The 57,671-nt window shown below is 39.0% G+C and carries 55 protein-coding genes, 1 tRNA gene and 1 rRNA gene (1 of these 57 running past the window's edge); 22 read left to right on the top strand and 35 right to left on the bottom strand.

Going from position 1 to position 57,671, the window contains the following annotated elements:
* Together EKM93_RS07640 and EKM93_RS07635 are read right to left on the bottom strand one after the other, a co-directional pair.
* Nucleotides 1–207 carry the 5' end (the start) of a Ppx/GppA phosphatase family protein gene (locus EKM93_RS07640; RefSeq protein WP_125714616.1) on the bottom strand. The gene continues 1,332 nt to the left of window position 1, outside the view, so the window shows 207 of its 1,539 coding nt (coding positions 1–207); the start codon lies at nt 205–207; its stop codon lies beyond the left edge, outside the window.
* Nucleotides 208–341: 134 nt separating this feature from the next.
* The gene (locus EKM93_RS07635; protein WP_125714614.1) at nt 342–1,166 is read right to left on the bottom strand and encodes a LysR family transcriptional regulator; all 825 of its coding nucleotides are present in this window, start codon (nt 1,164–1,166) and stop codon (nt 342–344) included.
* Nucleotides 1,167–1,271: 105 nt separating this feature from the next.
* Here EKM93_RS07635 and EKM93_RS07630 point away from each other — a divergent pair, with 105 nt between their 5' ends.
* Entirely contained in the window at nt 1,272–2,285 is a 1,014-nt protein-coding gene (locus tag EKM93_RS07630; protein ID WP_125714612.1) for a YeiH family protein, read from the top strand.
* 267 nt (nt 2,286–2,552) lie between these two features.
* Here EKM93_RS07630 and EKM93_RS07625 read toward each other — a convergent pair whose 3' ends face one another.
* The 3 genes from EKM93_RS07625 to EKM93_RS07615 all read right to left on the bottom strand — a co-directional run bounded on the left by EKM93_RS07625 (nt 2,553) and on the right by EKM93_RS07615 (nt 4,481).
* Nucleotides 2,553–2,921 carry a YxeA family protein gene (locus tag EKM93_RS07625; protein ID WP_125714610.1) on the bottom strand — a complete coding sequence of 123 codons (369 nt, stop codon included), beginning with the start codon at nt 2,919–2,921 and terminating at the stop codon, nt 2,553–2,555.
* Between the two features lie 82 nt (nt 2,922–3,003).
* On the bottom strand, nt 3,004–3,867 hold the full coding sequence (locus tag EKM93_RS07620; protein ID WP_225423662.1) for a TPM domain-containing protein: 864 nt from the start codon (nt 3,865–3,867) through the stop codon (nt 3,004–3,006).
* A 5-nt stretch (nt 3,868–3,872) separates the two neighbouring features.
* Entirely contained in the window at nt 3,873–4,481 is a 609-nt protein-coding gene (locus tag EKM93_RS07615) for a LemA family protein (protein WP_125714609.1), read from the bottom strand.
* Nucleotides 4,482–4,720: 239 nt separating this feature from the next.
* Between EKM93_RS07615 and EKM93_RS07610 the strand changes: the two genes are divergently transcribed.
* Nucleotides 4,721–5,224 (top strand): Dps family protein, encoded by a 504-nt coding sequence (locus EKM93_RS07610; protein WP_125714607.1) that lies wholly within the window; start codon nt 4,721–4,723, stop codon nt 5,222–5,224.
* Nucleotides 5,225–5,718: 494 nt separating this feature from the next.
* Here the strand turns inward: EKM93_RS07610 and nhaC are convergent, their stop codons facing one another.
* From nhaC to trpS, 4 genes are all read right to left on the bottom strand, one after another.
* Nucleotides 5,719–7,134 carry a Na+/H+ antiporter NhaC gene (nhaC, locus tag EKM93_RS07605; protein WP_376923053.1) on the bottom strand — a complete coding sequence of 472 codons (1,416 nt, stop codon included), beginning with the start codon at nt 7,132–7,134 and terminating at the stop codon, nt 5,719–5,721.
* A gap of 324 nt (nt 7,135–7,458) precedes the next feature.
* A complete protein-coding gene (locus EKM93_RS07600) occupies nt 7,459–8,451 on the bottom strand; it encodes a D-2-hydroxyacid dehydrogenase (RefSeq protein WP_125714603.1) in 993 nt (330 codons plus the stop codon).
* Between the two features lie 14 nt (nt 8,452–8,465).
* Nucleotides 8,466–9,650 (bottom strand): aminotransferase class I/II-fold pyridoxal phosphate-dependent enzyme, encoded by a 1,185-nt coding sequence (locus EKM93_RS07595; protein ID WP_125714600.1) that lies wholly within the window; start codon nt 9,648–9,650, stop codon nt 8,466–8,468.
* Nucleotides 9,651–9,950: 300 nt separating this feature from the next.
* Nucleotides 9,951–10,967 carry a tryptophan--tRNA ligase gene (gene trpS / locus EKM93_RS07590; RefSeq protein WP_125714598.1) on the bottom strand — a complete coding sequence of 339 codons (1,017 nt, stop codon included), beginning with the start codon at nt 10,965–10,967 and terminating at the stop codon, nt 9,951–9,953.
* A 180-nt stretch (nt 10,968–11,147) separates the two neighbouring features.
* Here trpS and helD point away from each other — a divergent pair, with 180 nt between their 5' ends.
* Complete coding sequence (gene helD, locus EKM93_RS07585) at nt 11,148–13,472, top strand: RNA polymerase recycling motor HelD (RefSeq protein WP_125714596.1); 2,325 nt, start codon at nt 11,148–11,150, stop codon at nt 13,470–13,472.
* Between the two features lie 297 nt (nt 13,473–13,769).
* On the opposite strand, the gene EKM93_RS07580 is transcribed toward helD, so the two are convergent.
* On the bottom strand, nt 13,770–14,438 hold the full coding sequence (locus tag EKM93_RS07580; RefSeq protein ID WP_125714594.1) for a CPBP family glutamic-type intramembrane protease: 669 nt from the start codon (nt 14,436–14,438) through the stop codon (nt 13,770–13,772).
* 337 nt (nt 14,439–14,775) lie between these two features.
* On the opposite strand from EKM93_RS07580, the gene EKM93_RS07575 reads away from it, so the two are divergent.
* From EKM93_RS07575 to EKM93_RS07565, 3 genes are all read left to right on the top strand, one after another.
* The gene (locus tag EKM93_RS07575) at nt 14,776–16,002 is read left to right on the top strand and encodes an FAD-dependent oxidoreductase (protein WP_125714592.1); all 1,227 of its coding nucleotides are present in this window, start codon (nt 14,776–14,778) and stop codon (nt 16,000–16,002) included.
* Nucleotides 16,003–16,004: 2 nt separating this feature from the next.
* On the top strand, nt 16,005–17,270 hold the full coding sequence (preA, locus tag EKM93_RS07570) for an NAD-dependent dihydropyrimidine dehydrogenase subunit PreA (protein WP_125714590.1): 1,266 nt from the start codon (nt 16,005–16,007) through the stop codon (nt 17,268–17,270).
* Nucleotides 17,271–17,353: 83 nt separating this feature from the next.
* The gene (locus tag EKM93_RS07565) at nt 17,354–18,307 is read left to right on the top strand and encodes an aldo/keto reductase (protein WP_125714588.1); all 954 of its coding nucleotides are present in this window, start codon (nt 17,354–17,356) and stop codon (nt 18,305–18,307) included.
* A 91-nt stretch (nt 18,308–18,398) separates the two neighbouring features.
* Here EKM93_RS07565 and phnW read toward each other — a convergent pair whose 3' ends face one another.
* Genes phnW through EKM93_RS07535 form a run of 6 tightly spaced genes read right to left on the bottom strand, consistent with a single transcriptional unit; the run spans nt 18,399 to nt 23,759 of the window.
* A complete protein-coding gene (gene phnW, locus EKM93_RS07560; protein ID WP_125714586.1) occupies nt 18,399–19,493 on the bottom strand; it encodes a 2-aminoethylphosphonate--pyruvate transaminase in 1,095 nt (364 codons plus the stop codon).
* Complete coding sequence (phnX, locus tag EKM93_RS07555; protein WP_125714584.1) at nt 19,483–20,283, bottom strand: phosphonoacetaldehyde hydrolase; 801 nt, start codon at nt 20,281–20,283, stop codon at nt 19,483–19,485. Before phnX ends, phnW begins: the two co-directional genes overlap by 11 nt.
* Nucleotides 20,284–20,303: 20 nt before the next feature.
* Entirely contained in the window at nt 20,304–21,161 is an 858-nt protein-coding gene (locus EKM93_RS07550; protein WP_125714582.1) for a PhnE/PtxC family ABC transporter permease, read from the bottom strand.
* Nucleotides 21,158–21,949, bottom strand: a complete 792-nt coding sequence (locus EKM93_RS07545) for a phosphate/phosphonate ABC transporter permease (protein WP_125714580.1) — start codon at nt 21,947–21,949, stop codon at nt 21,158–21,160. Before EKM93_RS07545 ends, EKM93_RS07550 begins: the two co-directional genes overlap by 4 nt.
* On the bottom strand, nt 21,949–22,704 hold the full coding sequence (gene phnC, locus EKM93_RS07540; RefSeq protein WP_125714579.1) for a phosphonate ABC transporter ATP-binding protein: 756 nt from the start codon (nt 22,702–22,704) through the stop codon (nt 21,949–21,951). The genes EKM93_RS07545 and phnC overlap by 1 nt, the downstream gene beginning before the upstream one ends.
* Nucleotides 22,705–22,715: 11 nt before the next feature.
* Nucleotides 22,716–23,759 (bottom strand): phosphate/phosphite/phosphonate ABC transporter substrate-binding protein, encoded by a 1,044-nt coding sequence (locus EKM93_RS07535; protein ID WP_125714577.1) that lies wholly within the window; start codon nt 23,757–23,759, stop codon nt 22,716–22,718.
* Nucleotides 23,760–24,053: 294 nt separating this feature from the next.
* Between EKM93_RS07535 and EKM93_RS07530 the strand changes: the two genes are divergently transcribed.
* Entirely contained in the window at nt 24,054–24,914 is an 861-nt protein-coding gene (locus EKM93_RS07530; protein ID WP_125714575.1) for an NmrA family NAD(P)-binding protein, read from the top strand.
* Nucleotides 24,915–25,013: 99 nt separating this feature from the next.
* Here the strand turns inward: EKM93_RS07530 and EKM93_RS07525 are convergent, their stop codons facing one another.
* Nucleotides 25,014–26,678 (bottom strand): aryl-sulfate sulfotransferase, encoded by a 1,665-nt coding sequence (locus EKM93_RS07525; RefSeq protein ID WP_164507031.1) that lies wholly within the window; start codon nt 26,676–26,678, stop codon nt 25,014–25,016.
* A 684-nt stretch (nt 26,679–27,362) separates the two neighbouring features.
* On the opposite strand from EKM93_RS07525, the gene EKM93_RS07520 reads away from it, so the two are divergent.
* The 4 genes from EKM93_RS07520 to EKM93_RS07505 all read left to right on the top strand — a co-directional run bounded on the left by EKM93_RS07520 (nt 27,363) and on the right by EKM93_RS07505 (nt 29,755).
* The gene (locus tag EKM93_RS07520; protein ID WP_125714573.1) at nt 27,363–27,677 is read left to right on the top strand and encodes a helix-turn-helix domain-containing protein; all 315 of its coding nucleotides are present in this window, start codon (nt 27,363–27,365) and stop codon (nt 27,675–27,677) included.
* Entirely contained in the window at nt 27,674–28,015 is a 342-nt protein-coding gene (locus tag EKM93_RS07515) for an ImmA/IrrE family metallo-endopeptidase (RefSeq protein WP_125714571.1), read from the top strand. Before EKM93_RS07520 ends, EKM93_RS07515 begins: the two co-directional genes overlap by 4 nt.
* Before the next feature lie 127 nt (nt 28,016–28,142).
* The gene (locus EKM93_RS07510; RefSeq protein WP_125714569.1) at nt 28,143–28,832 is read left to right on the top strand and encodes a hypothetical protein; all 690 of its coding nucleotides are present in this window, start codon (nt 28,143–28,145) and stop codon (nt 28,830–28,832) included.
* Between the two features lie 581 nt (nt 28,833–29,413).
* Entirely contained in the window at nt 29,414–29,755 is a 342-nt protein-coding gene (locus tag EKM93_RS07505) for a helix-turn-helix domain-containing protein (protein ID WP_125714568.1), read from the top strand.
* A 274-nt stretch (nt 29,756–30,029) separates the two neighbouring features.
* On the opposite strand, the gene EKM93_RS07500 is transcribed toward EKM93_RS07505, so the two are convergent.
* Both EKM93_RS07500 and EKM93_RS07495 read right to left on the bottom strand, forming a co-directional pair.
* A tRNA-Thr gene (locus tag EKM93_RS07500) sits at nt 30,030–30,102 on the bottom strand.
* Nucleotides 30,103–30,147: 45 nt separating this feature from the next.
* Entirely contained in the window at nt 30,148–30,750 is a 603-nt protein-coding gene (locus EKM93_RS07495; RefSeq protein WP_125714567.1) for a histidine phosphatase family protein, read from the bottom strand.
* Nucleotides 30,751–30,878: 128 nt separating this feature from the next.
* Here EKM93_RS07495 and EKM93_RS07490 point away from each other — a divergent pair, with 128 nt between their 5' ends.
* The gene (locus EKM93_RS07490) at nt 30,879–31,529 is read left to right on the top strand and encodes a metal-dependent transcriptional regulator (protein ID WP_125714566.1); all 651 of its coding nucleotides are present in this window, start codon (nt 30,879–30,881) and stop codon (nt 31,527–31,529) included.
* Between the two features lie 91 nt (nt 31,530–31,620).
* Here EKM93_RS07490 and EKM93_RS07485 read toward each other — a convergent pair whose 3' ends face one another.
* The 4 genes from EKM93_RS07485 to EKM93_RS07470 all read right to left on the bottom strand — a co-directional run bounded on the left by EKM93_RS07485 (nt 31,621) and on the right by EKM93_RS07470 (nt 35,930).
* The gene (locus EKM93_RS07485) at nt 31,621–32,655 is read right to left on the bottom strand and encodes a branched-chain amino acid aminotransferase (RefSeq protein WP_125714564.1); all 1,035 of its coding nucleotides are present in this window, start codon (nt 32,653–32,655) and stop codon (nt 31,621–31,623) included.
* Between the two features lie 125 nt (nt 32,656–32,780).
* Nucleotides 32,781–34,082, bottom strand: a complete 1,302-nt coding sequence (locus EKM93_RS07480; protein WP_125714562.1) for a pyrimidine-nucleoside phosphorylase — start codon at nt 34,080–34,082, stop codon at nt 32,781–32,783.
* 14 nt (nt 34,083–34,096) lie between these two features.
* Nucleotides 34,097–35,287: a phosphopentomutase gene (locus EKM93_RS07475; protein WP_125714560.1), complete on the bottom strand. Its 1,191-nt coding sequence runs from the start codon at nt 35,285–35,287 to the stop codon at nt 34,097–34,099.
* Nucleotides 35,288–35,696: 409 nt separating this feature from the next.
* Nucleotides 35,697–35,930 carry a DUF2187 domain-containing protein gene (locus EKM93_RS07470; RefSeq protein ID WP_125714558.1) on the bottom strand — a complete coding sequence of 78 codons (234 nt, stop codon included), beginning with the start codon at nt 35,928–35,930 and terminating at the stop codon, nt 35,697–35,699.
* 208 nt (nt 35,931–36,138) lie between these two features.
* Here EKM93_RS07470 and EKM93_RS07465 point away from each other — a divergent pair, with 208 nt between their 5' ends.
* Nucleotides 36,139–36,495 carry a hypothetical protein gene (locus EKM93_RS07465; RefSeq protein ID WP_125714556.1) on the top strand — a complete coding sequence of 119 codons (357 nt, stop codon included), beginning with the start codon at nt 36,139–36,141 and terminating at the stop codon, nt 36,493–36,495.
* 48 nt (nt 36,496–36,543) lie between these two features.
* Here the strand turns inward: EKM93_RS07465 and brnQ are convergent, their stop codons facing one another.
* The 4 genes from brnQ to EKM93_RS07445 form a co-directional block, all read right to left on the bottom strand.
* The gene (gene brnQ / locus EKM93_RS07460; RefSeq protein ID WP_125714555.1) at nt 36,544–37,899 is read right to left on the bottom strand and encodes a branched-chain amino acid transport system II carrier protein; all 1,356 of its coding nucleotides are present in this window, start codon (nt 37,897–37,899) and stop codon (nt 36,544–36,546) included.
* Nucleotides 37,900–37,974: 75 nt separating this feature from the next.
* Nucleotides 37,975–38,964, bottom strand: coding sequence for a hypothetical protein (locus EKM93_RS07455; RefSeq protein WP_125714554.1), 990 nt, complete (start codon nt 38,962–38,964; stop codon nt 37,975–37,977).
* 18 nt (nt 38,965–38,982) lie between these two features.
* Nucleotides 38,983–39,609 carry an LVIS_2131 family protein gene (locus tag EKM93_RS07450; RefSeq protein ID WP_125714553.1) on the bottom strand — a complete coding sequence of 209 codons (627 nt, stop codon included), beginning with the start codon at nt 39,607–39,609 and terminating at the stop codon, nt 38,983–38,985.
* Nucleotides 39,610–39,685: 76 nt separating this feature from the next.
* Nucleotides 39,686–40,579, bottom strand: coding sequence for a LysR family transcriptional regulator (locus tag EKM93_RS07445; protein ID WP_125714552.1), 894 nt, complete (start codon nt 40,577–40,579; stop codon nt 39,686–39,688).
* A gap of 128 nt (nt 40,580–40,707) precedes the next feature.
* On the opposite strand from EKM93_RS07445, the gene EKM93_RS07440 reads away from it, so the two are divergent.
* The 4 genes from EKM93_RS07440 (at nt 40,708) to nrdF (ending at nt 45,873) form a co-directional block, all read left to right on the top strand.
* Nucleotides 40,708–41,922, top strand: coding sequence for an aminotransferase-like domain-containing protein (locus EKM93_RS07440; protein WP_125714551.1), 1,215 nt, complete (start codon nt 40,708–40,710; stop codon nt 41,920–41,922).
* Between the two features lie 276 nt (nt 41,923–42,198).
* Entirely contained in the window at nt 42,199–42,429 is a 231-nt protein-coding gene (nrdH, locus tag EKM93_RS07435) for a glutaredoxin-like protein NrdH (RefSeq protein WP_125714550.1), read from the top strand.
* A gap of 258 nt (nt 42,430–42,687) precedes the next feature.
* A complete protein-coding gene (nrdE, locus tag EKM93_RS07430) occupies nt 42,688–44,853 on the top strand; it encodes a class 1b ribonucleoside-diphosphate reductase subunit alpha (protein WP_125714549.1) in 2,166 nt (721 codons plus the stop codon).
* A 42-nt stretch (nt 44,854–44,895) separates the two neighbouring features.
* The gene (gene nrdF / locus EKM93_RS07425) at nt 44,896–45,873 is read left to right on the top strand and encodes a class 1b ribonucleoside-diphosphate reductase subunit beta (RefSeq protein WP_125714548.1); all 978 of its coding nucleotides are present in this window, start codon (nt 44,896–44,898) and stop codon (nt 45,871–45,873) included.
* A 57-nt stretch (nt 45,874–45,930) separates the two neighbouring features.
* On the opposite strand, the gene EKM93_RS07420 is transcribed toward nrdF, so the two are convergent.
* From EKM93_RS07420 to EKM93_RS07410, 3 genes are read right to left on the bottom strand one after another with little or no spacing between them, the layout of a single operon-like run.
* Complete coding sequence (locus EKM93_RS07420) at nt 45,931–46,299, bottom strand: DUF1634 domain-containing protein (protein WP_125714547.1); 369 nt, start codon at nt 46,297–46,299, stop codon at nt 45,931–45,933.
* Nucleotides 46,296–47,144, bottom strand: a complete 849-nt coding sequence (locus EKM93_RS07415; RefSeq protein WP_125714546.1) for a sulfite exporter TauE/SafE family protein — start codon at nt 47,142–47,144, stop codon at nt 46,296–46,298. The genes EKM93_RS07420 and EKM93_RS07415 overlap by 4 nt, the downstream gene beginning before the upstream one ends.
* 20 nt (nt 47,145–47,164) lie before the next feature.
* Complete coding sequence (locus EKM93_RS07410) at nt 47,165–47,746, bottom strand: hypothetical protein (RefSeq protein WP_125714545.1); 582 nt, start codon at nt 47,744–47,746, stop codon at nt 47,165–47,167.
* 140 nt (nt 47,747–47,886) lie between these two features.
* Between EKM93_RS07410 and EKM93_RS07405 the strand changes: the two genes are divergently transcribed.
* Genes EKM93_RS07405 through EKM93_RS07395 form a run of 3 tightly spaced genes read left to right on the top strand, consistent with a single transcriptional unit; the run spans nt 47,887 to nt 51,915 of the window.
* Nucleotides 47,887–50,271, top strand: coding sequence for an ATP-dependent DNA helicase (locus EKM93_RS07405; protein ID WP_125714544.1), 2,385 nt, complete (start codon nt 47,887–47,889; stop codon nt 50,269–50,271).
* Between the two features lie 11 nt (nt 50,272–50,282).
* Nucleotides 50,283–51,002, top strand: a complete 720-nt coding sequence (locus tag EKM93_RS07400) for an MmcB family DNA repair protein (protein ID WP_125714543.1) — start codon at nt 50,283–50,285, stop codon at nt 51,000–51,002.
* Nucleotides 50,992–51,915 (top strand): sce7725 family protein, encoded by a 924-nt coding sequence (locus EKM93_RS07395; RefSeq protein ID WP_125714542.1) that lies wholly within the window; start codon nt 50,992–50,994, stop codon nt 51,913–51,915. Before EKM93_RS07400 ends, EKM93_RS07395 begins: the two co-directional genes overlap by 11 nt.
* Before the next feature lie 59 nt (nt 51,916–51,974).
* Here the strand turns inward: EKM93_RS07395 and EKM93_RS07390 are convergent, their stop codons facing one another.
* Both EKM93_RS07390 and deoD read right to left on the bottom strand, forming a co-directional pair.
* Nucleotides 51,975–52,823, bottom strand: coding sequence for a C40 family peptidase (locus EKM93_RS07390; RefSeq protein ID WP_125714541.1), 849 nt, complete (start codon nt 52,821–52,823; stop codon nt 51,975–51,977).
* A gap of 178 nt (nt 52,824–53,001) precedes the next feature.
* The gene (deoD, locus tag EKM93_RS07385) at nt 53,002–53,706 is read right to left on the bottom strand and encodes a purine-nucleoside phosphorylase (RefSeq protein ID WP_125714540.1); all 705 of its coding nucleotides are present in this window, start codon (nt 53,704–53,706) and stop codon (nt 53,002–53,004) included.
* A 131-nt stretch (nt 53,707–53,837) separates the two neighbouring features.
* On the opposite strand from deoD, the gene EKM93_RS07380 reads away from it, so the two are divergent.
* Both EKM93_RS07380 and EKM93_RS07375 read left to right on the top strand, forming a co-directional pair.
* Complete coding sequence (locus tag EKM93_RS07380) at nt 53,838–55,187, top strand: PTS transporter subunit EIIC (protein WP_318530792.1); 1,350 nt, start codon at nt 53,838–53,840, stop codon at nt 55,185–55,187.
* Nucleotides 55,171–56,025 carry an alpha/beta hydrolase gene (locus tag EKM93_RS07375; RefSeq protein ID WP_125714538.1) on the top strand — a complete coding sequence of 285 codons (855 nt, stop codon included), beginning with the start codon at nt 55,171–55,173 and terminating at the stop codon, nt 56,023–56,025. The genes EKM93_RS07380 and EKM93_RS07375 overlap by 17 nt, the downstream gene beginning before the upstream one ends.
* 205 nt (nt 56,026–56,230) lie before the next feature.
* On the opposite strand, the gene EKM93_RS07370 is transcribed toward EKM93_RS07375, so the two are convergent.
* The 3 genes from EKM93_RS07370 to rrf form a co-directional block, all read right to left on the bottom strand.
* On the bottom strand, nt 56,231–56,701 hold the full coding sequence (locus EKM93_RS07370; protein ID WP_125714537.1) for a threonine/serine exporter family protein: 471 nt from the start codon (nt 56,699–56,701) through the stop codon (nt 56,231–56,233).
* A gap of 11 nt (nt 56,702–56,712) precedes the next feature.
* Nucleotides 56,713–57,492 (bottom strand): threonine/serine exporter family protein, encoded by a 780-nt coding sequence (locus tag EKM93_RS07365; RefSeq protein ID WP_125714536.1) that lies wholly within the window; start codon nt 57,490–57,492, stop codon nt 56,713–56,715.
* A gap of 102 nt (nt 57,493–57,594) precedes the next feature.
* Nucleotides 57,595–57,671 (bottom strand): 5S ribosomal RNA (rrf, locus tag EKM93_RS13835); the annotation flags it as partial.

Below are 57,671 nucleotides of genomic sequence, written 5' to 3'. Positions count from 1 at the left end.
CAATAAACCAATAATGGCCTGCAACGCTTCATAAATTTCATTAACCGTCTGACTGTGAATTTGTTTTTCAGAAAAGACATCTTCACCCAAGTCAATATCGTAACGGACACTCTCTACAATTTGTGCACTCGCTAAGTCCACAATCTGCATAAAAATATTTTGTGCGCCAATCACAATTACGGCATATAATTGCTGTTTCCGTACCATAAACAACCCCTCTTTTAATTCTAAAAAACTAACTATATAACTTTATACTAATCGTTTTATCTCCAACTTTATTTTACCATTTTAAACCCGCCATCTAAGAAAATATGCTTGGAAAGCCCCAAAAATCTTTATTTTTAACGACAGTCACTTAGATGTTCCATTAAATACTGTTCTACCCGCTGATCCTGAGTCGTCAAGTGATCTCGGCTCAATAAATAAAAATGCCGCTGATAACTCTTGGGCAAAGCTTCAAAGGCTATCCCTACAGGCACAGCACGTTTAGAGACAATCGTTTGTCCTAAGCCTTGTTTTAGCAGCTGCACAATAATCTCATTGTTCGCTACTTTCATAATTCGCTTCGGCTGAATGTTTTCGCTTTGTAAAAACATCCGCGTATAGTAGCCGACGCCCGAGCCTTCTTCCCGTAATAACCACATGTCACTATTTAGATCTCCAGCACGTACCAATTGATCGGTACCAAAATCACGTCGGCGGACGCCATCAGTTGTAATCGGTTTTTCAATAAAACCAAAGTCTAATTTATGCTCACTGACCCGTTTTAAAATGGTCGCTGAATTAGCCATTTCTACCGTTAATACCATCTTTTTAAACTGAGTTGTTAATTGTGTTAAAACTTGTGGCAATTTATAGACCGCCACTGTTTGTGACGCACCAATTCGAACATGAAATGTATCTTCGCTATCGGTTTGTCCCATCACTTCAGTAATGGATTGCCAGTCATCCAGCAAATGATTCACGCGCGCATAAAGTCGGCGAGCTGCCGGTGTAGGCTGCACTTCCTTACGGCCTTTGCGTTGAAATAACTGCTGCCCAAAGTACCTTTCTAACTGCTGAATATGTGTTGACACTGTCGGTTGGGCAATAAAGAGTTGCTTTGCCGCCAATGAGAAATTCTGAACTTCATAGACCATTTTGAATGTTTCCAATTGATTAAACATAGATCCCCACTTCTATTATGATTCATAATGATTTCTATCATAATTATCTATTTTCATTATATCAAAACCTTTGATAAACTGAAAAAAAATGATTCGAGGTTTTTTATGAAAAAAGTTAAAACAATTCTTCCAGGACTCCTACTCAGCTTTGTCATTGCCATCTGTGCCCAAATGTTAAGTCGTTACTTGCCAAAACTTGGTGCCGCCACAATCGCAATTCTGCTAGGTATCTTTTTAGGTAATACGCTTTTTAAACAACAGCGGCTGCAAGCAGGCACTAAGTTCTCTGAACAGAAGCTACTAGAATATTCCGTAATGCTGCTGGGCATGACGATTACATTTCAAACGATTGGACAAATTGGCCTCAGTGGTTTGATCTTCATTCTTTTACAAATGACCATTACGATTGTCAGTGCTATTTTCATTGGTAAGAAATTAGGCTTTAACGAAGGTACAACTTTATTAATGGCCGGTGGTAATGCTGTCTGCGGTTCTAGTGCGATTGCCTCAATTACGCCCGTGATTGAAGCTGATGATACGGATAAAGGGATGGTTATCACCTTAGTCAACTTAATGGGCACTGTCTTAATGCTGTCTTTACCATTTTTAAGCTTGCTGGCTTTTAATCATAACTTACTCTTACGTGGTGCTTTAATCGGTGGGACGTTGCAGTCTGTTGGTCAAGTTGTCGCCAGCGCCAGTATGATTAATCAAACCACTGTGCAATTTGCAACACTATTCAAAATTATGCGGATCATGATGTTAGTTTTTGTTGTGTTTATCTTCGGTAGAATGCATCAAAAACAACTTCAATCTCAAGTCGAAACAGACTTTCAAGTCAGCGAACAACGAACTTCTGGTCACTGGTTACCGTGGTACGTGGCAGGTTTTTTAATTCTTTGTATTTTAAATAGTCTTTTACCCTTACCTGCTTTACTTACGAGCAGTGCCCATACTTTAAGTTCTTGGTTCGAAATTATAGCCTTAGCCGCTATCGGTTTGCGATTAAACCTAGCCTCATTTTTAAAATCTGGTAAAAAGTTTGCCATTTACGGCTTAGGTGTTGGTAGCATCCAGGTGATTAGCGCTTTAGGTCTTATTAGTCTACTATTGATTTAAATCATAATACAAGTATTTTTTAATATTTTTTGATATTCCTTAAACTTAAAATTACACCCAGTTATTAGATTAATTAATTATTGGTAACACAAATATATTCCATAGACTTTTAAGGAATTATCATAATTATTTTTCCTAAAAAATAGAGACCGCGTCAAAAAATAATTTTGACACAGTCTCTATTTATATTTTACAGCTAAACTAAGCTTTTTAATTATATCAGATGTGTTTTTAAACGTACGCATCACTACTTGTTTGCGCTCTGATTTATTGATTCAATTTTGCGATTGCTTTTTCAGGGATTTTAGTTTGTATTACTGGCTGCCATTGGATGACGCCTCTTTTTTGTTCATAAATTACTTTCAAATATATTTCTTGCTTTAACGGCTTGGCACTAGGATTGGTAAAGTCCAAAGTTTGGGCTGTTCCAGTTTTATCATACCCCGTTAACTGATAGCGGTAGCTTGTGTAATGTTTCCCGCTATCCCCTGTATCCACGACGCGCTGACCTTTTTGCGTGACTTGTGTATAGTAGGCCACTCGCGCCATCGCAACATAATCATAGATTTTGTAAATGCTAAGTGCGGCTGCTAGTACAACTAGACTTAAAATTAGTCTTTTTTTATATTTCTTCATAGCCGTGGCCCATTTCTAGAATTTTCTTTCATTCTAGCTGAAGCGTTCCCACTGCGCAATACATGTGACAATATTGAAAGCCTTAAATTGAGGCACCGCCACCGCCTGAAGAACCGCCACCACCAGAAAAGCCACCGAAGCCGCCAAAGCCACCACCGGACGAGCCTGAAGAACCACCGCCCCATGAAGAACCTGAAGAACCCGAGCCAGCCCAAATCCACCAAGGCAGCCCACCACGCCGTCGATTCCCAGAGCCTGGTCCAGAACCGCCACCGCCATTATTACCGCTGCTCAAAATAATAAACACAACGACTAAAACAGCGACTATTAACCCAATCGCCTTCATCCAGCGTTTACTTACAGTTTGGCCATTCTTTAGTTTTTCCACCTCAGCCGCAGACAGATTATTTTTGTCGCCTTTATAGCCATAATGCGCATCTACTAAAGAAGTCACGCTGTTAAACGTTTTTTGCAGGCCTTGATTAATTTTAGCTGTATCGGTAGATTTTAGATTGGCTTTATTATTATTTAAAATCCGGCCAGCAATACTATCTGTAATCACCGATTCCATCCCGTAACCCACTTCAATTCGGACGTTACGGGCACCACCATTAACGGCATACAGAATCAAAATCCCGTTATCTTTCCCAGTTTGGCCAATGCCCCATTTTTGAAAAAGATCTGGTGCATAACTGTCAATTTCGTCACCATCCGTGCTTTTAACTACGGCCAGTACAACTTGAGGTTTGGCTTTGCGATTGGTATAGTACAAATTTTTATCACTTACGAGCTTTTTAGTTTTTTCATTTAAAACGTTGGCTTCATCATAAAAATTATATTGCGGTTTTGCTGGAAGTGCTGCCAGGGTTGGCTGTGCGAGCATCAAAGCGAATAATAAGCCAAAAACCGCTGCCAGTCCGCTTAAAATCTGTCGTTTAACCCGCACGTAACTCACTTCCCATCAGTTGTATCATCGAAGTTAACGGTTGGTGCATTTTGTGCGTTCGTGCTGGCCTTGAAATAAGGTTTTTGGCCTAAGCCCATCATATTTGCAAAAATATTTTTAGGGAAAGTAACCATACTTTGATTATAGGTTTGAACAGCATCGTTGTAGCGTTTGCGTTCGACTGAGATTCGATTTTCTGTGCCTTCTAATTGAGTCATTAGTGTTTGTACATTCTCGTTGCTTTTTAGATCTGGATAATTTTCTTGAATCACATTGACTAAAGTGCCTACGGATTGATCTAATTTAGCGTTGGCACTAATTTTTTCTTTTGTAGAGCTGGCACTGTTGTAACTTTTACGTGCAGCCGCAATATCCCCAAATACTTTTTGCTCTTGTTTCATACTACCTTTGACAGAGTTGACTAAATTTGGGACTAAGTCATAACGCCGCTGCATGACATTTTGAACTTGGGACCAAGCTGATTCTACTTTTTGGTTTTGTTTTGCCAAACCATTGTAGGTGTTCACGCCAATCATGATTAGCCCTACCACAATAATGGCAACACCAATTAAAATATTACGTGCTGTATGTTTTTGTGATTGATTATTTGTCATTTTCTTACTCCTTTTTTATGATTACTCATAGTTTACCATGTTTAGCGTATTAACTTTTCCGTCTTAGGACGGAGAGCTCATAATTTGTAAAGCACCCCGTTGGTACCGATTTCTTTATGATCAGAATAGCTGTTTCTGTTTCTAATTTATTGTAAATAAACGCTTGATTTTATATCAATAATTAGTTATGATATATATGTTCAGTAGATTAAAGTGATTTTAATTTAGGAGGTATTTTTATGATTAATAAACTAAACGTTGAAGGTCAAAACAAGTACGACTATCCTGAAACAAGACAAATTTTAAATCAACTGGTTGCTGATATCAGCCAACTCAGCGTAAACATTCATCAAACACATTGGTATATGCGGGGCAAAGAATTCTTCCGTTTACATCCTTTAATGGACGAATACATGGATCAATTAGGTGTTCATCTTGATGAAATCGCCGAACGTTTAATCGAAATTGGCGGTGCCCCTTATTCTACAACTCAAGAATTCATGGATCACACTGGTTTACCAGAAGAACCTGGTGAATTCGGCAAGTATTCTATGGAAGACTATGTTGCACGTTTAGTTAACCAATTTGAATATCTTCGGGATGTTTATCAAAAAGCGATGGAAATTAGCGATGCCGAAAAAGACTGGCCAACTCAAGATATGTTGAATGGTTTCAAAGGTGAAATCGACAAGAATATCTGGACATTGAATGCCTTCTTAGGCAAGGGCCCATTCGGGGACTAACTTAATTTTAAACTTTCTTCCTATAATAGTGTTAATAAAAGTGCCGAGTATTCCAATTTAGTGAGAATATTCCCTGAAATGCACAGCGTATAACAAAAAACCTTGAGATTTTATTTTCTCAAGGTTTTTTGTTTTATTTTTGAAATGCGCTTACTAGAGCAAAGCTCTCACCTAACTACGAATCTCTTGCGTGTCTGACGACACTCTGCAAGATTCTAGGTTAGTGCTCGAGGCTTTCCCGCTCTAGTTCACGCTCTGATTTTGAAACGCGTTCAAAATTACTGACAATTTACATAACTACGCCTTACTCACAAGCCAAGACCGGGCTTATGTCGTAAGTCTAGGTTATGTGCATTGTCACCCGTAACTTTTCACGCTCTGGCTCTGAAACGCGTTCCCAAAGACTGATTTCTGTGCTTAGCTACGTCTAACTTGTAAGCGAAGTACGCTTACATCGTTAGTCTAGGCTATGCTCAAAATCAACCCGTCTTTGGTTACGCTCTGGCTGTTTCCTGTGCTATTTTTTGTTCATTTTCTTTATCCAGTTTCATCAATCCAATTCCAGTGAAGCCGCTAATGAGTGACATTACTGGGCATAAGAGGCTGAAGAATACGAAGGGTAGGTATTGAATGGTTGGTACGCCTAAGGTGTTGGCGATGAATACGCCACCGACGCCCCAAGGTACAAGGTAGTTTAAGACGGTGCCGCCATCTTCTAAAATACGACCTAATGCCCCGCTGGCCAAGCCGCCTTCATTAAATGTTTTCTTAAAGGCCCGGCCCGGTAAAATAATAGATAAGAACTGTTCACCTACAAAGATATTTACGCCGATACAAGTTGCTAAAGCGGCAGCGACTAATTTGCCAGAAGTATTTAGATGTTTGGCTAGTGGTAGCATAACGGCATTGATTAGTCCAAAGTGAACCAATAGACCACCTAAAGACAAAGTAAGTACAATTAAGGCAACTGTTGGCATCATGCTCACAATGCCACCTCGAGATAATAAAATATTAACTTCATGATTACTTGTTTTGGCGACGTAACCATTGGTAATAATGTCGGTGGCTTTACTAACAGTTAAGCCATGGTCGTTAATAAACATCATCACTGCTGAGACAAAAATATTGATCAGCATCGTTGGAATAGCTGCCATTTTGATCGCTGCACAAGCAAAAACTAAAATAATTGGAATTAGTGATAATACTGAAATATGAAAATCACTCGTTAAAGCAGCTACGGTTGTATTAATCTTGCTCATATCCGCATGGTTATGTCCCATCCCCATAAAAGCAAAGGCAATTGTTGTGATGGCCCCTGCTGGTAAGATAGACCAAAGAATTGTTTTCATATGGCTAAACAAATCAGTATCCACAACAGCGGCTGCCAAATTGTTAGTTTCAGATAAAGGTGATAATTTATCGCCAAAGACCCCGCCGGCGACAATGGCTCCAGCAACTAAAGCAGGATTAAAATTCATCGTGACCCCAATGCCGAAAAAGGCAATCCCCACTGTAGAAACAACGGTAAAACAACTACCAACTGCTGCACCTACCAGCGAACAAACTAGGAAAACGGTTGGTAAAAACCATTGGGCACTGATGGCCTTAAAACCGTAAACCATTAACGTTGGAATTGTCCCGGCAGCAATCCAAGTACTAATCATTGCACCAATTAAAATGAAAATAACAATTGGAATAATCCCTTTATCAATACCGTCTTTAATCCCCGTATTGATCTCTTGCCAATTAAAGCCTCGTAATTTTGCCCAAAAAATGGCAACTGTCATAGCTAGTAAAACGGGTACTTGGGGCGATAAGCCTAAGCCAATGACGCCAACACCCATAATTCCTAAAATTACGAGCAAAACAATAATTGCTTCCCCTAATTTAATCTTTGGTAACCGACTCATCATTTTATTTTCCCTCTTCCAGTAATGTTTTTGACCAAATAAAAATCCCTATTGCAACAAACTGCAACAGGGACGATTGGATTTAAACTTTACCGTGGTACCACCCAGCTTGTGTCCTAAAAAAGGACACCACTCACTAGAAGATAATGGATTCTAGTTATTGACCATTGCCAAATGTGTCTACGGTATTTCGTCACCTTTATCCTGATTGGCTCGCAGCAACCGCCAACTTCCTGACGCTCAGATAAAGAACTACTTGATGTAAACTTGACTTTAAATTATTATAAAACGATTATAAACGTTGCCTTGAAAAATTGCAAGTCTCTAACCTTCAACAATATGTTCACAAGGTTGGCCGTTTAAAATAGCTAACGTATCATTTAGTGAAATATCTACCATATTTTGAACCGCCGCATTGGTATAAAAACCGATGTGTGGTGTCAATGAAACGTTTGGCATCGTAATTAATTGTGCCAACTCTGGATTGTGCAATTCCGTCCCTGTTCGATCGGCCCCGAAAATACCAGTTTCACCTTCCACTGTATCTAACCCGGCACCAGCAATTGTGCCCGTTGTTAAAGCCGTAATCAACGCTTTAGTATCCACAACTGGGCCTCGAGAACAGTTAATTAATAAAGCTTCTTTTTTCATCAAAGCCAGTGAGTCTGCATTAATCATATGCTGTGTTTCATCTGTCAATGGGGTGTGACAGGTGACAATATCTGCCGTTTTTAACAATGTTTCCCGATCGGTATACGTCAAAACATCACTTAATTCTGGTCGATGAATTGGATCTTGAGCAATTACAGTTGCCCCCAATGCACTAAATAGGCGAGCAACGGCGCTACCAATTTTACCAGCACCAATAATCCCCACGGTCAAATTATGAATTTCTCTAGATTCTAAACCAGCCCAGCTATAATCACCCTTTAATTGACGGGCGTGAGATTGGCCAATATGCCGCAACAAATACATTGTATGGGCCAACGTCTCTTCACCAACGGATCTTGGCGAGTAAGCCGGTACATTGGTGACAACAAGTCCATTTGCTTTAGCTTGTTCAAAATCAATGATGTCATAACCTGTAATTCTTAAACCAATTTGTCGAATGCCATAGGCTTTTAAGCGTTGATAAATTTCTGGATCAGCAACTTTACCGTGCTGTTGAATCACAATGCCATCATAGCCTTCTGCCTGGCCGACACTATTTAAATCAAAGCTGTCTTTTGTCGTTTCTACAGTCACGTTATTAGCCTTAGCCCAAGCCGCAACCGCTTCTAATTCATCTGGGCGAATACTGTACATCAAAATTTTCATAAGGTTTCCTCCAATTATACCTGAACTTTTTCTGCAGCAACATAAGCCTTCAAATTAGCCATTGCTTGCTTCAATTGGGCCATACTTGTGGCATAGCTCATCCGTACGTAACCTTCACCGCCAGGGCCAAAAGAAGCACCTGGGATAACGGCAACTTTGCCTTTTTCAGCCAAATCATAACAAAAATCAAAACTCTTTTGAATTAAGCCTTCAGGAATCTTGGCAAAGATGTAAAAAGCGCCTTCTGGTTTTGCGCAAGTGAAGCCTAATTCATTCAAAGCACCTTGCAAATAATCTCGGCGTTCTTGATAAGCTTTACGCATCTCAACTCCATCGTCCGGGCCGTTAGCAAAGGCTTCATAAGCCGCATCTTGGGCATTAGCTGTGGCACAAGTAATGCAAAATTGATGTACTTTACCGATTTGGGTAATGACTGCTTTTGGACCACAAAGTAGCCCAATTCTCCAGCCAGTCATGGCATGGGACTTTGAAACCCCGTTTAGCAATAAGACTTGATCTGGTAAAATTTCTGCCAGGGACACGTGTTTTTCACCATAAGTCAATTCACTATAAATTTCATCACAAATTGCAAAAACATCGTATTTCTCAATCACTTTAGCCAGCTTTTCCAAATCATCCCGACGATAAGTAACGCCCGTTGGATTATTAGGATAGTTCAAAATGATGGCTTTAGCAGTGGCTCTATTTTCGGCTAAAACTTGATCTAACTTCTCAGGATCTAATACAAAGCCATTGTCTGAAGTATCGATAAAGATTGGTTTTGCGCCATTTAGCATGGTTACTGGAATGTACAAAGGAAAAATCGGCGTTGGAATGATTACTGTATCGCCAGGATTTAAAATCGAAGTTAAGGTTGCATAAATCGCCTCGGTTGCCCCTGCAGTCACTAAAACTTCTGTTTCAGGATCATAATGCACATTATATTTTTGTGCTAAAAAATTGGCGGCAGCTTGGCGTAACTCAATTTTACCGTTGGAATTTGTATAGTGGCTGTCGTTACTTTCAATACTGCGAATCGCCGCTTGTTTGACGTGTTCTGGTGTGTTAAAATCAGGTTCCCCTAAGGTTAATTTAACAATACCGGGGATGTTTGCTGTCGCCTGATTAAAAGCCAAAATATCAGATGGTTGCAGTTGGGCGACTTCATTTTTCATACGATTACTTAAATCTTTAGACATTTAAATCACTCCTAATTAAAATAAATACCCCACAGTTACAAATAAAATCGTAAACTGTGGGGTATATAATCATCAAAAAACGGTCATTATTATTCGCCACACAGTTTAAAAATCGCTGCACCTGTGTGACCAAGAATTTTTACACGGCTAAAAACTTCTGGTTTCACAGATGCTTGTGAAAAAACCAAAAGTAAAAATATCTATTTGGATTAGATAAGTTTATAGTCGTCATCATTAAAAACTCCTTAGAATATCTTTAGGGAATATAATACGCTTCTCACTTCAAATGTCAAAATTTTTTTAGAAATAGTTAATGCCAATCGCGTCTCTAACTTCTTGTAACGTTTGATTAGCGACAACATTGGCTTTTTCACTGCCGGCTTTTAACATGGCCATGACACTGGCAGGGTCTTGTTCAAACATTGCCCGGCGTTTGCGAATGGGCTCAAACTCTGCTTGCAACACTTCGTTTAAGTAACGTTTGATCTTCACATCTCCTAAACCGCCGTGTTGATATTGTGCTTTTAAATCCGCTACTTTAGCTTTGTCAGGATCAAAAACATCTAAATAGGTGAACACAATATTGCCTTCTACTTGACCAGGATCTTCAACATGAATATGATTTGGATCCGTATACATGGACATGACTTTCTTTTGCATTGTATCAGCGTCATCCGAAATATAAATGGCATTGCCTAAAGACTTAGACATCTTGGCATTACCATCTAAACCTGGCAAACGGCCTTCCCCTTTTGGCGGGAAAACGCCATAAGGTTCTACTAAAACATCTTTATTATAAATATTATTAAAACTGCGCACGATTTCACGGGCTTGTTCCATCATTGGTTCTTGATCATCCCCAACTGGGACAGTATCTGCCTTAAAGGCTGTGATATCCGCTGTTTGACTAACCGGATAAACTAAAAAACCAGCGGGCACACTTTGCCCAAAGCGCTTCTGACGAATTTCAGTTTTAACCGTTGGATTGCGTTCTAGGCGATTAACAGAAACAATGTTCATATAATGCATCGTTAATTCACTCAACGCTGGAATTTGAGATTGGACAAGAATTGTTGATTTTTCAGGATCAATACCCACTGCCAAATAATCTAAAGCGACTTGTAATAGTGAATTTCGGATTTTTTCAGGATCACGGGCATTGTCCGTTAACGCCTGCATATCCGCAATCATAATAAATGTATTATAATCTTGTGTATTTTGTAATTTCACTCGATTTCTTAAAGAACCAATATAATGACCGATATGTAATTTACCGGTTGGCCGATCAGCCGTTAAAATAGTATGTTTTTCAGACATATTTTTTTCCCTTCCTTATTGCGATATCTCAATGTTTTAAGTCTAGCGATGATTCGGATAATTGTCAAAGCCTTCTCATCTAAAGTCACAATATACTTGCATCATCTTCTAAGAGCGCGTAAAATAGTTTGAACGATTTTGTTATTTATTTCCCTCGTATTCCGTATAGGAGGTACTTTCATGGCACAAACTGCAACTAATGAAAAACAGCGCCAATTAGCACAAGAATCAGAACAAAAACGCGTCACCACGGTTCTTAATGAAATCAAGCAGCAATTAACTGCCGCTACTGACAAATTAGACCTGGCCCAACAAGAAACCCACCGCATCGAATTAAACTACGGTGATAACACCAAAGTTAATATCACTGAAACCGATGATCGTATGGAAACCAATGCTGCCGTGCAACAGCAAAAAAACTTAGTTGCCAGTTCTATTGAATCTGAAAAAATTCTAACTCGGCAAGTTCAAGTCTTAAAAGATTTAGCCGATTCCCCTTACTTTGGCCGCATTGACATCGACGAAGATGGCCAAAAAGACACTTTATATATTGGTACTGCAACTTTACAAAACCAGGCCGAAGATTTCTTGATCTACGACTGGCGGGCACCAATCTCTAGTATTTATTATAACGGTACGCTAGGCCCAGTGACTTATGATACACCTGTGGGTCAGCAGAAAGTTATTTTAGAGAAAAAACGGCAATTTTTTATTACTAACGGCGAAATTAAAAATATGTTTGATACAAATGAAACCGTTGGCGATGAAATTCTGCAGACAGTTTTAGGCCAGCAAAACGATGAACATATGCGCAATATCGTTGCCACGATCCAAAAAGAACAAAATGATATTATTCGCAATACCACTTCAGAATTATTAGTCGTTCAAGGGGTTGCCGGCAGTGGTAAAACCTCGGCCATTCTTCAACGGATTGCTTACTTACTTTATCATGCCCGCAATCAATTAGATGCGGATCAAATTATTTTATTTTCACCTAACCGTCTGTTCTCCAACTATATTTCCCAAGTCCTGCCTAGTTTAGGCGAGAAAAATATGCGGCAAGTTACTTTAGCTGAATTTTTAACCCAACGCTTCTCAGGCTTAAAAGTCGAAAGTTTATTTGAACGTTTCGAAAAAGATCAGCATAGTTTTCCTGAAATGGCTAAACAATTACACCGCTACAAAGAAAGCGCCGCATTTATGACTCAGATTCGCAATTATGTGCGTCAAACAGATGATCACGTTTTAGCTTTCAGCAGTATTTATTTTGAAGGTAAACCTTTCTTTAATAAAACTGAAATTCAAAAGATTTATAGTGCGCTACCAAAAGCCATGCTGCCCCGGGATAAGTTCTTAAATACAAAAAACACTTTGATCAAACGTTTAAAGAAGCGAATTGCTAAAGATGCTTTGTCCGATGAAATTCAAGAAGCGGTGAGCTTATTAAATGAGTACCAATACCAAACGTTAACTGCTCAAAAACAGTTCGATTCTGGGGATGCTGAGTTTAATTTTGTAGCCCGCGCTTTGGTCCGTCAACGCTATCAAGTTATTTATGATGCGATCTATAATGACTATTTTATGGACACTTATGAGGAATACTGTCACTTTTTAGCCCAATGTCCGCCTGATTTTGCCAGTGATGCGATCTGGACAACGATGATTGAACAAGTACGTAATGATATCGAAGCCCACAAAATTCATTTGGAAGATGCCGTGCCACTCCTTTATCTTCGAGATTTACTAACTGGCAGCGGTCAAAATCATAGCATGCAGTATTTGTTTGTTGATGAAATGCAAGATTATTCTGCCGCCCAGTTGATTTACGTTAAGCATGCCTTTCCTAACGCCAAATTAACGCTTTTAGGCGATAGTGCCCAAGATATTTTCACGGCCGAATACCATCCCAGCGATTTTATTCATGAAATTACAGAAATTTTTCCAAAGCGTAAAATTGCGCTGTTCACTTTACTGAAAAGTTATCGGTCTACAAAACCCATTACCGATTTTGCCAAAGAAATGTTATTGACCGCTGACAAAATTGAAGCTTTTGCTAGAGAAGGCCACAAACCAGACTATTATTTATGTCCAGATCAAATGCAAGCCTTAACCCAAGTGACTCGTTTGACAAATGATTTGCTGCAAAAGTACCCTACTGTGGCTATTTTGACAAAAACAACCCAAGCAGCTAATCAGCTTTACACGGCTTTAAAAGTAGATCATCCGGTCACTTTAATTTCGGATCAAGATCGGGGCATCCCTAAAGGTATCTTGATCTTACCAATTTATTTAGCGAAAGGTTTAGAGTTTGATGCGGTTGTAGGCTATGATATTTCCCAAAAAACGTATCATGCAGATGGCGACCGTGATATTCTCTATACTTTGGCTTCCAGAGCAATGCATGAATTAAAGCTCGTCGGCATTCAGGCGCCTAGTCCCATCTTAATGAACCTAAAATCGAACTTATATCATTACCACGAAGTTACTCCAATTTCAGAAAGTTAAGCTACAAAAAAGCCTTGAGATGCACTAGACCCTGTCAAGTTGACAGATGAAATATTATAAAATTAAATATATTTATAAGCGGCTTCATTCCAGTATTCATCCGGAGTGAGGCCGTTTTTTGTGCTGAACGATTTTGATAATTTAAATATTTAAGAGCTGTGAATTTGGATCTGGCTATGCAAAAAGCCCTTCATAATCATCAAATGAATTATTATATTTCATCTGATAACCATAAAGGGATTATCGCAAGAAAATTAATTTTCTCAAGGCTTTTTTGTTTATTAAGCAATTACAACACTAAGAATATAAAATCACAAAGATGAGATTACAAATAATATTAATCAACAGTGGTGTCGCAATATTTTTAGCCAATAAATAACTCAAACTAATTAATAACCCGATCACCATTTGTACCAATAAAACCCAGCCAAATGCTTGGCCGCTAAACAGACCGGTCAACAATGCCACTAATAACAGTCCGGCAAAACGACTAAACGCGGTCTTACGTGTGAATAACTCGTTAAAGGCTACCCCGTTAAATAAATTCTGTTGAATAAATGGTAATAATGCCACATAAAACATACGAAACGCCCATAATCGTAAGCCGGTGATTTTTTCAATTCGGCCTTGCAGCGTGAAATCGCCTATGTAACCCTTGATTTGCAGCCAAATCGTCAATAATTGCAGCCCGCCGCAAATAACCACAAAGATTAATGTGACATAATAATAAGGTGCTTGTAACAGGCTTTCTTTAAACATTAACGGCCGAACACGATGACTCGCCATATTGTAAAAGTTCACAGCCAATGCCGCCAGAATTAGCCCTGCGGCTAAATATAAGCCTAGTAAAAACATAGGTGGTACGTTTTTATTTAAGATAATCGTTTTTTCAAAAAACATTAACAAACCGTATAAAACCAGTAGCATCCCCGCCAGAGGCAAATGCCGCTTTTCGGCCTTTTCCATAAAAAAAGACTCCTAACTATATAAAGTCAAATCTGCACTTATTAACTTATAATACACAATATCACAAGTTTCTGAACCTGTTTTTACCGTAAATTAATAAATTTATAGGAAAAATAGCGCAAAATCGGCAAACCTTTGAATTAAGTTTGAATTTTTAATTTACTGTTTGCAAAAAAATATTTGGTTACCAAAAAAATAATTTAATAACGATTGAAGCCGCTTTTAGGACGTGTTATAGTTAAACCGTAAAGTATGTGAAAACAGTAACAAATGAGAACTATTCTCAATGATTTGTTGCTAAAATCACCTTAATTTGATTGAAGGAGTTGTTGTTATTATGACAAAGCACTATGACCAAGAGCTTGATTCAGGTTACACAATGACTACTGTCATGGCCGAAGCAGCACGTTGCTTACTCTGCCACGACGCCCCTTGCTCTAAAGCCTGTCCCGCCCACACGGATCCAGCCAAATTTATCCGCAGCGTCCGTTTTCGTAACTTCAAAGGTGCCGCTGAAACGATTCGTGAAAATAATGCACTTGGCGCCATTTGTGCCCGGGTTTGCCCTACTGAAAAGTACTGTCAACTAGCTTGTGCCCGCTGTGGCATTGACACACCAATTGACATCGGTGGGATCCAACGTTTTGTCACCGACTTTGAACAGCAAGCTAAAATGGACATTCTTGAAAAAGGCCCTAGTAATGGCTTAAAAGTTGCCATTGTAGGCAGTGGCCCTTCTGGTTTACAAGCAGCAACCACGCTTTTACAAAAAGGCTATGCTGTTGATATTTATGAACAACAAGCTAAAGCTGGCGGTTATCTTACATATGGCATTCCTGAATATCGTCTACCTAATGATATTGTAGACTTTGAAATTAATCGTATCCTCAATCTTGGTGCAACAATTCACTATAACACCACCATCGGCCAAGAGCTCACTTTAGCTGCCTTAAAGACAAGTCATGACGCTGTTATCTTAGCCATTGGTGCCAGCCAAGCCAAAATGCTGCCGATGTTTGAAAATAACGCCTACACCGAAACAGCTGTTGATTTCTTAGCACGAGTTAAGACAAATCAAGGTCATGTGACTGTCCCAGATAATGTTTTAGTCATCGGCGGCGGTGATGTAGCGATGGACGTTGCAACAACCTTAAAATTACTTAATGTGCCACAAGTTACAGACGTGGTCTATGAAACTTTTAGTGAATTCAAAGCTTCCAAAAAAGAACTAGAAGCCACCCAACAAATGGGTGTCACTATTATTGACGGCTATGTACCGGACAGTATTAACGATAACACTGTTACTTTTAAGCATCGTAAAATTAACGGCCAAATTCAAGTTCAAGCGGACAAAATTATTTTAGCAGTAGGTCAAGTTGCTGATGCTGCGCACTTAGACTTAACTTTGGAAAATAATGAAGTGCCGTTTACCGGCTATCAAACAACCGATCCGAAAGTCTTCGTTACCGGTGATATTGCCCAAGGTGATAAAACTGTTGTTTGGGCGGTTCAAAAAGGTAAAGAAGTCGCTGAAACCATTGATGCAGTTTTAGGAGGTCACTAATTATGATTAATAAAGACTTATCCATTGACTTTTTAGGCGTTCATTTTGAAAATCCTTTTTGCCTATCTTCATCTCCTGTTGGTAATTGCTATGACATGTGTAAAAAAGCCTATGATGAAGGCTGGGCCGGTGTTGTTTTCAAAACAATTGGTCCTGAACACTTTGTCGTTGATGAAGTGTCCCCACGTTTTGATGAATTAGCTAAAGAAGCCACCCCATTTGTCGGTTTCAAAAATATGGAACAAATCGCTGAACATTCATTAGCAGAAAATTTAGCTGACTTAAGACGTTTGAAAGCAGACTACCCCGAAAAAGTATTAATCGCTTCTATCATGGGTACTAATGAAGCCGATTGGACGGAGTTAGCCCGCGTCGTCACCGAAGCCGGTGCGGATATGATTGAAATGAATCTATCTTGTCCACAAATGACTTCTCATGAAATGGGTTCTGACGTCGGTACGAATCCTGAACTTTGCCAAAAATATTGTGCCGCTGTTAAAAAAGGTTCTGACTTACCAATGATGGCCAAGATGACCCCTAATATTACAGATATGGGTCCCGTCGCTAAAGCTTGTCTTGCTGGTGGTGCTGATGGGATTGCAGCCATTAATACCGTTAAATCTATTGCCAATATCGACTTAGATCGTAAAGTTGGACTACCTATCGTGAACGGTAAATCTTCAATTTCTGGTTTTTCTGGGAAAGCCGTTAAACCCATTGCTTTGCGCTTCATCCAACAATTACGGACGACTGCCGGTTTAGAGCAATTGCCAATCTCTGGCATCGGTGGTATTGAAACTTGGGAAGATGCTGCAGAATTTATTTTACTAGGTTCTAGTACGTTGCAAGTTACAACGAGTGTCATGCAATATGGCTATCGTATCGTTGAAGATATGAAGAATGGCCTAATGCACTACATGGCTGAACAAAACGTAGAGCACCTATCTGATTTAGTTGGTCTAGCCAACCAAGCTATTATTCCAGCGGAAGCTTTGGATCGTGACTATAAAGTCTATCCAAATATTGACTGGGACAAATGTATCGGCTGTGGTCGTTGTTTCATTTCTTGTTATGATGGCGCCCATCAAGCCTTGACGTGGGATGAAGACACACGTCGGCCAACTTGTAACACTGAAAAATGTGTCGGTTGTCAATTATGTAACCTCGTTTGTCCTGTAGGCGCAATTTCTCTTGGTGAAGTTGTTATGAAACCAGGCCGTACCGGCGATGTCACTGCGGTTGAAGTGCATTCTAGCCGATTATCCTAACTTTTTGATTTGATGCCTTGACCAAGACAGTACTTTGGGTTTTATACTAGAGGTATCAAGTTAATAGAAGGGACTTATAATTAATGAAAAACTTAAATATTGGTCACACGAATTGGACTACCTCTGCTGTTGCATTAGGGATTATGCGTATGGACGCTCTGACCAATCAAGAAGCGGTCAAATCTTTAGAAACGGCCTACGATCAGGGCATTAACTTCATTGATTCTGCGGATATTTACGGTATGGGCAAATCTGAAGAAAACTTCGGCAATGCCTTAGCCAGCTCTAGTTTAAACCGCGATCAACTTTACATCCAATCTAAAGGCGGCATTGTTTTTGATAAAGACAGAAGTCATGGCAGTCTTGTTTTCGGCAAACGCTACGATTTTTCTAAAAAACATTTGATTGAAGCCGTTGAAGGTATTTTGCAACGGATGCAAATTGATTATTTAGATGCCTTTTTATTACATCGACCAGATCCATTGATGGCCTTAGATGAAGTTGCTGCTGCTTTTGATGAACTACAAACTAGTGGTAAAGTTCGGCATTTCGGTGTTTCTAATTTTAATCCACAACAGTTTACAATGCTGCAAAATGCAGTGACTCAAAAGCTGTTGATTAATCAATTACAATTTAGCATCATGCACACTGGGATGATTGATTTTGGTCTACATACCAACATGGCAGATACCCGTTCGATCAACCATGACGGTGGTATTCTAGAATATGCCCGGACAAACAACATCACCGTTCAAGCTTGGTCCCCATTCCAATATGGTATGTTTAAAGGTACCTTTATTGACAATCCTAAGTTTGAAGCTTTGAATACCAAATTAGCTGAATTAGCCGATAAGTATCATGTCAGCAAAAATGCAATTGCTGTCGCCTGGATTTTACGGCATCCCGCTGATATTCAAGTCATTTTAGGGACAATGAATCCTAAACACATTGCAGATAGTGCTGCAGGCAGTGATATTATCTTAACCAAACAAGAATGGTACGATATTTATTTTGCTGCCGGTAATGATTTACCTTAATTTCTAATTTAGTTTAAAAAAATAAGATGGTACACACCTGACCCGATAAGGTTGCAGGTATGTGCCATCTTATTTTTTAACGATTTACAATTTACTGTGCCACCGCTTCTTGGATTGCAATTAACAATCTTTGAATATCTTCTGGATAAACTTCTCCAATATTGCCGATTCTAAAAGTCGGCACAGTCGAAATTTTACCTGGATAAATGACGAAGCCAGCAACTTTTAAATCATCATAGAATTGTTTAAAATCAAATGCTGCTGTTGGATAAACAAAAGAAGTAATAATTGGCGATTGATAATCTTGAGGAATCAGTGCCTCAAAGCCTAGTGCTTTCATCCCAGTAACTAATAATTGCTGGTTTTCCTGATAACGCGCATAACGCTGTGCGACGCCACCTTCAGTTGCCAATTCTTCTAATGCTGTTGCAAAAGCATGCACCACATGTGTCGGTGATGTGTAACGCCATTTGCCATGATTCTTCTCCATTTCAGCATATTGGTCATACAAATCAAGGGATAATGTTCTAGCTCGGCCCTTAGCCGCCTCTAAACAGACTTTATTGGCAATAACAAACGCAAAGCCTGGCACACCTTGAATACATTTATTGGCACTGCTGATTAAGAAATCAATCTTTAAAGCAGCAATATCAATGGGAATGCCACCAAAACTGCTCATGGCGTCGACCATTGTGACAATGCCTCGGTCGTGCATCCAAGGCACAATAGTTTCGATTGGATTCAAAACGCCGGTTGTTGTTTCGCAATGCACCATCACAAAATGCGTGATGTCATCATGTTGTGCCACAATTTCTTGAATAGCACTTAATGTTATAGGTTCACGTTCATCAACAATCAAGTCAACATGCTGAATACCATAAACATCCGCAATCTGCCCAATACGTTGGCCATAAGCGCCATTCATCGCAATCAATAAAGTGCCATCTGTCGGTACCACTGAACTAATGACCGCTTCAACACCATAAGTCCCACTACCTTGAATCGGTACTGCTGTATAGCTTTGATTATCAACCGCACCTAAAGCCAAGAGAGACTGTCTGATAGACTGTGTAATCTTTTTATAATCATCATCCCATGTGCAGTAATCAAATTGCATCGCTGCCTTAACCGCACGGCTTGTTGTTAAAGGACCTGGTGTGAGTAACAAGTAATTATTATCTACCATTAGCCACCTCAAACTCTTTATTTAAACCTTCGATAACTTGGGTCAATTCATGCATGTCTGTGATGGTGAAATCTGCCCCAACAGCTTCAAACTCTTGTTTCACTGCAATACATTTTTTAACTTTCTTTTCAAAAGACAGCGCATCATATTCCCGTTCAGAAAGGCCCATTAGGCTGCTGCCCTCAACAATGCCTACTGTAACAACGCCTGCATTACGACCTTCTTCAATATCAACAGTTGTATCACCGACTTTAATAACTTCTTTAGGATCTTCAATTCCAAAATTAGCCATCACTTTTTGAACCATTGCTGGTGAAGGTCGGCCTTGTCCAGCTACATCTTCAGCAGTTAACACCAATTCTGGTGCATAACCTTTTTGTGCAGCACCGATTTGAACAACCCGCATCATTTCTGGTGCATAGCCTGTTGTTGTCGCAATTTTAATACCATGATTTTTAAGATAAGCAATCGTTTCTAATACAAAAGGTTTTAAATTCGTTTCTTCTCTCAACTGCAACATTAAACATTGTTCAAAATCATCATAAATTTTTTGACGATCTGTGCCAGTCGGCAATACTTCATGTAGAGATAACCATTGCAACTGAATTTCAGGCATTTCCAAAAGTTTGCCAATATGATCCCATTTGACCATACCCATATCTCGGCGAATTAAATCCGCGGATATATTGATACCTGCATTAGTAAAAGCCTTTTGAAAGGCAATTACCGGTGCAACACTTCCATAATCGACAGTTGTACCTGCCCAATCAAAAATTACTGCTTTAATCATATCTTTCAATTCTCTCCTAATTACTTCGCTAAATAAACACGTCTTAATTTAACAGCTACAAATTCTAATAAGAAAGTCACTGCGATGACCATATAAACGATCATGCCAACTTCATGGAAATCAAAGCTCATATTACCAGCTACAAATAATTGATACCCAATACCACCAGCACCAGCTGCAGCCCCAACGGCTACTGCATTGGCAAAATTAATTTCCAAACGGATAAATGTCCATGAAATTAATGAAGCCATTGTTGTCGGCCAAATTGCTTGAAATACAATCACCCAAAATTTACTACCTGTTACTTTTAAGGCTTCAATCGTTGATTGATCTATTTCTTCAATACTTTCTGAATAAGCTTTCGTTAAATAAGCGACACTATGGAAACTCAAGCCTAAAACAGCAGCTGTTGTCCCTAGGCCACAAACAATTGAGAAAATTAAAACCCAAATAATTGTGGGGATTGCTCGCACAACCGCCATAAAAACACGGATACCAGCACTCAAATAACGATTCGTTAAATTTCTAGATGCCATAATTGCTAAGAAAAAGCCAATAACAGCACCGATAATTGTCGTAATGATAGCTAGTAACAAACTAATACCTAAAGCAGACAGCAACATGCTAAAACTATCTGAGCCCACATTTGGATGAATAAAAATTTGAGTTAATGTCTCACGTAAACTATGAAACGCTTCTCCAAGCTGCACATTTGCTGAATCCAAATGTAATAAAGTAAAAACGGTAATCACGGCTAAGCCCATTAGAACAAACCCAATCATTACTCGAGATAAACTATTTTTGTGCAAAATAATTTTCTCTGATTGTGGTGCTTCGGGCTGTCGCTGAAATACGGTTTCATTACTGTTTGAAATCATAAGATAACCTTTCTAATTTGATTCGAAAGAACTTCAAGTATGATGACGACTAAAATAATTGCCAAAACAGTCATGCCAGCAGCATCAAACCGAAAACTCTTGTAATACAAATCAAATATAAATCCAATACCAGTACCCGTTAAAATACCAACTAAAGTTGCATCCCGAACGTTATTTTCAATCATATACAATACCCAACTAATTAAACTGGGTAAAATTTGTGGTAATACCGCTTGGAAAATAATTTGAAAATAACTTGCACCAGTTGCTTTTAAGGCTAACGTTGTTTCGCTAGCTTCATCTTCAATAATTTCCATAAAGGCTCTGATCAAGTAACCGACAGACATCAATAACAAAGCTAAGAAGCCTGTAAAATCACTTTGCTTAAATGAAAATAATAGAATCATTGCCCAAGCAACCAATGGAATATTTCTAAAAAAAGAGGCAATACCTCGAGTTGCTGTTTGTACGACCCAATTAAAGCCTGTCACTTTTGAACCGAGTAACGCTACAAAAATCGCAATAACAGCAGCAACGACCGTTGAAGCAATTGCCAATAAGACAGTCTGCATCAGCTTCGTCCAAATTTGTGGGACATGCGACATGGAATCTGCAGTTGGCATAAAGTTTGTGCCTAACCAGGCAAAAGCCTTGGGCACAGCTGTAATACCTGCCAAATTATTATATTGTAAGATCCAGCTGCAAATTAGATAGATAGCCCCGACTAAAGCAATGACCCCAGTTTGACGCCAATGCTTTTGGCTCAAGTATTTAATAGATCCCGTCATCACTTAAGCTCCTTTGTAACCGGCTGATCATACAATTCAGCTAATGTTGCTTCAGACAAATCAGCTGCTGGTTCATCAAAAACTAATTCACCTTTACGGATACCAATAATTTGATCAGCGTATTTTTTAGCAATATTAATTTGATGCAAATTCGCAATACAAATAATGTTAAATTCTTCCGTTAATTCTTTTAGTAATTGCATCACTGTCTGGGCTGAAATAGGGTCCAGAGAAGCAATCGGTTCGTCACAAAGAATAACTTTTGGATGCTGAATTAATGATCTGGCAATACCAACCCGTTGCTTTTGACCGCCGCTCAATTCAGAACAACGTTGTAAAGCAAATTCCTTCAAACCAACTTTATCTAATAAGACCATGGCTTCTTTTTTTTCATCTTCAGTATAACGACCAAAGACACCTGCCAATGTGGATTTATAACCTAACCGACCATGCAATACATTTTCAATGACGGTTAAGCGTTCTACTAAGTTGTAGTTTTGAAAGATCATTCCGATTTGACGCCGATGCTTCCGTAATTCTGCTTTGTTCGCTGTTCGTAAATCTTGATTATCTAAAAGAATTTGTCCGGAGTCATCTTTGATTAGCTGATTTAAGCTTCTCAAAATTGTAGTTTTACCAGCACCAGAAGGCCCAATAATTGCTACAAATTTTCCAGGTTCAATACTAAAAGAAATATCTTTTAAGGCTGTTTTATCTTTTTGATAACTTTTTTCTAAATTTTTAACTTCTAGCATGGTAAAACCCCTTACTTACCAATTAATTCGTGAGTCGGTTGATACCAAGCATCGTCTACAGCAATCAATTTCGTTTGATCTGTTGTCTTTTTCCACAAAGTAGCTGTTTTAGCATCTTCTTTACCTAATAATTTAGGATTATCACTAACTTTTGAAGAAGTGAAACGTTCCAAGACAGCTTTACGATCTTTTTCACTCAATGTCGCTGTATTGGCAACTAATGGCCCGTTTTGAACTGGTAACACAGAAATATCGACAACTTCTTTGCCATGGAAATCAGTGAATGGTGCTTCAGCATTATCTTTAACAACAAAAGTTGAACCGACCTTATCATATGAACCTTCAGAAACTTTCATAAATGGTTCCAAATCAATATCATCGAACGCTGCCACATCTACATCACCTTTTAGTAGGTTCACAGCGGAGCCAGGATGTGATGTGCCGTATAAGACTTTACTAAAGAACTTGCCGCCTTCGGATAAGTCATCTTTATTTTTTAATTTGAAATGCTTTTGGATTTCATCAGTTGGTACCGCAAAACCAGAAGTTGATGTTGCAGAAACAAAAGAAATTCTTGACCCTTTAACTTTGTCAATTGAATATTCTCCGTTCTTCTTATACTCATCTGCTTTATCTTTAGGCACCATCAAGTAAGAGCGGTAACTAGCCCCTTCTTTTGTCCCTTTTTCACCAGATTGAATCATCATTGGCAATACTTTTTTATTACGTGCATGGGCTTGGATATAGCCGTCAGCGCCCATAAAGGCCAATTGTGCCTTACCAGAAGAAATAGCTTCAATCGCAACATTATAGTCAGTCGTTGTTTGAATATCAACTTGTTTTCCTGTTGCTTCATGGATTTGTTTCTTTAATTCATCCCGTGATGTTGTCAAAACTTTAGCTGATTCGCTTGGATAAAAAACAACGGTAATTTTATCTGATGATTTATTACTATCTGAACTACTTGCTGAGCTTTGATTAGAACAACCAGTTACAATCCCAAATGTCAGCAGTGTTAACCCCAATAATGCTGTTACGAAACGTCCTTTTTTCATGAAAATATATCCAACTTTCTTTCTCTTTTTTTGAACATTTTCAGATTAACAAAGGATTGTAAAGGGATGACCTAGTTCGTGTAAAAAGAATGTCTAATTTTAGTACCATTTTTCTGAAAATTTTCAATATTCCATTAACCTTGTTAAACAAATCCTGATATATCAATCACAATCTAGATTTTTCAATTGTAAATGTCCAAATCAATTTTTTTGATTTTATGATTGATATTAAAATAAAAATCATGTAGTATGTAGTTACTTAATAAATCACAGGAAAAGAAAGTAGGCTATTTTATGACTTATACAATTACTGGCGCCACTGGACATCTAGGTACATTAGTGATGGCAAACATGTTAAAACTTGTTGTACCTAACGAACTCCGAGCAGCTGTACATACCCCTAGCAAAGCACAAAGCTTAGTTGATAAAGGTGTTGATGTGGTTGCCATTGATTATTTGCAGCCTGACAAATTGGCTCAAGCATTACAAGGTACAGACACTTTAGTTTATATTCCTAGTAAGACTTACAGTGTTTTAGATCGGGTGACTGAACTTGAAAATATTCTTGCGGCTATGAAACAAGCAGCCGTCTCCCATATTATTGCAGTTAGCTTTTTTGCCGATCAAGAAGATAATCCCTTCACGATGTCTGCTTTTTATGGTTACTTACCTCGACGTTTGGCAAGTTCTGGCTTCAAATATGCTATTTTAAAAAATTCGCTTTATGCAGATCCACTAATTCCTTATTTACCAGAACTCATCCAACGGCAAAATCTAATTTACCCTGTCGGTGATCAAGCCCTTAGCTTCATTAGCTACGCGGACAGCGCTGAAGCTATTGCAAAATTAGCGACACAACCGACTTTAAATCAGGATGGTCAAAGTTATCTGCTTTCTCAAACTCAAAACTATACGATGCCGACATTAGGCGCGCTGATGACTGAAGCAACTGGACACAAAATTGGTTATGCCCCGGTAACAAATGCTGAATTTGCTGAAATTTATGCTGCCGAAGGTGATGGCCAAGAACTAGCTTCTATGTATCGGGCAGGTGAAATGGGTTTGTTAGCCCAAACTAGTACTGCATTTGAAACGATCACTGGCCATGAACCCCAGGATATGGCCGCTTTTTTAAAAACAAACTATCACGCTTAACGGCAACCACACAAATAAAGCGGCTAGGTCAAATTGAATTTTGATCTAGCCGCTTTATTTATTTTTTAATACGAACCATTAATTATAAGCTATTGTTGCTTAGTCGTTTACATCAAACTTATAGTTTTCTGAATAAAATGGTACGCGATAAGCCCGATAAGCATAAGCTTTGGCTGCTGCATTTTTGATCGTAATATTAAAGACCTGGGCACCGGTACTGTCTACTTCAATAATATTGCTGACTTTACCATTATTTTTAAAACCAAAATCTACTAATGTATTCCCATTGGTTTCCCGTTCTGCATAACCAATAATACTTGTGAAGTTTGTTTTACCCAAATCCTTACCATAAGCCCAGACTTGGTCAATCGTCATAGTCTTGGTGTTGATTTGATATTCGACAGCCTGTGAATATTTACCGGATGTCTTTTCATCGCCGTTAGTGACGGCAATATTGTTATCATACAAAATAACATTTTCGGTATCACCTGTCTTGGATAATAAGTACAAGCCATGCTGTCCACCAGTAATGGTAGTGCCCTTAGTTGGGGTTAAAATCTTATCTCGATACTTCTTAGGCCAAGTCGCTTTGGCTTTACCACTATAAATCCATTTTATCTCATTCGTCTTATAATCCAACTTCATGATCATATCTTGATTTCGACCGGAAATCATAATTGAGTTATCCGAAGCATCATAATCCACTGAATTTTGATGGAACCAATCTACTTTATCATCTGAACCGGCTTTGTAACTTGTATACATTGATTCAGGTAAGATTTTCTTTAGATCAATTACTTTAACAACCTTCCCTGTTTTATGAGAAATTTGCACCATGACGTCTTCTTTATACTTAGAGCCGTCATTTACTGTTGCTAAAATATCTTGGTTCGGTAATTCCACAAGGTCATGGTGAATCACAGTTGTTTCATCTTTAGAATTACCACTGTCGTTAGACTGTGTCGTCCCTTTAAAGCTGTATTCTTTATAGACGCGTCCCAATACGTCGGTTTCAATTAAATCATTGTACAAACTAGAGCTCACTTTTTTCTTTGTTAAAACGAGCATGTGCCCGTTTGAAATTTGTTCAATTGTATGCTGTGAATAGTCGGTTAAATACCAACGTACGTTACCGTCAGCATCCACTGCAAAAGGTTCTTTAGTTGTTCGATTAATAATCGTTAACTTATTGTTGCCAATATCCATTTTGTTTTTATCATTCTCAGTTACTGTAACTTTGGCACTCTTAATGTATTTAGGTAGGGCACCGGTCTTTACAGAAATTTCCTTTGTGGCCGTTGTACCATCTTGATACGTTATATTCAAGGTCACAGTGTTTGTTTTATCGGCATACAAGCCTACAACGGGTACTTGGTGCGTTGTGCTGTAATCACCATTTACTGTATTTGTAATGCTGGTACCATCACTTTCACCAGCAACTGTATATGTAATTTTGGCAGCCTGGCTCGTTTGAAAGATGACAAGGGCGGTTAACGGGGATGTTTCATATGGATTCACTTTTATATAGGGCTTATCCAATGTGTAGTCACTGTCTTTAACAATTTTTTGGTACTTTTTTGTTAAAGTGCTTTGTGCCTTTTCACGGGTAGTAATCAGCTTAGAACCAATATTCTTCTTGATTTGTGCCGTCGTTAAAACGCCTTCATCTTTATCACTACTACTTGTACTATTGTTGCTGCAGGCCACTGTCACAACCGCCAAACAGGCTAACAATAAAGCAGCCAGCGGTAACTTTCTCTTCAAAATCCATCACACCTTTTTCCTTTTTTTATAATCATAATTTAATCTTATGATAATATTACAAATAAATTGTGAAGAAGTTTTGAAGGGCCAGTCTCATTATTAATGAATATGTAGGCAACGTGAATATTACGTTGATTATCGTCGCTTTAGGTGGCTTTATATTACAAGCCGCTAAAGCTTATGCGGTAACAAAAAAAGCCTACCCGTGCACGGGTGGGCAATGTAGTAAAGATAGACCAAGAAAGAGGTCTAAGATAACTCTAACACAAAATCAAAAAAGTTAAATATAACTTTTTACGTATCAATACAGGTACGTTATACTATAGGTTTCCAACGGTTTTTATTTTTTTTTAGGATTTTTTTTTAGAAACAGCTTCATAAGCCGCTGTTGGATTTCATTTACACTTTCGTGTAATTTTTATCATGTCATTTTTCATCACTCCCAATTATTTATTGCGTAATTTATTGACTTATTTTACTCAATAAAGTAAAATTAAGGTATATTAAATAAGCCTTTAACACAGGTACTTATACCGGTTTATCGTCAAAACAACAATGTAAACGGGCTTGTTTTTTATTGCTTAATTACTTGATGAATTAAATATAACCCTATACAGTAATAATGTCAACGTATTTTTATTTTATAAAGTAAAGTGATTTGTCACATTGAAGGGGATTGTTGATATGACAATATTTGACAAGACAAAAGAAGCTGCTGAAAAAAGAGGCATGAGTTTGCAAGACGTTGCAAGAAAAGCGGGGTTGGGAATTAACAGCATTTATGCGTGGAAAAAAAGGGATCCAAGCATTACCAGAATCAAAGCCGTTGCTAAAGTGTTAAAAGTCTCATCTGATGAATTGTTGGGAATAGAAAATGCTGATAATCCCAAAATAATTGATATTGAAGACGATCATGTGCTTATGACGTTTGAGGGTAAGCCAATACCACCAGACGACTTAGAAATCATAAAGCGTTTGCTGCGAGGTGCTAAAAAATGATGACAAGCCTAATTAATGGCCTCTTGCGATTTGCTTTTGATCATGATGTTGGTTATGTGCTAACTAGGGATCTACAACCCACTACACCATCCATGGCTGATTGTGAAAGCCGAATAATCGTTATCAATCTAGATTGGCACAATCCAAAAGAGCTACCACTAATGATTGCCCACGAAATCGGGCACGTTTTAAATGATGACAGCGGCGTTTTGTATTATGCCACCCCCGCCTCCCACTCAAATATTGAGGATAACGCTGATAACGCAGGGCTACGAATTTTACTACCTATATATTTTAAAAATTTTTACAGCTGTGAAAATTTAGAGGATATTAATTAGTACACAATTATGAAGCAGTTGGCTATTCCCGTCCGATTAACAAAGGAGGTGGTGCAAAACATTTATAAATATTTAGGCAAATTAAAAAGCTATATCCCACGGTAATGAGATATAGCAAGTCATAAATATGATTCGTCAAAATAATTTTATCATATTTATGGGGGATTGGAAAATGAGAAAGAGCAAAAAGCCGTTTTATAAAGTAGTTTGGTTTTGGTTATTCTTGGTAATGATAGCGGTTTCCGGGATATTATTTGTCACTTTGGGAGATCAAATGACGGAAACTGAATATTACAAATCTAGGTTAGAGACTAAAGAAACAACCGAAACTACTACCACAGAAACAACTAGTTCTAGCAGCAGTAGTAAAAAGACTAATAAAAAACATGAAGCTTTGGGTTTGGGGGAAGAATATATCCTTGCCAAAAATGGCACCGAAAAAATGTATAGTATCACCATTGACGAAGTTGGTCAAAATTGGAATCAGTTTGCAACGGAACAAATGGATTACGAAGAAGGTGCTTTTAAAGGACTAGACAAAAACAAAATATTGCAAATTAAATACACTTATAAAAATTATGGATTGGAAGAACCATTTTTAGCCAACTCACAATATTTAACAGTGTATGATCAAAATGGCAAAGCGGGGCAATTGACGAACGCGCAAGATGGTCAAAATGAAGTAACTGAGGGTAAGTCCAGCGATTCGACTGTTTGGGCTGTTATGCCCGAAAACGTGAGTGACATTACTAAAGTTAGCGTAGAATTTAAAGATACCATTGTTGGCGGAGAATCGTTTTTTGAAATACCTATGTAACCACTTTTAAGGGGGATAAGTCCGTGGCTGATATTGAAAAGCGAGGCGGGACGTGGTAATATCGTGTACGCTACGTAGATTCCAAAGGCAAACGCCGTTCTATTTATAACATTTTATTTATCACAAATATATAAACGATAAAAATTATAGGTATTTTGTGGGCAAAGTTTTAATAATATAGAGTTTTATAATAAAATAAAAAGCCATTAGAATCCTTATTCATCAAAGTTTCTAACGGTTTTTATTTTTTTAGGATTTTTTTAGAAATAGCTTCATAAGCCGCTGTTGGATCTCAGCTACGCTTTCATGCAATTTTTCTTCTGTCATTTTTTATCATCTCCCTAGTTATTTATTGCGTAATTCATTGACTCATCTACCACACGTGATAAAATAAAGTCATACCAAATAATCGTTAAATAGGCATATTATCCACACGCACTATTTAAAAGAAGCCGATAATCACTTGTTTTTTGTTGCTTAATTACTTGATGGCTTTATTGTCTACCATAAATGATAGAATTTAAATACAAAAATAGCATATATGATAAAAATATGTCGCTAAAATCTGATGGGGTGTTGATATGACAACGTTAGACCGGGTTAAAAAAATATCAAAAAATCGTGGCTGGTCTTTGCAAAAAGTAGCTGAAAAAGCGGGAATAGGTAAAAATAGCATTTATCGGTGGAGTACAAAAAAACCCACCACAAATAGTTTGCAGAAAGTAGCAGATGTTTTAGATGTATCGATTGACTACCTGCTAGGCGATACAGACCGCCCCGAAAAAAATACAGGTACAGCTCCAAAAAAAATCGACTTAAAGGATAGCCTTAAAAATGGTGAGGTGATTATGGCGTGGGGCGGAAAGCCCATCCCGCCAGAAGAATTAGAAATGATTCGACGGATTTTGGACGGTGGAAAATGAATGAGATACAAAAAAAAGATAAGAGCATTGGAACAACTAGGATAAAATAACGGTATATTATTCGTTTAAAAAATATAAATAAGAACTTTATAACTTTTCGTTGCATTGTTGGTAATTGTATTGTCCACAATATGTGGGCACTTTGTGGGCAAAGTTTTAATAATATAGCTTTTTATAGAGTTTTATAATAAAATAAAAAACCGTTAGAATCCTTATTTATCAAGATTTCCAACGGTTTTTATTTTTTTAGGATTTTTTTAGAAACAGCTTCATAAGCCGCTTGCCGGATTTGAACCGGCGACCCCCACCTTACCATGGTGATGCTCTACCTGCTGAGCTAAAGCGGCATCAGTAAGCATAATTATACCGAATTTTAATATCATTGACAAGCGCTAAACTGTTCTATTATAAAAGTCTAATCGAACATCCCCAGTAATTAGGTTATTAATGGTCAATTGCGTTAAACTAACATTAGCGACTTGTCCCAATTGCTGTACTTGTGCAATATGCATGACTTCTGCCATCAAACAGCGAATGATTGTCCCATGGCAGATCAATAAAATATTGCCTTCTGGCCAAGCTGCAAAGGTGTCCGTCACTAATGCAAAGGTCCTGGCTCTAGCAGCTTCAAAAGTTTCGCCATTGGCTACTGGTGCATAATCTGGCAAAATTAATTTTGTCTGTCGATCAAAGCAGCCGGGGCAGGTTTTTTGTAACGCCATCACAGACTCCCCCTCCCAGTTGCCGAAGTCAATTTCACGCAGCCGTTCATCCGTTTTACAGTCTTGATACCCTGTCAGAATTTCGGCGGTTTCCATGGCACGCGTCATTGGGCTTACTATGATTTGATCATAAATTTTGGGGTCAAATTGCGCGGCTAATTTTTGTGCTTGCTGCCGTCCGGTTTCGTTCAGTGAAATGTCTGTACGACCGCCCTGTACAAGCCGTCGCTGGTTGTAATCGGTCTGTCCATGCCGAATCATTGTAATTTTCATTTATTAAACCTCCCTAATCTTTATATTTTTTTTGCCTAAATTTTAATTTAATGCTTTCAAAACTAACTTTTTAAGTTTATAATTATTGTACTTACCTGACTTCATTATGAACACGAAAGGATCCGACTATGTCACCTAGTAAAGAGAATTATTTAAAAATTATCTTTGAATTAGAATATGATCATCGCAAAATTAATAACAAGAATATTGCGGATATCATGGGTGTTAGCGCACCTTCTGTTAGTGAGATGTTGGCTTCTTTAACTAAGGATAAATTAGTGGAACATACCCCTTACAACGAAATAACCTTAACTAAAGAAGGCCGTCAACTTGCCCAAGACTTGGTTAAGAAGCATCGTATTTGGGAAGTTTTCCTAGTGCATAAATTAGGCTACCCCATCCGTGAAGTTCATTCTGCAGCGGATACTTTGGAACATGCGACTAACGATGATTTAACCGGTCGATTGAATAAATTTTTAGACTATCCTAAACGTTGCCCTCACGGCGGTATTATACCAGATAATTGTTCTGAAGCAAATGATGACACTGTCATTTTATCAGACTTAGCCGATGGGCAAACTGCTAAAATTCAGCGTGTTATTGATAACCATGAATTTTTAACTTATTTCGCTGACTTACACTTGAACTTAGGGGATGAACTTAAAGTACTCCAACATGAACCATTTGAAGGCCCTATTCAAGTTCTAAAAAATGGTAAAGATAAGCTTCAAATAGGGGTTAAAGCCGCTACTTATATCTTTATGTCACCACCAAAATAAACATCAAGTGATTATAAAAGCCCTGAGATTTCAAAAATCTCAGGGCTTTTATTCGGTTTATTTAAAGATTCTATTGATCGTGGCCGGTCAACTAGTCTTCTACTTTATAAATCCAGCCTTCAGGTGCTTTTACATCCCCGAATTGAATACCCGTCAATTCATCATAAAGCCGTTTTGTAACGGGGCCAGTTTCAGTTTCACTATAAAAGACATGGAAATCATCGTTATATTGAATCCCGCCAATTGGTGAGATTACGGCTGCTGTCCCACAGGCACCAGCTTCTGAGAATTGATCTAAATCGTGGATAGAAATTTGTGTTTCTTCAGTTTCCAAACCAAGACGATCTTTGGCCAAATATAATAATGAATATTTTGTAATACTTGGCAAAATAGAAGGTGATTTTGGTGTTAAGAATCGCTTACCATCTTTTGTAATCCCAAAGAAGTTTGCTGAACCAACTTCTTCAAAATATTCATGTTGAATTGGATCCAAGTAAATAGCGTCACTGAAACCATGTTCATGGGCATATTGGCCGGCCTTTAAGCTGGCAGCATAGTTACCGCCGACTTTACTTTGGCCTGTCCCTTTGTGTGCAGCTCGGTCATAATCCATAACAATAAAGTTTGTTGGTGTTAAGCCACCTTTGAAGTAAGGCCCCACTGGCATTACAAAAATTGTAAAAATATATTCATCGGCAGGTTTAACCCCAATATTAGGACCGACCCCAATTAACAATGGCCGCAAATACAATGTTGCCCCAGTGCCATAAGGTGGCACAAATTCCTTATTGGCAGCAACAACTTGTTTTGCAGCCGCAATAAAGTCAGCTTCTGGGTAAGGTGGCATTAAAACGCGTTCAGCAGAATCATGTAGCCGTTTAGCATTACGATCGGGTCTGAAAAGTTGAATCGAGCCATCCTTTGTGCGATAAGCTTTTAAACCTTCAAATGCCCCTTGCCCATAATGTAAAATCGGTGAGCCTTCATTCATATGTAAGGTTGAATCTTCTGTTAACTGACCTTTTTCCCATTGTCCATTACGATAATGCGCAATATAACGATAAGGTAAGTCCATATAGTCAAATCCTAGATTATTCCAATCAATCTCTGAAGCTTTTACTGCCATGAGTAATTCCCCCTTGTAATTTTCTACTATAATAACGCAAATTATGAATAAATGCTACTGTATTTTTAATTATATTCTAATTTATTAGAATATAATTTGATTTTATTTCATTTTTCTGTTATTTATTAATCGTCAATTACTTGATAAATCATAGTTGGTGGCGTTACCACATCTGAAATTTCAATGTTTGCCTGTAATAACGACGCAACCGCCGTTACTTGGGGCTGATTACTGTGAATTGTGACAATCGGATCCCCGACTTCAACTTTGGCCCCAACTTTTTTGTGTAGTGTCAAACCGACGCCATGATCTAATTGCTCACCCGCTTTTTGTCGACCGCCACCCAACATCATACTGGCAATCCCAAACTTATCTGCTGTTAATTTTGCAATGAAGCCTCTCCGCTGCGCGGTAATGGTTGTATGATATTTGGCTTGTGGCATTAAAGTATAGTCTTCAATCACCCGCTCATCCCCGCCTTGGGCTTTGATCAAAGCTCTAAATCGCGCCAAGGCAGAACCCGAGGTGATGGTTGCTTCAAGTAACTTCCGGGCAGCGGCTAAATCCGGCGCTTTACGGCCTAAAACTACCATATAACTGCCTAAAGTCAAAACTAACTTCAATAAATCTTCAGGTCCGTGTCCCTTTAATAAGTCAATCGATTCTTGAACCTCTAAGGCATTACCGATTTGATACCCCAAAGGTTGTGACATATCTGAAATTACAGCAACACAATGCATGCCAGCCCCTTTGCCGATACTAACTAAAGCTTGCGCTAAATCTTTAGCTTCAGGTAAAGTTTTCATAAATGCCCCGGCACCGGTTTTAACATCAATGACTAATGCATCGGTCCCAGAAGCAATTTTTTTACTCATAATTGAACTGGCAATCAAAGGTATCGAATCCACTGTTGCTGTAACATCCCGCAAAGCATAAATTTTTTTATCTGCTGGTGCGATGGCTCCTGTGGCACCAATGATCGCCAAGTTTTCTTGAGCCACTTGATTTATAAAATCTGTATCACTTAACGTCACTTGATACCCCGGAATCGCTTCTAATTTATCCAAAGTCCCCCCGGTGTGTCCCAAGCCACGACCAGAAATCATAGGCACCGGAATACCGGTAGCTGCTACCATTGCCGCCAATGGCAAACTCACCTTATCCCCCACACCACCTGTAGAATGCTTATCTACTTTAATACCAGGGATTTCACTTAAATCTAACTGCTCACCAGAAGCCGTCATTTTTGTTGTCAGTAAGGTGCGTTCTGCCGGTGTCATCCCTTGAAAATAAATCGCCATCAACAGGGCGCTGATTTGATAGTCCGGAATAGAACCATCCACGACACCGTCAATAAAAAACGCCAATTGAGCTTCATTTAAAACGCCACCATTACGTTTTTGCTCGATTATATCCACCATGCGCATTTAAAAAACTCCCTTTACTTTAGTTTTGTCAAAAAACTTTGGCCAAAAGCCATTGCTGGCAGTGCAAAGTTTTCTAAAATACTTGCGCCAAGATCTGCAAAACTTGTCCGTTGACCTAGGCTGTCGAACGCCGTCATACTTGGACTATACGCCAATAGCGGCACTTGTTCCCGGGTGTGATCTGTCCCACGATAAGTCGGGTCATTTCCATGATCGGCTGTAATCAGCAGCAGATCTGTTGGCCGCAAGTTTGGTAATACTGTGCCCAACTGTTGGTCAAAGGTCATTAAGGCGTGCCCAAAACCTAGGGGGTCGCGTCGATGGCCATACATTGCATCAAAATCGACTAAGTTCACAAAACAAAAGCCTGTAAAATCTTGTGTTACTACTTGTGCTAAATGGCCCATACCATCTGTGTTGCTTTCATTATGGTAGGTTTGTGTTAAGCCTTGCCCAGAAAAAATATCCTTAATCTTACCAATTCCGATTGTCTTTAGCCCGGCCGCTTGCAATTTGTCCAACACAGTAGGGCCTGTTGGTTTTAAAGCAAAATCTCGGCGCGCAGCTGTTCTCGTGAAATCATCTGGTCCAGTGCCTACATATGGCCGCGCAATCACGCGCCCCACCGTATACGTCGGCCCATTCAACAGACTTCTGGCATAAGTACAAATTCGATAGAGTTCTGATACTGGAATAACTGCTTCATGCGCTGCAATCTGTAGTACCGAATCTCCAGACGTATAAATAATTAAATCACCGGTTGCTAACTGATGCTGTCCCCAGGTTTTTATAATTTCCGTGCCAGACGCTGGACAATTACCAACAATTTTCCGTTGCGCAAAAGTTGCAATTTTTGTCAAAAGCACCTCAGGAAAGCCATTCGGGAAATAATCCAAAGGCTGCTGTACGGGTAACCCCATCATTTCCCAGTGGCCATCCATACTGTCTTTACCTGCTGAAATTTCTGTCATCGTTCCAAAATAGCCCAAAGGCCGTTGCACCGCTGGAATCCCTAAAATTGGCGCTGTTCGTAAATTAGCTAACCCCAGCTTTTGTAAATTTGGCAGCTTTAGCGCACCATCAAAAGCCGAAGCCACATGTCCCAAAGTATCGGCGCCAACATCGTTAAAAGCCACCGCATCCGGCGCAGAACCCGTCCCCACCGAGTCTAATACAATTGTAAAAATCCGCTGATACTGATACATAGAACCCCCTCTTTCTGACCACCTTATTATAACAAAAACAGAGCGTGAACCAACACGGGTTGATTTCGAGCATAGCCTAGACTAACGCCGTGAGCGTACTTTGCTTACAAGTTAGACGTAGCTAAGCGTAGAAATCAGTGTTGGTGAACGCGTTTAAATCAGAGCGTGACAAAAGACGGTTTGATTTTGCAATATAACCTAGACTTGGCAGGTAGTCGCCTGCGACTAGCAACAAGGCGTAGTTATATGTAAAAATCAGTCTTTTGGAACGCGTTTAAATCAGAGCGAGAACTAGGGCGGGAAAAACGTGAGCACTAACCTAGAATTATGAAATTCAAAAATAAAAAGGCAACCAAGTCAAAATTTTGACCTGATCACCTCTTACAAAAACTAAACTGTGGCAGTTAACCTATTTAACAGCATCCTTAACTTTTGTTTCTTTAATAAATTGTTTAAAGTTGACAACAATCCGATGATTTAATTCTTCAACATTAGCTTTATCTTTTTTTGAATTATATTCAACGATTGTCAGCAAAGCGGAATTTTCATAGAGTTTATCCACTTGACCAACAAAAGGTGCTTCCATATCTTCTTTAACTGCACATTGATAATGTTGCCCTAAAACGACTGCTTCTTTTTTCATATCCATCACCTAACATTTTGTGTAGTGCTATTACTATAATATGTTTAAGTGATATAATCAATATCGTTTTTAAAATATTTTTATTTAATTTTTATCCACATTTCTTAGTCGATCTGTGTTAAGATATGTAGTTTCGGCTATATTTACTTGCAATCTCCCAAAATTGGCACTACCATTAAAGTGATAATAATAATAATGGGGTGAGAAAATGGCTGAACTGTCTTTGACAATTAATCAGCTGTCTGACGACGCGCAAAAAAACGCCACCAGAGCATTCATTACTTTTTACTTAGATCTTTTTAAGCTCGGTAATCTGGATGTAATTGTAAATCAAGATCACGACGCAATTATCGTATCGATCAATCATTTTATTTTAACAAACCGCAACTTCAAACACGATGACCTAGTAGCCCGCTTATTAGAAAACCGCTATCCTGAATTTTATCAATTACTTATGGAAATTCATCAAACGTACAATCCTGACGGCCGCCTAACAGTCGGTTCATGGAACCAATGGTTGTCACAAAAAGAAGCGACTATCGACACTGCGGAAGCCTTGTCGTAAACAAAAATACCTTTAGACCAAAACCCAAATTTGATCTAAAGGTATTTTTTATGACTTAATTTCGTTTTTTGAATTTGTCCGTCGACAGAAGATAAAGCCAAGTACAAAGGCAATTACTGCCGGTAAAATCCAAGATAAACCATAAGTTGCTAACGGCAACAACCCCCGTAAATGCAGTAATTGCTGAACAAAGTTATGATCCGTTAATACTTTAGGGGCATTTTTTAACCCGTCCAAAATTGCCGGAATAATTGTAAAAATTACTGGCAGCCGATAAAACCAAGTATTTGTAATATGCAATGCTGAGGCTAAAAGACCACTAATAATCAAAGTCATTGCTAATGGATAAATGAAAAACAAAACCGGTGTCGCATAGCTAATAATTTTGGTTAAACCCACATTAGCAAAAATCATTGGCAAAATACTGGCAACTACCACGATCACCTGATAAGACCAGCTTGGAAATAAGTCTGAAAAAGCTTCCCCAAAAGAAGTAATCAGACCAATCGCCGTTTTTAAACAAGCTAAAATGACAATCGCTGCCAAAAATAAACTGCCTAGATTATGAAAATAGTAATTCGCCGTTTCCGCCAGAACAATCCCACCATTTGCGGCCACTGGAAATTTTGCCAGGCTCATTGTGCCCACAACTGTCATCAACGTATAAATAATACCCATCAAAATCACACTCAAAATGCCTGAACTCAAAGTGCCTTTTGCAATTTGGGCTGGATCAGTGACCCCTAACTGCCGAATCACATTAACCACCGTAATCCCAAAGGCTAAAGCAGCCAAGGCATCCATTGTATTGTAACCTTCTGTAAAACCGCTTAACAACGGCGCTGCTTGGTACCCAGTCTGCACGCTATGGTCTAAGCCACCCATAGGTTTAAACAGCGCGACTAAGACAAAAATCGTTAAGAAAATTAAAAATAGTGGTGTTAAAAATTTACCAATGTACATCATGATTTTAGAAGGCTTACGGCAAAACCACCAAGCCAGTAAATAAAAAACCACACTGAAAATGGCTAATACTAAGGTCTGCTGACCTTTGGGAACAAAAGGTTCAATCCCAATTTGAAAAGAGGTTGTGGCTAATCTAGGTAACGCAAAAAATGGTCCAATAATCAAATAGAGTAAAATTGTAAAAAAGTAAGCGTAAGGTCGGCCAACCTTTTTGGCTAAGTCAAATACCCCATCACTACGGCTAATACCAATGGCCGCTACCCCTAATAATGGCAGCCCAATCCCGGTAATCAAAAAACCGATAACTGCTGGCCAAATGTTGCGACCAGCCTGTTGGCCCATGTAAACTGGAAAAATTAAATTACCGGCACCAAAAAACATTCCAAACAACATCGTACCTACAAATATTTTATTTTTTAATGTTAATTTTTTTGTCATAACGACCTCTTTATTTTGAATTTCAATGGAAAGAGGCCAAGTCAAAAGTTAACCTCTGACCTAGCCTCGTTGATTTTATTTTTTGTGATATTCATATAAGCCTGACAAATCATTACCTGCGTAATAATAAGAATCTACAGAGGTACCATAATAGGCTGCTGTAATTTTCAAACGTTTAGATTTTGATTGGGCTAGTTTTGTTTTTGTTTTGGCATCTAATTTAAAAGTTACCCGCCAATCTTTTTCAAAAGCCTTAACTTTCTTTAAAGTAATTTCAGGTGCTGGAATCGTAACCTTTTGGCCATCAATGGTTGCTTGATACTTAATTTTAGGTGCTGTCTGCTTTTTAGAAGTCTTAAAACCAGCGGTAATCGTATGCTTGTTTAACCAACTCAGCGGTAAATTAATATTTGGTGTTTTGCTTAACTTACGAAAGTCTTTTTTCTTAAATGAACCACTACGCAGCAGCTGATTTTGAAGTTCATAGGTAATCTTTTGCCCAGCATTAGCGGCTAAGTCTGGCGTATCAATGATTAAATCACCTTTTTTATCAACGTTATAACCTAAAATAATATTTAGTTTTTTATCCTTCTTATTATGCTTCGCTGGTAAGCTAATATTAGCATCTTTGTACCGCACTTCATCTGAAGTTCCAGCCAGCAAGTTCAATTGCAGATCTGCTGAATGCGTCACGCCAAAAGGTGCTGTTAAAGCTAAAACAGTGCCTTTTTTTACCGTTTTCGGTAACGTCAGTTGAGACACATAATCATAAGTAACCTGTCGCGTTTGATCAACAACATAGGCGGTTGCTGCTTTTTTCTTACTATCTTTAAACGACATATCCGTTTGTAACTGCTGCTGACCATAATCTGTTAAATAAACATAACGATGTTTACCGATTCTTAACCGGCCGGTTTCTTTTAAAGATGTATACATATTATTGATGCGCTGTTGCTCATAATGACGTTTCACTAAGGCTGTACCTTTATAAACGACGCCTAAAATAACCACACCAACAATCAAAATACCAGCTATCTTAACTAGCTTTTTTATTACCTTACTCAAAAAATTGCACCACTCTCATTAATCATTAGTTGTATCTACAAATGTATCTGATGGTACCCGAATTAAAAAGTAACTATACGCATGATGTCCAACGCGCAGTCCAAGACCATTTAAGAAATTAGGCTGATACTTCGCAGATAAATGCGCCACAAAAGCGTGCTGCATTTCCTGATCTACCTTTTTTACTTTTGCTTTTGGCCAAGGTAAACTGCCCCCTGGTGTCGCTAATGGGTCTGAAGCCGTTACAATACCAGCATGTTTTGAACTGATTTCATAACGTGCGCCTTGCGTCCAGTAAGTATAATATTGAATCGGCCGTTTACCATTGCCATTTTGTACTTTTACAAAATAGCCTTGAACACCGTTTGTCTGTAAAACCAGTGGCTTATAATTATACGTTATTTTAACTTCATTATTATCTTTTAAATCTGGTAATCTGAAAAAGGTGACATAGGTCATCCCCAATGTTATAACTACAAAAACCGCCACTTCGACAATATCTAAAATCAGATTTTGCCAAGTGAACCGTTTATGATCCTTGATAATCATCTTTAAATGACGTTTACGAATATTCATGACGATGAAAATAACCCAAACTAAGACAATTACCCAAGCGACTATGCCAATGATATTCCAAGAAGACATCGTTTTGCTCCCATCTTTATGTTTAACGTAATTATACCTGTTCTAACCCCAGAATGAAAATAGTCAACCTTCAAATTTATCCTAAATATTTATCGCCATAGCGATCTTGCAAATAAGCTTCAATTTCTAACAACATATGTTGCGTTGCCGGCGTTTGGGCTTGGACTTTGTTGGTCACTAAACATAGCGTCCGATAAAACGGGCTTGAAAACGGATAATGATTCACTGCACCGGTCAATTTATCCAAGGCCAAATCCGGTAATATACCTAGTCCTAAGCCACTTTCCACCATAGCAATGATGGATTGATCATCAATTGAATAGAAAATAGAATTTGGGGTCACCTGGTAACGATCCAGCGCTGCCTTTGTATCCTTATCATAGTCGATTTGCTGCAAAATAAATTTTCGACGGCCGATATCCCCATCCGTTACATAAATCCCATTTTTCGGGATAAATTCTTTTGGCGTAATACAGTAAATTGGATCTTTGATCAGTGGGGTTACAATAAGCGGATCCTTCACAGGCAACGATGAAAAACCAATATCAATGCTGCCAATACGTACCCGTTCCACAATTTCATTGAAGGTCCCCTGCATTATTTGAATTTCAATATTAGGATATTGTCGCCGAAAACTGCGAATAATATCGGGCAGCCAGTTAACACAAACGCTACTAAATGCCCCAATTCGAATTAAGCCCGAATTTAAGCCTTTAATATCAGCAGCTTCTTGCATCAGGCGATCTTCTGTATTTAAAATTTGCTGAATAATCGGTAAAATCCGCTGGCCTTCATCCGTGAGCTGCACGCCGGTACGATGCCGAATAAAAATTGGAAAACCCAGTTCTTTTTCCAGCTGATTAATCGAATGACTCACGGCACTGGGGGTCACGTTTAAGACCTTTGCCGCTGCAAAGAATGTTTTTTTAGCCACCACCGTTGTAAAAACTTCATAAGAAAAACTTGCCATAAAGGGCATCCCTCCGCCAAAGTGAATTTAATTCATTTAACTATGAAAAAGTTGAATTTTACTTGTTTATAAAAACAGTATATCATAATTTTCAGAAAGAAAGTTTAACTTATTAGGAGGAAAACACTATGTATAAAAGATTGGCTAAACGTGTGCAACGTACAAATCAATCCGGTTTAGGCAATATTTTTGAAACAAGTCAGGCAAATTTGATTTCATTTGCAGCTGGTTTCCCGGACCAAAATCGTTTTCCAAAGAAAGCCCTACAACAAGCCTTTAATCAAATTTTTGAACAATCAGAAGATGAAACTTTACAATATCACGACAGTTTAGGGTTTGAACCCTTACGGCAAAAAGTTGCCGCCCACTTAAAGCAACAAGGCACGCCAGCAACGGCTCAAAACGTTTTGTTAACGCAAGGTGCACAGCAAGGTATCGATCTCACGGCCCGTTTAGTTTTAGATAAAGGCGATGGTCTTGTTGTTGAAGCCCCTACTTATATTGGTGCCTTAGCAAGCTTTGATGCCTATGAACCAACTTATTATGAAGTGGGCATGGCTGAAGACGGCTTAGATACAAATCAGTTGAAGAAAGTTCTACTACAGCATGATGTAAAATTACTCTACACCATTCCTGACTATCAAAATCCCACTGGCAGTGTTATGTCCTTGAGTAAACGCCAGACTTTAATCGAGTTAGCAAATCGCTACAATTTCATCATTTTGGAGGATTCTCCTTACCGCGATCTTTGCTATCACGGCAATCCTTTACCAAGTCTGCGGTCCTTAGATACACAAGGTCGGGTGATCAATCTGGGTAGTTTTTCTAAAATTTTAGCACCCGGTTTACGTTTAGGCTGGCTCACGGCAGATCCCGAATTATGCCAAGCCCTAACGACTTTAAAAGCTGGTGCCGATGTGGAAACACCAAGTCTTGTTATGCAAGGCGTCAATGCTTATTTGGAAACAAACAGTCTAGAAGCCCATATTGCTGAAATCAATCATCTGTATCAGCAAAAAATGGATTATATGCTGGCTTGCTTAGATAAATATCTTCCCGAAAATATCAGTTACACTAAGCCGCAAGGTGGCTTTTTCATCTGGATTACTGCGCCAAGTAACATTGATTTAGGTGCACTGCTCACGAGCCGCATGATTCCAGAAGGCAACGTTTCCTATGTCCCAGCTAAAAATCTCTACCCATCTAAAGCGTTTCATAATCAAGCCCGGCTGAATTTTACCGGTCAGAGCTTTGAAAACATCAAAAACGGCGTGCAAGCTATGAGTGAAATTCTAAAAGACGTCTTAACTCAAAATTACAGTTATGCCGGCAGCAACAAATAAATTTTATTACTCCCGATCAATAAGCATCTGCCCTTGATGGCACGCCTGTTGATCGGTTTTTTTTGCTGAAGATAAAGTTGTTAACAATTTAATTTGGCACATCCCCTTGACTTTTACATTGGTTCCTGATCCACATACCTTATATAGTCATTTATTAAAAATGATTACTATATGTTGTACTGAGCCCCGGATTCTGATATTATAGGAACATCAATAAATTAGAAAACAAGGACCACTAAAATAGAATTTTAAGTGCCCCTTCACAGGAGGTTCAACATGAAAAACGTTGTAATTTATACAAAAAATGGCTGCATCCAATGCAAAATGACGAAACGCTACTTAAAGGAACACCAAATCGGTTATGAAGAAAGAAACATTAACGACGACCCACAATATGTAGACTACTTAAAAGATTTAGGCTTCAGAAGCGTCCCCGTCGTTATGGCCAAGGAAGCAAATCCCATTATCGGCTTTAGACCAGACGCCTTGAAATCGCTAGTTGTCTAAGCGTATTTAATCAGAGCGGGAACTAGAGCGGGAAAGCCTCGAGCACTAACCTAGAATCTTGCAGGGTGTCAACAGACACACAAAAGATTCGTAGTTAGGTGAGAGCTTTGCTCTAGTGAACGCGTTTAGAACTAGAGCGGGAAAGCCCCGACACCCCAATCTACAGTACCTTCAAAATTTAATCGATAATCCCATAAGATCGGGACAGCTTGTTGCCTCGATCTTATTTTTATGCCACTTAGAAAGTGAGGAATTTCTTTGAGCTTAAAAGATATTAACATTAGTGATGTTTCCTACTTCAAATTAAACAACGAATTGAACCGTCCGGTTGACGGCAAAATTCCTTTGAATCGTGATAAAGAAGCTTTAACCGCATTTTTCAAGGAAAACGTTATCCCAAATACAAAGCAATTTCCCGATTTAAAGGCAAAATTAACGTATTTAGTGGACAATGATTATTTAGAAGCTGATTTTTTGAGTAAATACACCGATGCCTTTTTAGAAGAAATTCATAATTATTTACTAGAGCAGCACTTTGAATTTAAATCATTCATGGCGGCCTATAAATTTCATAATCAGTATGCTTTAAAAACCAACGATGGCCAATACTATTTAGAAACTTTTGAAGATCGTGTTTTAATCAATGCTTTGTATTTTGCCAACGGTGATGAAGCTTTGGCCTTAGACTTAGCTGACGAAATGATCCATCAACGCTACCAACCGGCAACGCCTTCTTTTTTGAACGCGGGCCGCAAACGCCGTGGTGAATTTGTTTCTTGCTTCTTAATTCAAATCACTGATGATATGAATAGTATCGGCCGTGGCATCAATAGTGCCTTACAGCTGTCCCGTATTGGCGGTGGCGTCGGGATTACTTTGTCTAATCTACGTGAAGCTGGTTCCCCAATTAAAGGTATTGATGGCGCTTCTAGTGGTGTTTTGCCAGTCATGAAGTTATTGGAAGATAGCTTTAGTTACAGTAATCAATTAGGCCAACGTCAAGGTGCGGGTGCCGTTTATTTAAATGTCTTTCATCCAGATATTATCAACTTTTTATCTGCTAAAAAAGAAAACGCCGATGAAAAAGCTCGGGTTAAAACCTTGTCGCTTGGTGTCATCGTACCGGATAAATACTACGAATTAGTCCGTGAAGACCAAGATATGTACCTATTCAGCCCTTACAGCGTGGAACGTGTTTATGGTGTGCCTTTTTCTTACGTGGATATCACTAAAGAATATGACAACTTAGTTCAAAATGATCAAATTAAAAAATATAAAATTAAAGCTCGGGATTTAGAATTAGAAATCAGTAAATTACAGCAAGAATCCGGCTACCCTTATATTTTAAATATTGATACCGTAAACCGTACAAATCCAATTGATGGTAAAATCATCATGAGTAATCTCTGCTCAGAAATTCAACAAGTTCAAACGCCATCCATTCTAAATGATCGGCAGGAATATGAACAAATGGGGACCGATGTTTCATGTAATTTGGGCTCAACTAATATTGTTAATTTGATGACTAGTCCTGATTTTGGTAAATCTGTCCGGATCATGACGCGCGCTTTAACTTTTGTCACCGATGAGTCCGATATTCAGGCGGTTCCTACAATCGCCCATGGTAACGATTTGAGCCATTCTATCGGTCTAGGTGCCATGGGTCTGCACACCTTTTTAGCCAAGCACCAAATTGACTATGGTGCTCCTGAAGCGTTGGAATTCATCAGTACTTATTTCATGCTCTTAAATTATTGGACCTTAGTTGAAAGCAATCAAATCGCCAAAGAACGGCATCAGACTTTCTATAATTTTGAAAAATCTGATTATGCCAATGGCCAGTACTTTAAAAAGTACACCGATCAAAGTTTTGCGCCAACTTTACCAGCGGTCAAAGCTTTATTTGAAAATATCTTCATCCCTGATGAATCCGACTGGGCTATTTTGCAAATGGCTGTTCAAAAAGACGGCTTGTACCATCAAAATCGCCTAGCTGTTGCCCCAACCGGCTCTATTTCATACATCAACGACACTTCTGCCAGTCTCCATCCCATCACGCGATTAATTGAGGAACGTACAGAAAAGAAAAATGGTAAGCTTTATTTCCCAGCACCACTGCTAAATAATGACACCTTACCTTTTTATAAGTCTGCCTATGACACTGATATGCGCCAAGTTATTGACGTTTATGCCGCTGCACAGCAACATATTGACCAAGGGATGAGTTTGACCTTATTCCTACGTTCAACGATGCCTGAAGGCTTATATGATTGGAAACATGAACCAGAACAAACAACCCGTGATTTAAGTATTTTGCGAAACTACGCTTATTATCAAGGTATCAAATCCATTTATTACGTCCGCACCTTCACAGACAATGCCCAAGAAATTGGTAGCAACGACTGTGAAAGCTGCATCATCTAAATTATTCTTACACACCTACACGCCGAAAGGGGCTGATCTGAAATGGCAAAAACTTACTATGCAGCGATTAATTGGAATCAAATTGAAGATCAAATTGATAAATCCACTTGGGAAAAATTAACCGAACAATTCTGGCTAGATACCCGAATCCCACTGTCTAACGATTTGGATGATTGGCGGACACTAAGCGCCCCAGAAAAAACAGTTGTTGGCCATGTTTTTGGCGGCTTAACTTTATTAGATACCCTCCAATCTCAAGATGGTATCGATCAGTTGCGCAAGGATATCCGAACACCCCAAGAATTAGCAGTTTTTAACAACATTCAATTCATGGAATCCGTCCACGCCAAAAGTTATTCTTCTATTTTCAGTACTTTAAATACTACTGAAGAAATTGATGAAATTTTTAATTGGACCGATACAAATGAATTCCTACAAAAAAAATCTGAAATCATTAATGAAATCTATCAACACGGTAAGCCTCTGGAGAAAAAAATCGCTAGTGTCTTTTTAGAAACCTTCCTATTTTATTCTGGCTTTTATACGCCACTTTACTATTTAGGTAATAACAAGTTAGCTAACGTTGCCGAAATTATCAAATTAATCATCCGTGATGAATCTGTTCATGGCACTTATATTGGTTATAAATTCCAATTAGGCTTTAATGAACTCTCCACCCAAGAACAAGAAAAAATGCAAGAATGGCTTTATAATCTACTATATGAACTTTATGATAATGAAGAAAAATATACCGATGCCCTGTATCAAGAAACAAAATGGGGCGAAGATGTCAAAACTTTCTTACGTTATAATGCCAACAAAGCCTTAATGAATCTCGGGCAAAACGCCTTATTCCCAGACACAGCTGATGATGTGAATCCAATCGTGATGAACGGCCTATCTACAGGTACTGCGAATCATGACTTCTTCTCTCAAGTTGGTAATGGTTACTTACTGGGTCAAGTCGAAGCAATGCAAGATTCTGACTATAATATCGGCTTTAAGCCAAAACAAAACTAGTCTATAAAAATAGCGATTAAGCCCTGAAAATCAGGCCTAATCGCTATTTTTGTGATCTTATTTTCCGAAGTAACCTATCACCATGGAAATTATTAAAATAACTAATACTAAAATTGTAATCCCCACATACAAATGATCTGCCTCTTTAGCAAAAGCATATATGGAGACAACGACCCGCAAAACAGGGGTCAAAATCAGCAGGAAAATGCCTAACATGATCACAGCATACGGCTTAAAGGTAACAATACCTTGAAAAATTGCTTGGAAAGTTGTGGGAAATTGATTGCTGCTATAGCCGCTATCTTGTGTCATCAATAATAAGACTAACCCTAAAACGATGACAATTGCTGAGATAACGACGCCCACTCTTAGAATTTGGCCGATTAACATCTCAACTTGATGCATTTCATCTTTTTTTGCCTTCATCCAAAGTTCACCCCAAATCCTTTAAGTACCATTTGAACACCCATGAATAGAATAATGGGAATAAAAATCATACGAATGACCCGTGGCTTCAGCCGTTGCATAATCCGTGAACCAATGGTTGCGCCGGCCAAAATACCAATGGCTAAAGGTGCCGCAATATCTGGCCGAATCGAACCGTTAAAGAAATAAACCGTGGCACTGGCAGCTGCAGTGACCCCCATCATCAAATTACTTGTGGCACTGGAAGGTTTTAAAGGCATCTTCATAATCGTATCCATCGCAATGACTTTAAAGGCCCCAGAGCCAATGCCCAACAGCCCGCTGGCAAAACCTGCCCCAAACATCATCGTAAATCCACCAGGTACATTTTTAACATGATAATCTACTTGTTTTGCTTCAGCCTTATCATAGTAAGTACCGCTAAGTTTTAATTTTTCAGATAATTGGTCATCTTCCGCATTGGTTTTGGCATCACTTTTGCCCCGCAGTTTACGGATCATATTATAACTAGAAAAAACTAATAGTGCGCCAAAAAGCATAAATAAGACGTTTGTCGGTGCAATCCCGGTCAATAAAGCCCCGATAATAGCCCCAACAGAAGTCGCAATTTCTAAAAACATCGCCACTCGTAAATTGAGCATCTCGTCTTTTAAATAAGCAATTGTCGCGCCAGAGCTGGTGGCAATGACTGCAATAATACTAGCCCCAATGGCATATTTAATATCTAAGCCCATAGCTAATGTCAAGATTGGCGTAATAATCATCCCACCGCCAATCCCCAAAATAGCGCCTAAAATACCAGCCATCAGCCCCACACCGAGCAGTATCAATACTGTATTTAACATTTTTACCCCTCCAGCTGTGGTTATTTTTTAGGTGCCGGCTTCTTTTTAGTCGTTGTCTTACGTTTCGTAGTTTTAGCAGGTGTCTTCGCTTTTGTAGTTTTAGCTGCTGGTACTGCCTTTTCAGCAGGTGCTTCTGGTTTAACACCTTCGGGATGCGCTTCTAAAAACGCCCATTGTGCTTGTGCTTGCGCTGCGATTTTAGCTGAAATACTGGCTTCATCCGTCATCAAGTCATCACTAGTCCCCATTAAATCAATTCGAAAACCGGATAAATTTAAATTCTCAGCAGCTGTGATCAAATAAATATTTACTGGCACGCCATCTGGTGTATCAAAAAACTGGGCTACTTTTTTACTATTTTCAAAAGGTAAATTAATAATACCGGTCTCAATTCTATAAGTTACCGTAATTTTACCGGTAACTACTAATTGGGCCTGACACAAATGGCCAGTGGCAACCGCTTCACTTACCGCCGCAATTACGGGTTCTAATTGCTTAGCCACACCTGATTTGTTTACAACAGAAGCTGTTTTTTTAATTTCATAAGTGGTGTAGTCTTCTGCTTGAATCCGATCAATAAAATTTTGTACACTGATTTCCATGAATAAAACTCCTATAATTTAAGTTTTGACAGAGATATCATAACCTAATCTAAGCCATTGGGCAAATACGACTAAGGTATTTCTCCTCTATCTTACAAGTATGACGCTTGTTATAATAGGGCAAGAAAGGAACGACAAACATGACCCAGAAATTAATCGGCGTGCGCACAATCGTTGAATTTGAACTCACTGCTGGCAGCATTGATGAACGCCGCAGCAGCAGCCGTTCAGATCATACCGCCCTAGAAGGCACCCGTATTCATCAACGCCTGCAAAAACAGGCTCCAGAAAATTACCAAAAAGAAGTCACTTTAAAGCTACCCCTGACTTTAGAAAATGGGGATGTGGTTATCATTGATGGTCGAGCTGACGGCCTCATTCATGATAAAACTACAGATACGTATACAATAGATGAAATTAAAACTTCAGAAACCGAGTTTGATCAGCTTGAACCAAATACTTTAGCGCTGTACTGGGGACAAGTGAAGTTTTATGGCTACATTTTTTTAAAGCAGCACCCAACGCAATCACAAGTGACATTACAACTCACTTATTATCAGACGTTAGATAAACAAATTACGCAAACTAAACAGACTTTTACGTTAGCTGAACTAGAAAATTTTGTGACACCCATTTTAACAGACTATACCGGTTGGCTTTTATTTGAAGCTAAATGGCAAGCCCAACGGCAACAAGCCGCTCAGAAACTGAAATTTCCTTTTCCAGAATTTCGTAAGCCGCAGCGTCAGTTATCCGTCAGTGTTTACAAAACTATTTTAACAACACAGCAATTATTAGTGGAAGCGCCCACGGGTACCGGTAAAACAATGGCCACTTTATTTCCTACAATTAAAGCTATGGGCGAAGGTCAATTAGAGCGCATTTTTTATTTTACAGCCAAACAAAGTACCCGTCACGTTGCTGAAAAGGCGCTGGCAAAACTAGCAACTGCCGGCGCAGCCTTAAAAAGTGTGACTTTGACAGCCAAAGATAAAATTTGTTTTTTGGATGAACGCATCTGCACACCTGATCATTGTCCATATGCCAATGGTTATTTTGATCGGCGTAAAGATGGCTTAAAAGATATTTTAGATCACGAATCACAACTTGACCGGGCCACCATTGAAACCTATGCCCAAAAACATACATTGTGTCCCTTTGAATTTTCCTTAGATCTCAGTTTATTTTCGGATGTGGTCATTTGCGACTACAACTACTTATTTGATCCCATTGTCTATTTACAGCGTTTCTTTGCCGATAAAGCTAAAGATAGTGTTTTTTTGGTAGATGAAGCCCACAACTTAGTGGAACGTTCCCGGGCAATGTATTCCGCAGAATGTTCAGATGCGGCGATTGCGCCTATTTTAGCGGCACTCCAGCAATTAATCGACCCTGATCGGTTAACCAAACGACTCATACAACGGCTTAATCAAGTCTTAGATAGCTTCTCACTGCTAAACAGCCAGCGCCCTGAAGAACCCGACATTCAGCCAACAGCGCCTTTAGATTTAATCGATCACTTAGGCTATTTTATCGAAGTTGCCCATGATTGGCTCAAAGAGCAGCCGGATAGCCCCACAACTGCTTTAGTTTTAAATTTCTATTTAACCGCCATTCGGTTCACCCGGATTTATGAATTTTATGATGACACGTATTACACCCAACGAGAAAAACAGGCTGATGATGCGACTTTAGTCAAACTGCTTTGTTTTGACCCAGCCATTCATTTGGCAGAGGCTTTAAATAAGGGTAAGGCTAGTGTTTTATTCTCGGCTACCTTATCGCCAATTGCTTATTACCAATCTGTTTTTGGCATCCCGGAAAGTTTGGCTTATCGACTACCCTCACCTTTTCCCGCCGCACATCAGCGTATTTTAATCCCGAGTTATATCCAAACCACTTACCGCTACCGTGAGGCAAATTTACCTAAAATCAGTCATAGTCTACATCAATTCTGTGCGCCAAAAACTGGTAATTACTTAGTATTTTGTCCTTCTTATGCCTTATTAGCCCAGGTTGCAGATACGTTTAGCCAACGTTATCCCCAAATAAAAACTATCCGTCAAGGCAACCAAATGAGTGATCAGCAGCGACAAGATTTTTTAGCTGAGTTTGTTGCCGATCCTAAAGAAACCTTAGTTGGCTTTGCAATCCTAGGTGGTATTTTCTCTGAAGGCATTGACTTAACGGGCGCAAGACTCATTGGCGTTGCCGTCATCAGCGTTGGCCTGCCTGGCTTATCTTTAGCACGTAATACATTAAAAACGTATTTTGATGCTAAGAATCATCAAGGTTTCGCCTATGCTTACCAGCTACCCGGGATGAATCATGTGTCCCAGGCAGTGGGCCGCCTAATTCGTCAGACAGACGATAAAGGCCTCGTCTTACTGCTGGATCAGCGCTTCTTACAACCCGCTTATCAGCAATATTTCCCAGCCCACTGGCAAACCCAATTACAAGTAATTTACAACGATCACCAGTTGCAGCAAGCCGTGACTCAATTTTGGCAAACGCAAGACCTTTAGGAGCTCAAATTATGAAAACCAACGAAACTTTAGATATGGAAAAAACCCTTTACGCTTACTGTCGGCAGCTCTTGCATACCGTTGTTGAAGAAGTGAGCCTGCCTAATGACTGCGGCATCGTGGATACCCTCAGTCTATCTCCCGAAAATGAATTTACTTGTTACGAATTAAAAGTAACTAAAGCCGACTTTCATTCCAATGCAAAGTTATCTTTTATCGGCAACTATAATTATTTCGTTTTACCACGGCATTTAGTCCCTAAAGTTATTGATGACGTGCCTGACAATGTAGGCGTCCTTGTTTTTGATTACTTTGAGCCTGCTTTAGTGACCAGTCGCCACCTAACCGTCCCCGGCTACTTTACCCCAATGAAAAAGCCGCTGCACCAGCCTTTATCGTTAGATTATGACTTACTGCTGACACATTTTATCCACAGTCTCAATCGTGAAGTGGATAAAGCTAAACGCATAGCAACAGGCCTTAAAAGTTACCCTAGCAAACAATTGTTAGAAGAATTAAATAAGCGCCGGGATCAAGGCCGTTTTGATGATTTAACCGAGAATGCCTATACCCATTTTTTTGCCGAAACAACACAACAAGAGATTACAGCGCTAAGCACTGAGGTTAATGCGTTAAAAACTTTATTAACCCAACAGCAACAGCAGTTATGGCGCCTCACGCAACAACAGCCTAAACTCCCATTTTTTGACGGTGGCGCCCATGACTTATAGCTACATGCCGCTACTCCGCGGCCGCCAGTTTGATTTATTAGCATTACAAACCGTACTGTCCACAAAACCGACCCACCTTTGGCCGTTGATTGAACCCGTTAAAGACAGCAGTACTTTAGTAAAAACATTGCGTTTATGGCTGCAGCAAAAGCAGCCTATTGGCCTCATATTAAATGCCAGTGTCAGTGACTACGCCTTATTAGGTCATAAACAACATCCCATCCCGCCTAAAATACTGGCGGATCCTAATCTATGGCAGTTTGCCTTCTTTGATTCTAGTTTTTCAAAAGACTACTTCACTAAAACAACCCATTGCGGTTTAATCTGTCATCATTATCGCTACTTCGTCCAACATTTGGCCCAGTTAAGCACCCTTGCCATTGACTGCCTAATCATCCCCAATGAAGCCCGTTTTTTAGTACTGGCGCAACAACTTCCCTATCCTGTTATCCCGTTGAGTGATCCTTTTCAACGGGAAGACGATTTGCCAGCCTATCAAACCCACTTGGACGAATTATTCACTTGGCAACATGCTTTAGGCCAGCTCGTCCCAAAGGCCATCGGTTTTAGCGACTACAGCATTATGGGCCGCTACTATTCAGAATACGGCAAGCCGCAAACCACTCAAGGCTTACAGCTGATTTATCCCGATGCCAGCGGCGCTTTACGCATACATCATTTTATTTCATTTGATGATGGTAAAATGGGCCATCAAAAAGAAAAATTTCTCGACTTACTGCAGCAGCTACGCCACTTTGTTGCCCAACAGCCACAAAACAATTGGCTTACGCCGGCTTTAAAACAGTTATTGTATTTACATGAATTAGATAAAAATCCCGGCTTTGGCACCGTTAAAAAATTACTATTAACCCATCACTTTGAATTACTAGATCAAATTTTAAGCAGCTACTAAAATAGCGATAAACGTTTGAGTTTTAGCTCAAATGCTTATCGCTATTTTATATCGTTTTTTTAAAGTACACGCACCGCAAAACTTGGCATGAAGTATTGTGAAATTGAAGCAATTTCCACACTACGGCCAGGTACAGGCGCATCAATATATTGGTTGTTGCCTAAATATAACGCAACATGATAAGTTGCCCCACGACTGCCCCAGAAAATTAAATCCCCAGGTTGTGCTTGGCTGACTGAAATTTGTGTCCCAGCGCTTTCTTGAGGCACCGTCCAACCGCCAATTTCTAGGCCGAGCGCATTGGCAAAGACATAGTGCATCAATCCTGAACAATCAAAACTACTTGGTCCTTTTCCACCCCAAACATAAGGTTTGCCCAATTGTTCCTTAGCTAAGGCAATTACAGCGGCTGCCTTATTTAGATCTGTATTTGTCACGTTTGTATTTTCAGTAGTTTCATTGGTTGTTGTGTCTGAAACATTTGTTGTATCTGTCACAACATTCCCACCATTATCCGTAGCATCTGTTGCGGTATTTTGATCGGCAACAGGTGTTTCTTCTGCTGGTGCTTGTTCAACGGCCGTGGTATCCGTTGGTGTATTTTGTGTTTGGTTATCAAAGCTTAAGTAAATTTCTGGTATCCAACTGTTGTCGCCAACTAAGTACCAAGTTGTACCACCAACTTGCTTAGAACCATAAATATCAACAGTTTGTTGATAGGAAACATAGCTCTTAGGTTGTGTAAAATCGGCAGAACCCCAGACGGTTGTTGTGCCTTGGCTATAATTTACAGTTGCGGTTTGCGTTGCTGCTTGTACTTTGCTGTTATCGTGGCCATTTACTAAAGCAATGCCCGCCAAACCAGCAATACCCGCAGAAACCGTCATTAGTGTTTTATTGTGTGTCATTTTTAGTCCCCCAAGTTTTTTTGAGTTATGCTATTTATTAATTTAAATCGTTTAATATTCAGCTTAAGAAAGTCTTAACAATTCAACTACTATCTTAACATATTCTTAAACTTTTGACTCCTAATTTTTGAAAGAAAACTTTACAAAAATTGGAGTTATGTCAAGAAACCTTGTTTTATCAATCACAAAGTGTCTTTAAAGCCAGTTGAACCATCGCGCCAAATTCTTGCTCCCGAGCTTGGGCAGACGTTTCTGCACCAGTTATGATATGATTACTTATCGTCAAAATAGCTAACGCTTGCCGCTGATATTGGGCAGCTGCTAAATATAACGCTGGCGTTTCCATTTCTGCTGCCAAAATACCATAGTTAATCAGCTTAGAAAAGTCGGCCGCATCGTCATAAAACCGATCCTGCCCTAAAACATTACCAACTGTCACCGACTGATCTTGAGCCCGTGCCACATCAAATGCTTTATGTAATAATTCAAAATCTGCCAGCGGTGCAAAGTTAATACTTGACCCAAAAATATTTTGGGGCATACTTGAATCGGTACTCGCACCTTGCGCTAAGACAATATCTCTTAGTTGTAATTGTGGGGCTAATCCGCCGGCAGTGCCTACTCGGATCAACTGCTGTACTTGATAATCTACAATTAACTCATGGGCATAAATTGCCATTGATGGCATCCCCATTCCAGTCGCCTGCACAGATACCCGCTGACCATGATAAAGGCCAGTATAGCCTAAAGCACTGCGTACCGTGTTATAGCAAACACTATCAGTTAAAAAATTTTCAGCAATGAACTTCGCACGTAAAGGATCCCCAGGTAACAGAACCTTTTCAGCAATCGCTCCTGAATCAGCATTGATATGCGTACTCATAGGATGCCTCCCCAATTAAATTTAAAACCAACTTAAAAACACAAGCTAATTGAAATTACATCATACTTTAGTTGTAATGTCCACTAAAACGATTATATTAAGTATACCAGACTCACCCTACCAACTTTTTTATTATTTTCTTAAGAAGGTGTCAGAAAACGAAATTATTCACAAGATTACCCGCAATAGGTCTAAAATTTACAAGACAGATTCAGAATTTAAATTTATATCAAGCACTTTTACAAACATTTTCAACTTTATTTCCATTTGTTTTGATTGGCACCTTAATGCAGGCCATTGATTTAAGTATTTTTGAACCAGATGGCTTTTTTGCCAGTGTTTATCATATCGACACCTGGCTGCCGTTTTATGATCAAATTACCATCCCTTTGCTGGCCTTAACGACTATTACCATTTACGTAACGACTTTGTTAGGTATTTTTTTATTCAGTCGATCCTTAGCCAACTTATATCACGATGATGGCCAAATTGTGGGCGGCATTGCGTTATTTGTACTACTACTCTTAAATTTTAATTATGAAAATATTAATGACATGGATTTCCAAAATATTTTGAGTTTTAACAGCTACGGCTTTCAAAACTTATTTCTCAGTCTTGTGATTGGTGCGGCAGTGGCTTATAGTTATCACGCTTTAATAAAACTAAACCGTTGGCTCTTACCAAAACGGCTGCAGCAATTAACCCGGCCAACACCGATAGACCGTAGTTTAAGCGCCATTATTCCAGTAAGTATTATTTTGCTCATTGCCGGTATCTTCAGTTACTTAATTAATTTAACAAGTTTTGGAAATATCAATGATTTACTTTATCAATTATTCAGTATTAGCCTAACCGCCCCTAAGACTTATGGTGCGGTAATACTTGTTAGTCTTTGGCATAACTTATTAACTTTTATTGGCAGCCCCGGGCCACTTAACTATCTAGCCCAAAACATTAATAACGCAGCAGGTGTTGCCAATTTAAACCATGCCTTAACCACCAAAAATATTTTTAACGTCCCCTACCCCGTCACCTTGCATACACTCTATGATACCTATGGCAATTTTGGCGGCAGTGGCATGTCTTTAGCACTAATCCTTGTGCTCTTAATTGTTGTAAAACAATCCGAATATCGTCAAATTGCTAAATTCAGTTTACTCCCCAGCCTCGTTAACTTGAATCAGCCACTCCTAATAGGGCTGCCCGTTTTCTTCAACCCGATCTTATTGATTCCTTACATGCTCGCCCCTTTAGCCAGCATGACAATCGCTTGGCTGTTCACTGTCTTAAAATGGCTACCAGCAGCTGTCTATGATGTTCCTGGGACGACTCCTGGCTTCTTACTAGGTTTTTTAGGCACTAATGGTAATCCCATGGCCTTATTCGTCAGCGCTTTATGCCTTGCTGTCTCTGGTTTAATTTACTATCCTTTTGTAAAAGCATTAGTTGATCTGGAGGCTACCCATGAAAACAACCTCTAAATTCAAATGGCTCTTAGTCACCTTCATCGGTATTGCCCTATTTTTAGGATTATTAATACCTAGTTATCAATGGATGAAAAGCAACGTTAAAGACGCCCGTGTTATTCATAATTCTCGATTATCACCAGTTATTTTTATTCCCGGCAGCAGTGCCACCCAAAACCGCTTTGATGATTTAGTCAAAGAGCTGAACAGCGGTAAAGCCCGACATAGTCTGTTAAAAATTACGGTACAAACTTCTGGTAAACTCAAAATCAGCGGCCGGGTCAGTAGCCGGGATCTGCAACCCTTCATCGTCGTTGGTTTTGAGAATAATAAAGACGGCTATAATAATATCAAGAAACAAGCCGAATGGTTTAATACCGCAATGGACTATTTAATAGCTCATTATCATTTTAATAATTTTTCAGGTATTGGTCATTCCAATGGTGGGTTAATTTACACAGATTATTTAGAGAAATATTTTGATAGCACCACCTTAAAGATTAATCAATTAATGACCATCGGCACGCCTTATAATTTCAGTGAAAAAAACATTCATAATAAAACACAAATGCTTAATGATTTCATTGACGCCAAAAGCAGCCTCCCTAAGAATTTGACCGTTTACTCTATCGCTGGTACTGAAGACTATAATGATGACGGTATCGTGCCCATTCAAAGTGTCCAAGCTGGTAAATATATCTATCAAAATCAAGTAAAGCATTATACTGAAGTCACAGTCACTGGTAGTCAGTCCGGTCATTCTGATCTACCCCAAAATAAACAAATTGTCCAACTCATTGAAGAATACATTTTAAAACCTAATCAAGTTAAATTAAAAAAGAAAGTAATCTAACAAAAAAGCGGCGATCAGGACAGAAACTGTCTTGACCGCCGCTTTTGGCAGTATAATTTTTCAATTATAGTTCTAGGCCCGCTCCACAACGTCCTAAAACAGACACTACTCAAAATCCGCTGAGTGCCACATCCGTAGATGTCACCCGTGCCCTGCAAAAAATATCTATTCTCATAGATAACAACTCATCGCAACGACAAGTGTATCATGATTGCTTTTTCTTTGCAATATATTTTAGTTGCACTGGTTTGACTAATTCTCCCAACATTTGGGCAATCATAAACCCTACAGAGATCGCACTAATGACCATTAGCACCGTTAATAAATACGAGGAAGCCATATCTAAACGGCCTAACACTAAATAACGCACCGCTTCAAAGGCTGTTGCTCCAGGCACTAATGGCACTAATGCCGGAATATTAAATAATAATGTTGGCGTTTTTTTAATAGGCCCCATAATAACACTAATAATACCAATCAAAAAAGCCCCAACTAAATTAGCAATCAGTTTTCCTGTGCCCAGCTGCCATAGTCCCCAATAACTGACCCAGCCAATCATCCCAATCCATGCACAAGTATTTAAATTACGCCGCGGAATATTTAAAATAACGCCAAAAGTCAGCGTTGCTAAATAACTGAAGCCAGCCTGAACGAGTAACTGTAAAAAAATATTCATAGTCTTCGCTCCTAACCGATAAAGTGGAAAACTAGGGCAATACCACTACCAATTGCCCCAGCACTGAGTAACGCTTCGACACCTCGAGTAGTTCCCGATAATAAATGCCCTGCCAATAGATCTCTTAATGCATTTGTTAACGGTAATCCTGGCACTAACGGCATTACCGCACCAATGATAATATTATCTGCATTATGTCCCAATCCAAGATGGACAGATAATATAGCTAATAAACCAATTGTTAAAGATGCTGTAAATTCACTAATAAACTTGATATTTATTATATAATCTATATAAAAGTTTACTATAAATCCTAACGCACCAATAATAAATGCCATCGGTAAATCAAACCAATCATATTCACCAGAAAATGGAATCATTAAAGCTGCACTCACTACACCAGCACTTAAAAACTGCAGCCACGGCGCAAAAGAAGGCGCATTTTGATCAATTTTATGCAGCCGATCAATTAACTCTGCTAAATTGATCAGTTTATTACCAAAAGCTCTAGAAGCTGCGTTAACCCGGGCTACTTTTTCCAAATTTAAAGTTCGTTTGTTAATCTGAATTAATTGACTATTGGGCTGCTGCACCTTACCAACAAAAATAGCCGTTGTGGTCGTCCAAATTTGAGGATTGGGAATACCGCCATTGACGGCAATTCGACGCATTGTATCCTCTACTCGATACATCTCTGAACCACTTTCAACCATGATTTTTCCCGCTAACAAGCAAGCTGAAAATACCTTGCTTGTATCCACTGGCCGAACCAGCGTTGCTGAATTACACATGACACTAGCTCCTAAAATTTAATATTTTTTTGACTCGTAATGCTATTATATAATTTTTTGAAACAAAAAAATACGGAAACCACTCTGGTTTCCGTAAAAGTTGCGCGGCGACTTCCTAGTCTCGCAGGTAGTTTCCCACCAACTACATTCGGCGTTAAGAAGCTTAACTACTGTGTTCG

Source organism: Agrilactobacillus yilanensis (genome assembly GCF_003946725.1).
GTDB lineage: Bacteria > Bacillota > Bacilli > Lactobacillales > Lactobacillaceae > Agrilactobacillus > Agrilactobacillus yilanensis.
The sequence above is the reverse complement of the archived record's forward strand: the minus strand, read 5'-3'. Positions and strand labels throughout refer to the sequence as shown.

Bases quoted from the DNA above. Each gene is read 5' to 3' on its own strand.
- EKM93_RS07635 (WP_125714614.1), bottom strand. From the start codon at position 1,166: ATGTTTAATCAATTGGAAACATTCAAAATGGTCTATGAAGTTCAGAAT.
- EKM93_RS07630 (WP_125714612.1), top strand. From the start codon at position 1,272: ATGAAAAAAGTTAAAACAATTCTTCCAGGACTCCTACTCAGCTTTGTC.
- EKM93_RS07625 (WP_125714610.1), bottom strand. From the start codon at position 2,921: ATGAAGAAATATAAAAAAAGACTAATTTTAAGTCTAGTTGTACTAGCA.
- EKM93_RS07615 (WP_125714609.1), bottom strand. From the start codon at position 4,481: ATGACAAATAATCAATCACAAAAACATACAGCACGTAATATTTTAATT.
- EKM93_RS07610 (WP_125714607.1), top strand. From the start codon at position 4,721: ATGATTAATAAACTAAACGTTGAAGGTCAAAACAAGTACGACTATCCT.
- nhaC (WP_376923053.1), bottom strand. From the start codon at position 7,134: ATGAGTCGGTTACCAAAGATTAAATTAGGGGAAGCAATTATTGTTTTG.
- EKM93_RS07600 (WP_125714603.1), bottom strand. From the start codon at position 8,451: ATGAAAATTTTGATGTACAGTATTCGCCCAGATGAATTAGAAGCGGTT.
- EKM93_RS07595 (WP_125714600.1), bottom strand. From the start codon at position 9,650: ATGTCTAAAGATTTAAGTAATCGTATGAAAAATGAAGTCGCCCAACTG.
- trpS (WP_125714598.1), bottom strand. From the start codon at position 10,967: ATGTCTGAAAAACATACTATTTTAACGGCTGATCGGCCAACCGGTAAA.
- helD (WP_125714596.1), top strand. From the start codon at position 11,148: ATGGCACAAACTGCAACTAATGAAAAACAGCGCCAATTAGCACAAGAA.
- EKM93_RS07580 (WP_125714594.1), bottom strand. From the start codon at position 14,438: ATGGAAAAGGCCGAAAAGCGGCATTTGCCTCTGGCGGGGATGCTACTG.
- EKM93_RS07575 (WP_125714592.1), top strand. From the start codon at position 14,776: ATGACAAAGCACTATGACCAAGAGCTTGATTCAGGTTACACAATGACT.
- preA (WP_125714590.1), top strand. From the start codon at position 16,005: ATGATTAATAAAGACTTATCCATTGACTTTTTAGGCGTTCATTTTGAA.
- EKM93_RS07565 (WP_125714588.1), top strand. From the start codon at position 17,354: ATGAAAAACTTAAATATTGGTCACACGAATTGGACTACCTCTGCTGTT.
- phnW (WP_125714586.1), bottom strand. From the start codon at position 19,493: ATGGTAGATAATAATTACTTGTTACTCACACCAGGTCCTTTAACAACA.
- phnX (WP_125714584.1), bottom strand. From the start codon at position 20,283: ATGATTAAAGCAGTAATTTTTGATTGGGCAGGTACAACTGTCGATTAT.
- EKM93_RS07550 (WP_125714582.1), bottom strand. From the start codon at position 21,161: ATGATTTCAAACAGTAATGAAACCGTATTTCAGCGACAGCCCGAAGCA.
- EKM93_RS07545 (WP_125714580.1), bottom strand. From the start codon at position 21,949: ATGACGGGATCTATTAAATACTTGAGCCAAAAGCATTGGCGTCAAACT.
- phnC (WP_125714579.1), bottom strand. From the start codon at position 22,704: ATGCTAGAAGTTAAAAATTTAGAAAAAAGTTATCAAAAAGATAAAACA.
- EKM93_RS07535 (WP_125714577.1), bottom strand. From the start codon at position 23,759: ATGAAAAAAGGACGTTTCGTAACAGCATTATTGGGGTTAACACTGCTG.
- EKM93_RS07530 (WP_125714575.1), top strand. From the start codon at position 24,054: ATGACTTATACAATTACTGGCGCCACTGGACATCTAGGTACATTAGTG.
- EKM93_RS07520 (WP_125714573.1), top strand. From the start codon at position 27,363: ATGACAATATTTGACAAGACAAAAGAAGCTGCTGAAAAAAGAGGCATG.
- EKM93_RS07515 (WP_125714571.1), top strand. From the start codon at position 27,674: ATGATGACAAGCCTAATTAATGGCCTCTTGCGATTTGCTTTTGATCAT.
- EKM93_RS07510 (WP_125714569.1), top strand. From the start codon at position 28,143: ATGATTCGTCAAAATAATTTTATCATATTTATGGGGGATTGGAAAATG.
- EKM93_RS07505 (WP_125714568.1), top strand. From the start codon at position 29,414: ATGACAACGTTAGACCGGGTTAAAAAAATATCAAAAAATCGTGGCTGG.
- EKM93_RS07495 (WP_125714567.1), bottom strand. From the start codon at position 30,750: ATGAAAATTACAATGATTCGGCATGGACAGACCGATTACAACCAGCGA.
- EKM93_RS07490 (WP_125714566.1), top strand. From the start codon at position 30,879: ATGTCACCTAGTAAAGAGAATTATTTAAAAATTATCTTTGAATTAGAA.
- EKM93_RS07485 (WP_125714564.1), bottom strand. From the start codon at position 32,655: ATGGCAGTAAAAGCTTCAGAGATTGATTGGAATAATCTAGGATTTGAC.
- EKM93_RS07480 (WP_125714562.1), bottom strand. From the start codon at position 34,082: ATGCGCATGGTGGATATAATCGAGCAAAAACGTAATGGTGGCGTTTTA.
- EKM93_RS07475 (WP_125714560.1), bottom strand. From the start codon at position 35,287: ATGTATCAGTATCAGCGGATTTTTACAATTGTATTAGACTCGGTGGGG.
- EKM93_RS07470 (WP_125714558.1), bottom strand. From the start codon at position 35,930: ATGAAAAAAGAAGCAGTCGTTTTAGGGCAACATTATCAATGTGCAGTT.
- EKM93_RS07465 (WP_125714556.1), top strand. From the start codon at position 36,139: ATGGCTGAACTGTCTTTGACAATTAATCAGCTGTCTGACGACGCGCAA.
- brnQ (WP_125714555.1), bottom strand. From the start codon at position 37,899: ATGACAAAAAAATTAACATTAAAAAATAAAATATTTGTAGGTACGATG.
- EKM93_RS07450 (WP_125714553.1), bottom strand. From the start codon at position 39,609: ATGTCTTCTTGGAATATCATTGGCATAGTCGCTTGGGTAATTGTCTTA.
- EKM93_RS07445 (WP_125714552.1), bottom strand. From the start codon at position 40,579: ATGGCAAGTTTTTCTTATGAAGTTTTTACAACGGTGGTGGCTAAAAAA.
- EKM93_RS07440 (WP_125714551.1), top strand. From the start codon at position 40,708: ATGTATAAAAGATTGGCTAAACGTGTGCAACGTACAAATCAATCCGGT.
- nrdH (WP_125714550.1), top strand. From the start codon at position 42,199: ATGAAAAACGTTGTAATTTATACAAAAAATGGCTGCATCCAATGCAAA.
- nrdF (WP_125714548.1), top strand. From the start codon at position 44,896: ATGGCAAAAACTTACTATGCAGCGATTAATTGGAATCAAATTGAAGAT.
- EKM93_RS07420 (WP_125714547.1), bottom strand. From the start codon at position 46,299: ATGAAGGCAAAAAAAGATGAAATGCATCAAGTTGAGATGTTAATCGGC.
- EKM93_RS07415 (WP_125714546.1), bottom strand. From the start codon at position 47,144: ATGTTAAATACAGTATTGATACTGCTCGGTGTGGGGCTGATGGCTGGT.
- EKM93_RS07410 (WP_125714545.1), bottom strand. From the start codon at position 47,746: ATGGAAATCAGTGTACAAAATTTTATTGATCGGATTCAAGCAGAAGAC.
- EKM93_RS07405 (WP_125714544.1), top strand. From the start codon at position 47,887: ATGACCCAGAAATTAATCGGCGTGCGCACAATCGTTGAATTTGAACTC.
- EKM93_RS07400 (WP_125714543.1), top strand. From the start codon at position 50,283: ATGAAAACCAACGAAACTTTAGATATGGAAAAAACCCTTTACGCTTAC.
- EKM93_RS07395 (WP_125714542.1), top strand. From the start codon at position 50,992: ATGACTTATAGCTACATGCCGCTACTCCGCGGCCGCCAGTTTGATTTA.
- EKM93_RS07390 (WP_125714541.1), bottom strand. From the start codon at position 52,823: ATGACACACAATAAAACACTAATGACGGTTTCTGCGGGTATTGCTGGT.
- deoD (WP_125714540.1), bottom strand. From the start codon at position 53,706: ATGAGTACGCATATCAATGCTGATTCAGGAGCGATTGCTGAAAAGGTT.
- EKM93_RS07375 (WP_125714538.1), top strand. From the start codon at position 55,171: ATGAAAACAACCTCTAAATTCAAATGGCTCTTAGTCACCTTCATCGGT.
- EKM93_RS07370 (WP_125714537.1), bottom strand. From the start codon at position 56,701: ATGAATATTTTTTTACAGTTACTCGTTCAGGCTGGCTTCAGTTATTTA.
- EKM93_RS07365 (WP_125714536.1), bottom strand. From the start codon at position 57,492: ATGTGTAATTCAGCAACGCTGGTTCGGCCAGTGGATACAAGCAAGGTA.